The organism is Paenibacillus marchantiophytorum, assembly GCF_014640555.1.
Lineage (GTDB): Bacteria > Bacillota > Bacilli > Paenibacillales > NBRC-103111 > Paenibacillus_E > Paenibacillus_E marchantiophytorum.
In genome coordinates this window covers 230,687-288,357 of the sequence record NZ_BMHE01000001.1, presented here as the reverse complement: position 1 = coordinate 288,357, position 57,671 = coordinate 230,687, and the positions used below count along the sequence as shown (strand labels likewise).

40 protein-coding genes (2 of these 40 running past the window's edge) are annotated in these 57,671 nt (G+C 49.2%); 37 read left to right on the top strand and 3 right to left on the bottom strand.

The genetic code is table 11. The annotated features are described in order from the left end of the window. From IEY34_RS01305 to IEY34_RS01260, 10 genes are all read left to right on the top strand, one after another. Positions 1-728: the final stretch of a TCP-1/cpn60 chaperonin family protein gene (locus IEY34_RS01305; RefSeq protein ID WP_189006468.1), read on the top strand. The gene continues 817 nt to the left of window position 1, outside the view; only the last 728 of its 1,545 coding nucleotides appear in the window; the start codon falls outside the window, past its left edge; its stop codon occupies positions 726-728. Between the two features lie 60 nt (positions 729-788). Beyond that, positions 789-1,373 (top strand): nucleotide exchange factor GrpE, encoded by a 585-nt coding sequence (grpE, locus tag IEY34_RS01300; RefSeq protein WP_189006465.1) that lies wholly within the window; start codon positions 789-791, stop codon positions 1,371-1,373. 68 nt (positions 1,374-1,441) lie between these two features. Beyond that, a complete protein-coding gene (dnaK, locus tag IEY34_RS01295; protein ID WP_189006462.1) occupies positions 1,442-3,280 on the top strand; it encodes a molecular chaperone DnaK in 1,839 nt (612 codons plus the stop codon). Between the two features lie 109 nt (positions 3,281-3,389). Beyond that, positions 3,390-4,505, top strand: coding sequence for a molecular chaperone DnaJ (dnaJ, locus tag IEY34_RS01290; protein WP_189006460.1), 1,116 nt, complete (start codon positions 3,390-3,392; stop codon positions 4,503-4,505). 583 nt (positions 4,506-5,088) lie between these two features. Continuing rightward, positions 5,089-6,825, top strand: a complete 1,737-nt coding sequence (locus IEY34_RS01285) for an alkaline phosphatase (protein WP_189006458.1) — start codon at positions 5,089-5,091, stop codon at positions 6,823-6,825. Between the two features lie 84 nt (positions 6,826-6,909). After that, complete coding sequence (locus tag IEY34_RS01280) at positions 6,910-7,587, top strand: ABC transporter ATP-binding protein (protein ID WP_189006456.1); 678 nt, start codon at positions 6,910-6,912, stop codon at positions 7,585-7,587. Next, the gene (locus tag IEY34_RS01275) at positions 7,584-8,807 is read left to right on the top strand and encodes an ABC transporter permease (RefSeq protein WP_189006454.1); all 1,224 of its coding nucleotides are present in this window, start codon (positions 7,584-7,586) and stop codon (positions 8,805-8,807) included. Before IEY34_RS01280 ends, IEY34_RS01275 begins: the two co-directional genes overlap by 4 nt. Positions 8,808-8,817: 10 nt before the next feature. Continuing rightward, the gene (locus IEY34_RS01270) at positions 8,818-9,585 is read left to right on the top strand and encodes a hypothetical protein (RefSeq protein ID WP_189006452.1); all 768 of its coding nucleotides are present in this window, start codon (positions 8,818-8,820) and stop codon (positions 9,583-9,585) included. A gap of 90 nt (positions 9,586-9,675) precedes the next feature. Continuing rightward, entirely contained in the window at positions 9,676-9,828 is a 153-nt protein-coding gene (locus tag IEY34_RS01265) for a YfhD family protein (RefSeq protein ID WP_189006450.1), read from the top strand. Between the two features lies 1 nt (position 9,829). Continuing rightward, a complete protein-coding gene (locus IEY34_RS01260) occupies positions 9,830-10,105 on the top strand; it encodes a hypothetical protein (RefSeq protein WP_189006449.1) in 276 nt (91 codons plus the stop codon). A gap of 534 nt (positions 10,106-10,639) precedes the next feature. Here IEY34_RS01260 and IEY34_RS01255 read toward each other — a convergent pair. Continuing rightward, the gene (locus IEY34_RS01255) at positions 10,640-11,446 is read right to left on the bottom strand and encodes a glycerophosphodiester phosphodiesterase (protein WP_189006446.1); all 807 of its coding nucleotides are present in this window, start codon (positions 11,444-11,446) and stop codon (positions 10,640-10,642) included. A 237-nt stretch (positions 11,447-11,683) separates the two neighbouring features. On the opposite strand from IEY34_RS01255, the gene prmA reads away from it, so the two are divergent. The 5 genes from prmA (at position 11,684) to deoC (ending at position 16,366) form a co-directional block, all read left to right on the top strand. Then, positions 11,684-12,658 carry a 50S ribosomal protein L11 methyltransferase gene (gene prmA / locus IEY34_RS01250; RefSeq protein ID WP_189006443.1) on the top strand — a complete coding sequence of 325 codons (975 nt, stop codon included), beginning with the start codon at positions 11,684-11,686 and terminating at the stop codon, positions 12,656-12,658. Between the two features lie 10 nt (positions 12,659-12,668). Further along, on the top strand, positions 12,669-13,340 hold the full coding sequence (locus IEY34_RS01245) for a site-2 protease family protein (protein ID WP_189006440.1): 672 nt from the start codon (positions 12,669-12,671) through the stop codon (positions 13,338-13,340). Between the two features lie 104 nt (positions 13,341-13,444). Beyond that, positions 13,445-14,212, top strand: coding sequence for a 16S rRNA (uracil(1498)-N(3))-methyltransferase (locus tag IEY34_RS01240; protein WP_189006437.1), 768 nt, complete (start codon positions 13,445-13,447; stop codon positions 14,210-14,212). A 5-nt stretch (positions 14,213-14,217) separates the two neighbouring features. Further along, on the top strand, positions 14,218-15,558 hold the full coding sequence (mtaB, locus tag IEY34_RS01235) for a tRNA (N(6)-L-threonylcarbamoyladenosine(37)-C(2))-methylthiotransferase MtaB (RefSeq protein ID WP_189006434.1): 1,341 nt from the start codon (positions 14,218-14,220) through the stop codon (positions 15,556-15,558). Between the two features lie 124 nt (positions 15,559-15,682). Continuing rightward, positions 15,683-16,366 carry a deoxyribose-phosphate aldolase gene (gene deoC / locus IEY34_RS01230; protein ID WP_189006431.1) on the top strand — a complete coding sequence of 228 codons (684 nt, stop codon included), beginning with the start codon at positions 15,683-15,685 and terminating at the stop codon, positions 16,364-16,366. Here deoC and IEY34_RS01225 read toward each other — a convergent pair. After that, entirely contained in the window at positions 16,329-17,297 is a 969-nt protein-coding gene (locus IEY34_RS01225) for a Na/Pi cotransporter family protein (protein ID WP_189006428.1), read from the bottom strand. The two genes, deoC and IEY34_RS01225, sit on opposite strands and share 38 nt — an antisense overlap. Before the next feature lie 122 nt (positions 17,298-17,419). Between IEY34_RS01225 and IEY34_RS01220 the strand changes: the two genes are divergently transcribed. From IEY34_RS01220 to IEY34_RS01150, 15 genes are all read left to right on the top strand, one after another. Next, entirely contained in the window at positions 17,420-18,796 is a 1,377-nt protein-coding gene (locus tag IEY34_RS01220) for a class I SAM-dependent rRNA methyltransferase (RefSeq protein ID WP_189006425.1), read from the top strand. Positions 18,797-19,022: 226 nt separating this feature from the next. Next, positions 19,023-22,550, top strand: a complete 3,528-nt coding sequence (gene addB / locus IEY34_RS01215; protein WP_189006422.1) for a helicase-exonuclease AddAB subunit AddB — start codon at positions 19,023-19,025, stop codon at positions 22,548-22,550. 24 nt (positions 22,551-22,574) lie between these two features. Beyond that, positions 22,575-26,543 carry a helicase-exonuclease AddAB subunit AddA gene (gene addA / locus IEY34_RS01210; RefSeq protein WP_189006419.1) on the top strand — a complete coding sequence of 1,323 codons (3,969 nt, stop codon included), beginning with the start codon at positions 22,575-22,577 and terminating at the stop codon, positions 26,541-26,543. A gap of 15 nt (positions 26,544-26,558) precedes the next feature. Continuing rightward, positions 26,559-27,737, top strand: coding sequence for an exonuclease SbcCD subunit D (locus IEY34_RS01205; protein WP_189006416.1), 1,179 nt, complete (start codon positions 26,559-26,561; stop codon positions 27,735-27,737). Positions 27,738-27,768: 31 nt separating this feature from the next. Then, positions 27,769-31,242, top strand: a complete 3,474-nt coding sequence (locus IEY34_RS01200; protein WP_189006413.1) for an AAA family ATPase — start codon at positions 27,769-27,771, stop codon at positions 31,240-31,242. 138 nt (positions 31,243-31,380) lie between these two features. Next, positions 31,381-32,478 carry a chymotrypsin family serine protease gene (locus IEY34_RS01195; RefSeq protein ID WP_229757404.1) on the top strand — a complete coding sequence of 366 codons (1,098 nt, stop codon included), beginning with the start codon at positions 31,381-31,383 and terminating at the stop codon, positions 32,476-32,478. A gap of 149 nt (positions 32,479-32,627) precedes the next feature. Beyond that, a complete protein-coding gene (locus IEY34_RS01190) occupies positions 32,628-34,574 on the top strand; it encodes a stalk domain-containing protein (protein ID WP_189006411.1) in 1,947 nt (648 codons plus the stop codon). A 212-nt stretch (positions 34,575-34,786) separates the two neighbouring features. Next, positions 34,787-35,812, top strand: coding sequence for a LacI family DNA-binding transcriptional regulator (locus IEY34_RS01185; protein ID WP_189006408.1), 1,026 nt, complete (start codon positions 34,787-34,789; stop codon positions 35,810-35,812). A 36-nt stretch (positions 35,813-35,848) separates the two neighbouring features. Beyond that, complete coding sequence (locus tag IEY34_RS01180; protein WP_189006405.1) at positions 35,849-36,733, top strand: carbohydrate ABC transporter permease; 885 nt, start codon at positions 35,849-35,851, stop codon at positions 36,731-36,733. After that, the gene (locus IEY34_RS01175; protein WP_189006402.1) at positions 36,723-37,553 is read left to right on the top strand and encodes a carbohydrate ABC transporter permease; all 831 of its coding nucleotides are present in this window, start codon (positions 36,723-36,725) and stop codon (positions 37,551-37,553) included. Before IEY34_RS01180 ends, IEY34_RS01175 begins: the two co-directional genes overlap by 11 nt. Before the next feature lie 88 nt (positions 37,554-37,641). After that, on the top strand, positions 37,642-38,994 hold the full coding sequence (locus IEY34_RS01170) for an ABC transporter substrate-binding protein (protein WP_189006399.1): 1,353 nt from the start codon (positions 37,642-37,644) through the stop codon (positions 38,992-38,994). A 330-nt stretch (positions 38,995-39,324) separates the two neighbouring features. Further along, positions 39,325-43,041 (top strand): glycoside hydrolase family 31 protein, encoded by a 3,717-nt coding sequence (locus tag IEY34_RS01165; protein ID WP_189006396.1) that lies wholly within the window; start codon positions 39,325-39,327, stop codon positions 43,039-43,041. Further along, on the top strand, positions 43,038-43,658 hold the full coding sequence (locus IEY34_RS01160) for a thioesterase II family protein (RefSeq protein ID WP_189006393.1): 621 nt from the start codon (positions 43,038-43,040) through the stop codon (positions 43,656-43,658). Before IEY34_RS01165 ends, IEY34_RS01160 begins: the two co-directional genes overlap by 4 nt. Before the next feature lie 160 nt (positions 43,659-43,818). Continuing rightward, positions 43,819-47,094, top strand: a complete 3,276-nt coding sequence (locus tag IEY34_RS01155) for a TIM-barrel domain-containing protein (protein WP_229757403.1) — start codon at positions 43,819-43,821, stop codon at positions 47,092-47,094. A 51-nt stretch (positions 47,095-47,145) separates the two neighbouring features. After that, positions 47,146-51,003, top strand: coding sequence for a TIM-barrel domain-containing protein (locus IEY34_RS01150; RefSeq protein WP_189006390.1), 3,858 nt, complete (start codon positions 47,146-47,148; stop codon positions 51,001-51,003). Positions 51,004-51,295: 292 nt separating this feature from the next. Here IEY34_RS01150 and IEY34_RS01145 read toward each other — a convergent pair whose 3' ends face one another. Beyond that, the gene (locus IEY34_RS01145) at positions 51,296-53,242 is read right to left on the bottom strand and encodes an FAD-dependent oxidoreductase (RefSeq protein ID WP_229757402.1); all 1,947 of its coding nucleotides are present in this window, start codon (positions 53,240-53,242) and stop codon (positions 51,296-51,298) included. A 256-nt stretch (positions 53,243-53,498) separates the two neighbouring features. Here IEY34_RS01145 and rsgA point away from each other — a divergent pair, with 256 nt between their 5' ends. The 7 genes from rsgA to IEY34_RS01110 form a co-directional block, all read left to right on the top strand. After that, positions 53,499-54,473 (top strand): ribosome small subunit-dependent GTPase A, encoded by a 975-nt coding sequence (gene rsgA, locus IEY34_RS01140; RefSeq protein WP_373291136.1) that lies wholly within the window; start codon positions 53,499-53,501, stop codon positions 54,471-54,473. A gap of 278 nt (positions 54,474-54,751) precedes the next feature. Continuing rightward, on the top strand, positions 54,752-55,102 hold the full coding sequence (locus tag IEY34_RS01135; protein WP_189006387.1) for a histidine triad nucleotide-binding protein: 351 nt from the start codon (positions 54,752-54,754) through the stop codon (positions 55,100-55,102). Between the two features lie 114 nt (positions 55,103-55,216). Continuing rightward, a complete protein-coding gene (gene rpsU / locus IEY34_RS01130) occupies positions 55,217-55,390 on the top strand; it encodes a 30S ribosomal protein S21 (protein ID WP_029195880.1) in 174 nt (57 codons plus the stop codon). 8 nt (positions 55,391-55,398) lie between these two features. After that, positions 55,399-55,842 (top strand): GatB/YqeY domain-containing protein, encoded by a 444-nt coding sequence (locus tag IEY34_RS01125; RefSeq protein WP_189006384.1) that lies wholly within the window; start codon positions 55,399-55,401, stop codon positions 55,840-55,842. 130 nt (positions 55,843-55,972) lie between these two features. Further along, positions 55,973-56,638 carry an NfeD family protein gene (locus IEY34_RS01120; protein WP_189006381.1) on the top strand — a complete coding sequence of 222 codons (666 nt, stop codon included), beginning with the start codon at positions 55,973-55,975 and terminating at the stop codon, positions 56,636-56,638. A gap of 12 nt (positions 56,639-56,650) precedes the next feature. After that, positions 56,651-57,640 (top strand): flotillin-like protein FloA, encoded by a 990-nt coding sequence (gene floA, locus IEY34_RS01115; RefSeq protein ID WP_308422972.1) that lies wholly within the window; start codon positions 56,651-56,653, stop codon positions 57,638-57,640. A gap of 20 nt (positions 57,641-57,660) precedes the next feature. Continuing rightward, positions 57,661-57,671, top strand: partial view of a YqfB family membrane protein gene (locus tag IEY34_RS01110; protein WP_189006378.1) — the 5' portion only. 448 nt of this gene lie beyond the right edge of the window; only the first 11 of its 459 coding nucleotides appear in the window; its start codon is at positions 57,661-57,663; its stop codon lies beyond the right edge, outside the window.

The following is a 57,671-nucleotide window of genomic DNA, read 5'->3' as shown; positions in this document are numbered from 1 at the left end:
CCGACCGCGGGGTTGACCCGGAGGCGGAGCAGTTCTGCTCCGACCATGGCATTCTCGTGCTGCAGCGGCTGTCCCGCCGGGACTTGCAGCTGCTGAGCGAGCACACCGGCGCTAGGCCGGTGCGGCGCACGGCGCTGCGCAAGAGCGCGCCGGAGCTTGGCGCCGCGCTCGGGCACGCCGGCTACGCCGCGTACGACGAGCGCCTCGAGCGCGTGCGCGTCGCGGGAGGCCGCGGCGATCAGCACGTGACCGTGATCGTCGGCGCCGCGACACGAGAAGCGGCGCATGAGCGCTCGCGCATCGCGAAGGACGCCGCCTCGGCCGTGCAAGCCGCCGTGCGCGGCGGGTACTTGCCCGGGGGCGGCGCTGCCGAGATGGCCGTCGCCCATGATCTGGACCGTGCCCGCGAGACGATGAAGGGCATGGAAGGCTTCGGTGTTGCCGCTGTCGCGGGGGCACTGCGCAAGCCGCTGGCTCAGATTGTTGTGAACGCAGGCTACAACCCGCTGGAGAAGGTCGAAGAGCTGAAAGCAGCCCAGCTAGCGCTGGAAACGGACAGTCTCGGCATTGACTGCGATACTGGGCAAGTGACAGATTTCGTCCAAGTTGGTATTGTAGATCCTGCTGACGTTAAGATTCACGCATTGCAAGCGGCTGGCGAAGTTGCTGCTGCTGTCCTGCGTATTCATACAGTAATCAAGATGAAACAGCCTTTTGAAGAGGTCTAAAGCTGGGCAAACTGACGTTAGAGCGAATATGTTGTATTATGTTTAGGAGGTGAAGGACAATTGAGTACAGGAAATAACAAAACAGAAGAGCAAGATGTGAACACTACATACGCAGCTGAAGGCGAGCAAGCCGCAGATCAACAAGAAGCGGCAAGTCAAGATTCGCAAGGCGAGGTTTCGGAAGAAGCCAAAGAAGTTAGCGAATTGGAAACAGCGCGTATGCAAGCAGAAGAAAACTATCAGCGTCTATTGCGCGTTCAAGCGGACTTCGACAACTTCCGCCGCCGCGCAAGAGCGGAGAAGGAAGATTTCGCGAAATACGCTTCGCTTAAATTGATTGAACAGCTTTTACCGATTGTGGATAACTTCGATCGCGCGCTGTCTTCAAGCAAAGAGACGAAGGATTTCGATGCGCTGGTGAAAGGTTTGGATATGACTTACCGCGGTATCGATCAACTGCTTACAGCAGAAGGACTTAAACCGATTGAATCCGTTGGTCAACCGTTCAACCCGGAATACCATCAAGCGGTTATGCAAGTTGAATCCGACGAACACGAAGAAGGTATCGTTGTTGAGGAATTGCAAAAAGGCTATATTCTCAAAGATAAAGTCATCCGCCCAGCAATGGTTAAGGTAAGTGTGTAAGGATCTTATTAATCTAAAATTCCAATAAACCAATATGTTCCCCAGGAGCAAAAGGAGGCAGCTTTAACATGAGTAAAGTAATTGGTATTGACTTAGGTACAACAAATTCTTGCGTTGCCGTAATGGAAGGCGGCGAAGCCGTCGTAATTCCGAACCCGGAAGGTAATCGTACAACCCCTTCAGTCGTAGGTTTCAAAAAAGATGGCGAGCGCGTTGTCGGTGAAACAGCCAAACGTCAAGCGATCACAAACCCAGACAAAACAATCAGCTCCATCAAGCGTCACATTGGTACGAACCACAAAGAAAACATTGACGGCAAAGATTACACGCCGCAAGAGATTTCTGCGATTATCCTGCAAAAGCTGAAAGCTGATGCTGAAGCTTACCTTGGCCAAACAGTAACACAAGCCGTTATCACGGTTCCTGCTTACTTCAATGACAGCCAACGTCAAGCGACCAAAGATGCTGGTAAAATTGCCGGTCTGGAAGTTCTGCGTATTGTCAATGAGCCAACAGCAGCAGCGCTTGCTTACGGTTTGGAGAAAACCGAAGATCAAACCATTCTTGTTTATGACCTTGGTGGCGGTACATTTGACGTATCCATCCTTGAACTTGGCGATGGCTTCTTCGAAGTTAAAGCGACAAGCGGAGACAACAAACTAGGAGGAGACGATTTTGACCAAGTCATCATCGATTACCTCGTAACTGAATTCAAAAAAGAACAAGGCATTGACCTTAGCAAAGATAAAGCAGCTGTACAACGTTTGAAAGATGCTGCGGAAAAAGCGAAAAAAGAACTTTCCGGTGTTCTGACAACGACAGTTTCCCTGCCGTTCATCACGGTAGCTGACGGCGTTCCTCAGCATTTGGAGCTTAACTTGACTCGCGCGAAATTCGAAGAAATTTCCGCTGGACTTGTAGAAAGAACACTTGGACCAACTCGCCAAGCGTTGACGGATTCCGGCTTGTCCACAAGCCAAATCGACAAAGTTGTTCTTGTTGGTGGATCCACGCGTATTCCGGCTGTTGTTGAAGCGATCAAAAAATTGATCGGCAAAGAGCCGCACAAAGGCGTTAACCCGGATGAAGTTGTTGCCCTTGGTGCAGCAGTTCAAGCTGGTGTATTAACAGGTGAAGTGAAAGACGTTGTTCTTCTTGACGTAACACCACTTTCCCTTGGTATCGAAACAGCAGGCGGCGTATTCACGAAAATGATCGACCGCAACACAACGATCCCTACTACCAAATCACAAGTGTACTCCACTTATGCAGATAACCAAACGAGCGTTGAGATTCACGTGCTTCAAGGTGAGCGCTCCATGGCTAGCGGCAACAAAACACTGGGCCGTTTCATGCTTGGTGATATTCCTCCTGCTCCGCGTGGCGTACCGCAAATCGAAGTTAGCTTCGATATCGATGCCAACGGTATCGTTAACGTATCCGCTTTGGATAAAGGAACAGGCAAAAGCCAAAAAATCACGATTACTTCTTCCAGCGGTTTGAGCGATGCAGAAGTTGAGCAAATGGTGAAAGACGCAGAAGCGCATGCTGAGGAAGATCGCGTTCGCAAAGAGCTTGTAGAAGCTCGGAACGAAGCTGACCAACTCGTGTACTCCGTTGACAAAACGATCAAGGATCTTGGCGATAAAGTAGACCAAGGCGAGATCGACAAAGCGAATGCAGCCAAAGAGAAAGTGACAGCAGCACTGGCTGGCAACGAACTCGAAACGATCAAAAAAGCGACAGAAGAGTTGACAGAAGTGATTCAACAACTTTCCGTGAAACTGTATGAGCAAGCGTCTGCAGCGCAAGGTCCCGATGGCGATGCTGGCGGAAACGATGCTCCTAAAGGCAGAGAAAATGTTGTTGACGCTGACTACGAAGTAGTTGACGATCAAAAGAAATAAACATATCCTAACTTAATAGGAAGTGTAACAAGCTGACTAGTCAAAGCCGTCCGGAATTGTTCCGTGGCTTTGACTTTCCGTTTGTAGTCTTGAACATGGGAGTGGAACAATGAGTAAACGTGATTATTATGAGGTCCTTGGTCTAGGCAAGGATGCTTCGCCAGATGATATCAAGAAGGCTTATCGTAAAATGGCGCGTCAATATCACCCTGACGTGAACAAAGCCGCGGATGCGGAAGATAAATTCAAAGAAGCGAAAGACGCTTATGATGTACTCAGCGATGATCAGAAGAAAGCCCAATACGACCGCTTTGGTCACGTAGATCCGAATCAGGGCATGGGTGGTCAAGATTTCGGCGGTGGTTTTGGCGATATTTTTGATATGTTCTTTGGCGGTGGCGGCGGTGGAAACCGTCGTAACCCGAATGCTCCACAACGTGGGAACGACTTGCAATACACGATGACCATCGAGTTCAAGGAAGCGATTTTCGGGAAAGAAATCGATATTCATATTCCTCGCACAGAAAATTGTGATACGTGCAGCGGAAGCGGCGCTAAGCCAGGGACGAAACCGGAAACTTGCGGAACATGTCATGGCAGCGGTCAGCAGGAAGTCGTGCAGAACACAGCTTTTGGTCGTATCGTCAACCGTCGTGTTTGTTCAACATGTAACGGTCAAGGGAAAATCATCAAAGAGAAATGCGGAGCGTGCCATGGCGCCGGTAAAGTGAAGAAACAACGGACCATTCACATCAAGATTCCAGCAGGCGTCGATGATGGTGCTCAGCTTCGTGTATCTGGCGAAGGGGAAGGCGGTACGCGCGGAGGTCCTGCAGGCGATCTCTACGTTGTCATTCGCGTGAAATCGCATGAGTTCTTCGAACGTGAAGGAAACGATGTGTACTGTGAAGTGCCATTGACGTTTATGCAGGCTGCGCTAGGTGATGAGATCGAGATCCCTACGCTGACAGAGAAAGTGAAACTCAAAATTCCTGCGGGTACACAAACCGACACCTATTTCCGCTTGAAAGGGAAAGGTGTGCCTCATCTTCGCGGATTCGGTCAAGGGGATCAGCACGTCAAAGTGATCGTGATGACGCCTACGAATCTAAGCGATGAGCAGAAGGATCTGCTTCGTCAATTTGGGAAGCAGAGCGGCGAGCATACCCATGAGCAAAATCAATCGATTTTTGAACGTATGAAAAGAGCCTTCTTAGGCGATTAATTATACAAAATGATTCCTACTAAGCACTCCGCTATCAGCACGTACAGATTCTCATCTGTATGTGCCCTGGCAGGGTGTTTTTTTCTGATAAAGAACGCCCCTAGCCAAGCAGGCACCAGTCCTATGACGGAGAATGCGTCGTGTTTAGCTACCATGATAAACAAAGACTTCTTTGCTACGGCGGTTTTCGGTCTCTACAAGCAGCTAATGAACTGTATGATGCTTATAGACCAGAAAACGGCTGCTTTGGAGATTTAATGAACGGAGTTGGCGCTACCCGGCACTTTATTGGCCGAAAGGTGATCGTTTGCTTGAAATAGCGCATCTGGGATTCATTAGATTTTCAGAATGAGCGATTTTGGTCGAATAAAGGGTATTGAGTTCGTAAGGGGCTTGAGCTTGCCTCAAGGTTCATTGACTTGATGACCTAGCCGCAGGCTAGGTTTTTTTTGTTTTTTTATTTTAACATTCCGCAAATAAATGTCGAAATATTTTACATAGCGTAGACGTTCCTATGACTTTCTCTTAATCTCTGAGGCTTATGCTAGTTAAGGTGAAATACTATTTTTGGAGGGAATACATTTTGAAGAAAAGTCTAAAACAAATCGTGGGTTCCGGTTTATCAGTTTCATTACTGGCTCTAAGTGTTGCAGGCGCAGCATCAGCTGCTGAGACCACAACAACACCAGCAGCACCAACAACACCAGCAGCACAATCCAAAAATTTGATTGTTCTCATCGGCGACGGCATGGGCCCTGCTGAAGTAACGGCAGCCAGATATTATTCCAAAAAGTTTTTAAATAAAGATCGACTAGAGCTTGATGGCGGCTATTACGTCGGCAAAGCAACTACATATTCGCAAGCAGGTCCGTATACATCGGAATCAGGAGCTGTAACTGACTCAGCAGCCGCTGGAACTGCTTTCTCGACAGGCAATAAAACCTATAATAACGCAATCAGCGTATCCAATGGCGAAGTGGCAAAACCATTTGCTTCCGTCATTGAAGCGGCTATGAAGCAAGGCAAAGCTACCGGACTTGTGACAACAGACAGCATTGTTGGCGCAACACCAGCGGTATGGGCTTCACATGTTCGTCAACGCAGCAACCAGAACGCGATCGCAAGCCAATACCTGACGAGCGGTGTAAATGTCTTGTTCGGTGGCGGTAAAGCCAATTTCGTAACCAAGGATGAGAAGGGCAAACGGACAGACAAGAACATCATTCCTGACTTTGAGGCTAAAGGATTCAAAACCGCTTATGATAAAAAAGGGTTAGATGCTATCCCGGCTACAGCAGGCAATGCTCTTGGACTTTTTGCAATGAACGAAATCCCTTATGTGCTTGACCGTGAAGCAAGTACGCCAAGCTTACCGCAATTATCCCAAAAAGCGCTTGAACTTTTATCCCAAAATAAAAATGGTTTCGTCTTGCTGGTAGAGCAAGGGCGTATCGACCACGCAGGTCATGCGAACGATCTTCCTTCTAACATCCAAGAATTGTTGGAGCTTGACGCTACCTTCAAAACACTCGTTGATTTCGCTAAAAAAGACGGCAATACGTCTGTTGTCGTAACAGCGGACCATGAAACGGGCGGATTGTCCCTAGGGATTAACAATGTGTACGAGCTGAACGTGGATCTGTTCAACAAACAGAAACATTCTTACGAGTATTTGGATGGCATCCTAAAAACAGCGCAAACGGCTGATGATGTTCGTAAAATTGTCGCTGACAACATTGGTTTCACCGATTTGTCCGATGATGAAATTGCTTTGATTTTGAAAGGTGACGGTTCTTCCTATGGGCGTTCCGGCGGTTATAACGCGGTAGTTTCCAAACGTCTTGCTGTGGGTTGGACAGGACATGGCCATACCGGTGTTGACGTAGGCGTATGGGCTTACGGTCCGATTGCTTCCCTCGTCAAAGGGGATATCGACAATACGGATGTTGCCAAAAGCGGAGCTAAAGTGATTGGCGCTGACTTGGCAGCAGCAACGAAAGAGCTGCAAGACAAATACTTGTACCCTCTTTTCAAAGTTACCCGCGATAATAAAACATTGTTCACAGCGAAATCCTTGGCTGAGGCTTTGGATATCAAAGTAACATGGGATGAAGCAACGAAATCCGTTGTTTTGGCAAAAGACAGCCAAAAATTAACGGTGCTTGTGGAAACAGGCGCAATTACCGACAATGGAGCTGCTAGCGCATTGGTTGGCAATGTCGACAACGGCAAGCTTTACTTGCCGCTGGAAGCTTTCACGAAATTGACTGGCAAAAGCTTGACTTGGGATGCGGTCAACGAGCGTATCGTTAAAAACTAAAAAGCCAGAGGAACAGCATGGACAGGGGTTATAATGCCCTTGTCCTCTTTTCCTGTTTAAGACAGTTGATGTTGGAGGACCACTATGATTGCAATTAAGGGTGTTACTAAATCGTTTGCGATGCATGGCAAAAGCTTGCCGATTCTGAGCGTTTCGGATTGGCAGGTCGAACAGGGTGAGCGAATAGCGCTCACAGGACCCAGTGGAAGTGGGAAGAGCACACTTCTGCATTTGCTTAGCGGCGTAATGACGCCAGATCAGGGTGAAATTTGGGTACACGGTTTGCCAATACACCAATTATCGGAAAGCAAGCGGGATCGCTACAGAGCGGAGCATGTCGGTTATATTTTTCAAGATTTCCATCTGATTTCGTCGCTGACTGCAAGGCAGAATGTGGAACTCATTGTGCCGCACAATTGGACGAAAAAGCAGGCCAAAGTTCAAGTGGATGACTGGTTTGAACGCGTCGGCTTGCAGGATCGCCAGCATCATCGCCCTGCGGAATTGTCTCGCGGTCAACAGCAGCGCGCGGCTATCATACGCGCTATTATAGCTAAGCCACAGCTGATTTTGGCGGATGAGCCAACGGGCAGCTTGGATTGGGAAACAGCAGGAGACATCATGTCTCTGCTGCTGGAGATATGTGAAGCGGAGAAGCTCACTTTGCTGACGGTTACACATGATTTGCACTTAGCTGACATGTACCCTAAGCGGGTTCATATTCAAGAGATAAATGAACTGCCAAGGAGAGAAGCGGGATGAACTTAATTTCTTTATTGTGGCGTAATGTGCTTCATCGCAAAACGCTCTCCCTCCTTACGGTGATGTCGGTTGCTGTCACAGTCGCCTTGGTTGTTTTTCTGCTGCTCTGCAGCGACGGTATTGAGAAAGGCGCCGAGAAAGGGTATGGTCCCTTTGAAGTGACGATTGGCGCCAAAGGCAGCGCCACCCAGCTTGCACTGAATACCTATTATCATATCGGCTCCCCGACAGGCAATGTGCCCTTTACTTTGCTGGATGAGGTTCGTAAAGATGCAGCGGTTGATAAGGCTTTTGCGATGACGACAGGCGATAATTACAATGGTTTTCCGATAGTCGGCATGGAAGTCGATTATTTCTTAACTCGGTATGGGACCGATAAACATATGGCGCAAGGCAAGTTGTATGAGAAACTTGGCGATACGATCGTCGGTTCTCACGTAGCCAGTGAATTGGGACTTCATGTAGGTGATAAATTTCAAGGCGCGCATGGTTTGGTCAAAGGTGCAGTAGATGACGATGAGGATCATCATGAGGGTGAAGCTGGGGAAGCTGATCATCATCATCAGTTTACATATAACATCGTCGGTATTTTGCCGCCACTGCTTACCTCAGATGATCGGGCGATCTTTACGACACTGGATTATGCTTGGGCGGTTCATGAGAATCAGCAGTCGGCTTCGAAGGAAATTACAACCATTCTGGTTAAGCCCAAAACCTTGCTAGGGGCGCAATCGATTAAAACCAAATATGGACAAATGAACAATGTCCAAGCGATTTATACAAGCAAGGCTGTAGCCGATGTTGTCAATGTGGTAGACAAAGGCACGCAAGCGCTCAGTGTTGTGACAGTTATTTGCATATTCCTGGCAGCAGGTTCTATTCTGCTCTCCCTAATTGCCGCCGTCAATGAGCGGAAGAAGGATGTAGGATTGCTGCGGCTTATCGGCAAATCCAAAAGTTATGTGTGGTTTTCATTGATTGGCGAAGGTGTTCTTCTCACCTTCATTGGTCTTATAGGCGGGTTAGTAATAGGCCATGCAGGCGGCTATTTGAGCCGTGAAGCTGTGTTTGAGTATTCAGGCTTGCAAATCCAGAGCTGGCATTACATGCCTGGCGAGGGTTGGCTTGTCTTAGGCACATTGTTGATTGGTGTTGTGGCTTCCATCGGTCCTGCTTTGCAGGCTTATCGCGTGGACCCCTTGCAATTATTTAAATCTTGAGGTGAACCAGTTGAGAAAAAAGTTATCGATCGTAGGATTGAGCCTACTCATGGGCGTTGTCATCATAACCGGCTGTGGTCAAAAGAAAACGGAGATGGCTGGCCAGTCCTTTGGCAGCATCTCCCAAGCGGGGAACGTGTCAGCAGAGCCTTCTGTCAGCCCTATGGCTGTTTCAGAAGCATCGCCTTCACTATCCCCATCGCCGTCCCCAACACCGAAGACGGAAGTTGAAGCAGTAGCGACGCCAGCTCCAACTCCCAAAATAGCGGATAAGCCTCAAGCGGAGCCGCTTTCGTCGAAAGCCCCCAAAGAGGCAGTTAGGGAAGCTGTACAGGCAACAGAGGCGCCGAAGCAGGAATCCAAGCCTAACCAAGAGAAACCGCTAAGTGACAAACCGAAGGCGGCAATCTCATCCAATTTGATTCACTGGGACCAATTCTTCGATGATGATAAGCAGGATAAGCCGTCCAATGCCTTCTGGGATAAAAGTGGGAAAACCGTGCAGATCAAAGGGTTTATGGGGGAAGTGCTGTCATTCGATAAGCACTGGTTCCTGCTTATTCCGCAGCCAGGCGCGGAATGCCCTTTTGACAATGGGGATGAAACCTACTGGAACAAAATCATGATCGTTTTCGTTCCGGATTCGGTGAAGCTTCGCTATACCTCAGGACCGCTGCTTATCACGGGGAAATTGGATGTTGGCATTAAGCTGGATGAATCAGGCTACAAAACGATGTTCCGCCTCTACGATGCCTCCTTTGAGAAGATCAAGGAATAAAATCACAGCTTATCCAAGGTATAAAAAGCATTGTTTATCGCAAACTAAAAACTGGATTTTACTATAGAAGGTTTTTTAGGAGGGAAAGCAATGAGCAACGTTAACGAGCAGCAAGAGCAGCAAAGTCAACTGCCTGTAGTTAAAAATGAGGATGTTGAATTCGCGGCAGAGTCGGCCGACCAGGATGATTTCGAAGCGGCTGAGCGCGCCCAAGCGGCAGATCACAGACAGGAAGACAACTAAGATGGCGGAGAAAGCGATTCTCGCGTATTTTCACTCCCCGGAGCAGGCCCATGGTGCGGCAGCCAAGCTGAAAGCGTTAAGAGCGGAAGATGTGCAAGTGGATCGTTTTACCAATGATATCGGCCATGGTTTGGAATCTGCGATGGCTGATAGCATGCTGAGCGACAAAGGGGATTTGGGTGCAGTTGGACTTGATATCATCCTTGCGGCAGTGATTGATGACAGCGTGTATGAACAAGCGGTTCGTGTCATAGAGAGCGCTGGCGGCACGATATAGATGACAGCTAGTGCCTAGGAACTTACGAGATATCGCGGAAGTAGCGGGAATAAGCACATTTAGCACGTCTGGCTTGTCTATTTGGTCCCTGAGCTCATAAGTGTAGATGACCTAGCCGCAGGCTGGGTCTTTTCTTTATTGATACGTTTTGGCGTAATCGAGAAGTTACCCAAACTGCCTCGCGAGGAGATAAGGGAACGACATGCCGCAATTTTAGCAAAAAGTGTCGTGATCGCGAGCGGGAGGGAACTACAGTACGCTAATATGGAATAAACAGTCATTATCGCGAGGTTGAGGGAACTGCAGGGCGCTATTTTGCTGTTTGCGGAGAAATTGAAGCGCTTTTCGTGGAAATAAGATCCTGTAGTTCCGCTTCTACCCTAGCATGCCTGCTATTTGTCTAAATAGCGTCCTAGAGTTCTTCTAGTAAGATTTGTCGCTTAAAGAGGCTCATTTCTTAGGGCGGCGAAGCCATTTTCATCATTAGCGGCTACTGCTGCGCTCTTCACTAGGCCGATGCGACTTGAAATAGCTTCAGTTATGCTCGTTCATGATTTGAACAAGCTGATCAGGTGAGTTAGTGATGATGCTGGACACTCCGAGAGTCAACAATTGTCTCATCATGGATTTGTCATTCACCGTCCAGACGTAGACTTCTTTATTATGCAGGGAAGCCTGTTTTATGAACTCTGCATTAACCATGGGGTAGGCGGCAGACACGACATCATAGTCTTGGTTTGTCCAAAGCGAGTCCGGCTCTGATTTCTGACTCACGATGAGCCCTGTTTTAATCTGCGGGTTGAGCTTCTTGACCGTGTGGAGCAAATTAACATCAAAGGATGTGACGGTGCACTGTTTCACAAATCCATGCTTCTGTATAATGGCGACGGTTTTCTCGGCAAGCTGCTTGCCGTGACCGTTATTTTTCATTTCAATATTCAGTTTGATATGGTCTTGTGCGACCTCGATCACTTCATCCAAAGTAGGGACACGTTCGTCCTTAAATTTGGCGTTGTACCAAGATCCGGCATTTGCAGTTTTAAGTTCATCGGATGCAGCTTCCCACATATTTTTATTAAGGCCAGTGGTGCGCAGGGCGTTGTCATCATGCATGACCATAACGGCGCCGTCGGCCGTTTCTTGGACATCGAGCTCCGCATACCCAGCCTTGTCAAGGATGGCTTGTCGGAACGCGCTTAATGTATTTTCGGGCGTGTGAGCCGAACTGCCTCGATGTGCCGTGACCTGACTGTAATTGTCAGCGAGCAAGGTTGTCGTTGTGAAGGGAGCGACGAGTTCGAAGGAGAGAATGACAAGGAAGACAAGGAGCGTTCGGATCATAGTAAAACTCCATTCTGGATTGAAATAGGACTTGCTCATAGCGGGTAGGAATAACTACTTTTTTAAATTATCACGAAGTTATTAAGAAGGTGTTAGGTTTTCGAAAATAGTTTATAGCGCTTTCAAAAAGGTACCTATTTTACCCATGAAGCGAAGTGTAGTACAATAAACATTGTGAAAATAGCCCTATAGGGCTTTTTATAGGCAAAGGTATAACCGACAGGAGGAGCACGAAGAATGCTTTGGCAAGAAGTAACCGTACATACGACAGAAGAAGCAATAGAAATGATTACGAATTTTGTTCATGAATTGGGTGCCGGGGGCGTATCGATTGAGGAATCAGGTACGTTAAACAAAGAGAGAGACACCTCTTTTGGCCAATTGTACGAGACGCCGTTTAACGATATTCCGGAAGGTAGAGCCGTGATTAAAGGTTATTTCTACCATGGTATAGATATGGAACCGCTTATGGCTAATTTGAGGGCGTCCGTAGCACAACTGACCGAGTTCGATATTGATACGGGCAATCCGACTTTCGAACTGCGAGAAGTGGATGATGAAGATTGGGCGCATGCGTGGAAACAGTACTTCAAACCCATTCGGGTAACCGATCGTTTGACGATCAAACCGACATGGGAGGATTACACAGCTTCGCCTGGCGAGTTGATTCTGGAACTTGATCCAGGGATGGCGTTCGGTACGGGGACTCATGCGACAACGTCGTTATGTCTAAAAACATTAGAGAAAGTTATGAAGCCTGGGGACGATGTCATTGATGTTGGAACCGGATCAGGCATTCTGTCCATCGCGGCTGCCAAGTTAGGCGCGAAACATGTGCTGGCTGTAGATTTGGATCCTGTCGCTGTCACTAGCGCGCTGGATAACACCAAACAGAACGAACTGGAAGACAAAATTACGGTAAAATTGAGTGATTTGCTAGGCGTATTGAAAGAAAGTGAAACCGAAGATGCGGCTCAGCTTGGTGTTGCCATTCCAGTGCAACTGGTTGTGGCTAATATTTTGGCCGAAGTGATCGTGCTTTTCGTTGATGATGTGTATGAAGTGCTGGAGCAAGGCGGGTATTACATTACGTCAGGGATTATTGCCAATAAGGAAGCGGATGTAGAAAAAGCGCTGACTGCAGCTAAATTCACAATTGTAGAGAAAAACTATGATTCGAATTGGGTTGTGATCGTAGCTAGAAAGCTGTAGGTGCCACGCTATGGGCGGATTATTATTTTATGATTGGAGTACGCTGCCGTTTGTCATTCTTGTTCTCGTGATTTCCTTTACGGTTCATGAGTTTGCGCATGCGTACAGTGCTTACAAGTTAGGAGATTCCACCGCATACCAGTTCGGAAGAGTTTCCTTGAATCCGATGGTTCATTTGGATTTGTTCGGAACGATCATGCTGTTAATTGCTGGATTTGGTTGGGCGAAGCCTGTTCCGGTCAATCGCGCTAATTTCAAGAATCCTCGTTTGATGGGGATTATCGTAACGGCAGCAGGACCGATAAGCAACTTGATTTTGGCATTTATCACGATATTTGTTGCTGTCTTGCTACAAAAGTATGGCTGGTTGGAAGGCATATCCAGTGGAAGTTTGAAAGCGATTATTCTTTTTTTAAAATTGATGTTAAGTATTAATATCACTTTGTTTCTATTTAACTTGATTCCAATCCCGCCATTAGATGGCTACCGGATTATTCAAGATTTAGTCGATCTGAGATATAGTGAATCCTTGCAAAAGTTTGAGCAGTGGGCATCCGTTATTTTTCTGCTGGTTGTGTTTGTAAGACCTCTGCGACAAGTGACGCTGGATCCCTATTTAAGCTTAGGTTCGGATATTATTCGGTTATTATCAATGCCCATTAATTGGATTCTAGGTATGTAAGCTCACAATAACCCAAGGTAGATTTTCATGACCAAAAAAGGTATGATGGTGAGTGGAACTTTCCATTAATCACAGACATGAACGTAGATAGAGAGGCTTTAACTATGCAGCGATATTTTCTCCCGCCTGAGCAGTTTCATCTGACGACACAGACCGTCACCATCGAGGGCGACGACGCCCATCATTTGGCGAGAGTCATGCGCGCAGAAATCGGCGACAAAGTTATATGCAGCAATGGTGTGGACCGTGAGGTGCTTGTGCGTATTGCGGAGCTGGACAAAGGACGCGTTACTGCGGAAATTGTGGAAGAGCTGACGATGGACGCGGAAGCGGCCGTTCAGGTGTGGATTGCGCAGAGCTTGCCGAAAGGCGACAAGATGGAAGTGATTATTCAAAAAGGGACCGAGATCGGGGCAGCCCGGTTTCTTCCTTTTTTATCGGATCGAACGATTGTGCAGTATGATGCCAAGAAAGAAGCCAAGCGTTCTGAACGTTGGCAAAAAATTGCCAAGGAAGCTGCCGAACAAGCGCATCGGAATCGCGTTCCGCAAGTCGAGTCGGTGCATTCTTGGAAGCAACTGCTGCAGCGGGCGAAAGAAGCCGATGTGGCTTGGATTTGTTACGAGAAAGAAGATGGACAGCAACTAAGGCCGGCCATTCAACAGGCGCTAGCCCAAGGTAAATTGGGACCAGGACAACAAGTCGTGATCGCAGTAGGGCCGGAAGGCGGATTTACCGAACAGGAAATCGTGCAAGCTGAAGAGGCAGGATTTCAATCGGTGTCGCTGGGATCACGTATTTTACGCACGGAGACTGCTGCGATGGTAGGACTTACGTGTCTTTTCTATGAAACCGGAGAGATGGGAGGATAAGCGTTATGGCAACGGTAGCGTTTCATACATTAGGATGCAAAGTGAATTTCTATGATACAGAGGCCATTTGGCAGTTATTCAAAAATGAGGGTTATGAGCAGGTTGACTTCGAACAGACCGCGGATGTGTATGTCGTTAACACATGTACCGTTACAAATACAGGGGACAAGAAGAGCAGACAGATGATTCGTCGGGCAATTCGCCGGAATCCGGAAGCGATTGTTGCGGTAACTGGCTGTTATGCACAAACGTCACCTGCGGAAATTATGGCGATTCCGGGCGTAGATATGGTCATTGGGACACAGGATCGCGAGAAAATTCTTCCCTTGATCAAGCAATTCGAGCAGGATCGTCAGCCGATTAATGCGGTTCGCAATATCATGAAAACACGGCAGTTTGAGGAATTGGATGTCCCTGATTTCGCAGATCGGACGAGGGCGTTTCTGAAAATTCAAGAAGGCTGCAACAATTTCTGCACCTTCTGCATTATTCCATGGTCGCGGGGCCTGATGCGCAGCCGTGAGCCGCAAAGCGTCATAGCGCAAGCTAGACAGTTAGTGGCGGCAGGATATCAGGAGATCGTCCTGACGGGTATCCATACGGGCGGTTATGGCGAAGATATTGAGGATTACAGCTTGGCGAAACTGCTGTGGGATCTGGATAAAGTCGAAGGATTGAAACGAATTCGAATTTCGTCCATCGAAGCCAGCCAAATCACAGATGAAGTCATTGAAGTTTTGAAGTCGTCTGACAAAATGTGCCGTCATCTGCATATCCCGCTGCAAGCTGGGGATGACCAAGTTCTGGCTCGGATGCGCAGAAAATATACAACGGCTGAATTTGCCGGGAAAATTGAGCGTCTGCACGAAATTATGCCGGATGTTGCGATTACAACGGACGTCATTGTCGGGTTCCCCGGCGAGACAGAGGAAATGTTCCGCGAGGGCTTAGCCTTCATGGAGCGTATGAAATTCTCTGAGATGCATGTATTCCCTTATTCCAAGCGGACAGGCACGCCTGCTGCGCGCATGGAAGATCAAGTAGATGAAGAGCTGAAGAATGTGCGCGTTCATGAGTTGATTGATCTTTCAGAGAAGATGCAGTTGGCTTATGCGCAGAAATTCGTGGGTGACGTGCTGGAAGTTATCCCTGAACGTGCTTACAAAGGTGCTCCTGACAGCGGTTTATACAGCGGATACTCGGATAATTATGTTCAGTTGGTATTCGAGGGTTCTGAAGACATGATCGGCCAAGTATGCCGAGTGAAAGTGACAGAAGCCGGTGTTAATGAAAGCAAGGGGCAGTTGGTTCGTGTGATGGAAACAGCTGCAGTTGTTAATTTTTAAAATATTTTCAGCGATAAAACCTACCTCTAAGCGTGGTCGCTCATTCCCGAATGACTACGATAGAGGTTTTCTACTTGAAGGATGCCCCCTAATCAAACCAAAATACGTAAAGAGGTGCTTTTCTATGGCTACATTAAGCGCAAAGGAAATTGCGAAATATATTGATCATACGTTGTTAAAACCGAACGCAAGTTCAGCTGCCATTCATACATTGTGCGAGGAAGCAGCGCAGCATCAATTTTTTAGCGTTTGTGTAAATTCACAGTTCGTCGCGACAGCTGCCAAAGCGCTCGAAGGCACAGGAGTGAAAGTCGCTGCTGTTGTTGGATTTCCGCTTGGCGCAAGCTTAAGTGAAGTGAAAGCTTACGAAGCGGCCAAAGCTGTGGAAAATGGCGCAGCTGAGATTGACACGGTGCTGCCGATCGGATTATTGCTTGAAGGCCAGCATGACGCTGTTCGCTCTGACATTAAGCAAGTTGTGGATGCAGTAAAAGGCAAAGCCATCGTCAAAGTGATTATGGAAACGGGCTTCCTGAATGATGAGCAGAAAGCCGCAGCATGCCGTTTGTCGGAAGAAGCAGGCGCTCATTTCGTGAAAACATCGACAGGTTTTGGCCCAGGCGGAGCGACTGTGGAAGATGTTCGCTTGATGCGTCACAACGTATCCGATACGATTGGTGTCAAAGCATCCGGTGGCGTAAGAGATTTGCAAACTGCTATCGCGATGATCGAAGCCGGCGCAACAAGATTAGGAACCAGCTCCGGTGTAGCTATTGTGAACGGAACTCAAGGCGCTTCCACATATTAAGATAACAGAGCGGCAGGGCCAGCAAGGAGCAAGCGACATTGAAGATCGTTTGGGATCTGGCGATTTGCTCGGACGCATCATTGGCGAGCAGGGCTGAAAGGCTGACGAGCTGGTGGATAAACGGGTAAAAGAGCACTGCGCCTCCGACATTCAGGAGGATATGCGACCAGGCGACGTATCGTCCGGCGCGTGAGCTGCTCATCCCGGCGATCAGCGCCGTTACACAGGTGCCTACATTGGCACCGATGGTAATGGCAACGCCAAGCTCGACGGGGATGCCTTGCACCGCGGCGAGGCCCATAGCCATCGCAATGACCGCAGCGCTGCTGTGGACTAGCGCGGTGACGACTGCGCCTGCGATGATGCCCCACAGCAGACTGGTTTGCGCTTCCTGCACGAACCAGGCGAAGAGCCCGCGGGACTGCAGCGCAGGCCCGATGGTTTGCATGATCTCGATGCCGAGCAGCACGAGAGCAAAGCCAGAGACCGCCAGCGATCCGTAGCGGATGCTGCGCAGGGGCCCTTGCGTCGCAGAAGGACGCAAGGGTCCGGCAAGCCAGCTGGCGAGCCAGACGCCAGCACTTGCGAGCAGGATCGGCACGCCGATGCCTCCGAGGCTGAGTCCGATCAGCTCGGTGGTGAGGCACGTGCCGATGTTCGTGCCGAGAATGACGCCGAGCGTTCTCGGGAAGGTCAGGACGCCAGCGCCGACGAGGCCGATGGCTATTACGGTAATGGCGGTGCTGCTCTGCAGCGCCGCCGTGAGCACGGTGCCCGTGGCGAGGCCGCGCAGCGGCGTGCGGGTAAATCGCTCCAGCCACAGCTGGAGGCGTGGGCCTGCCCAGGATTGAAGCGCGCTTTCCATCAGCTTCATTCCAAAAAGAAACAAAGCTAAGCCTGTTAACACAGGCACGATAATTGTATTTAACATCGTAGAGGTCTCCTTCGTGAGCGAACTACTTTTTTCAACCAATATATGTGACCGTACAGACAAGCATGACAAGCAAGCTAGCGAGAGTGAACGGGTTCACGCAAAGGACGGCTAAGATCACCATGGCAGTAGTATTTCTATTTAAAAAACGCAAACCTCGTTTGGAGCAAGGTCATCCCTGGGTGTACAAAAGTGAAATCGAACGTGTAGACGGAGAGATTGAGCCAGGGCAACTTGTCCCAGTTCAAACGTATCAAGGGCAATATTTGGCAACAGGTTATTTTAACGAGGCATCGCAAATTACAGTTCGAATCGTCTCCTATAAACCGCTTGAAGCGATGACAACTGAGTTTTTCGTGGAGAGATTCACACGCTGCTACCAGCATCGCTCCCGCTTCGTAAAAGGCGCGCAATCGTATCGATTGGTGTATGGGGAAGCGGACTTTTTACCAGGACTTATCGTTGATAAATTCGAGGACACACTAGTCGTTCAGATTCTGACGATGGGGATGGATCGCTGCAGAGAGCAGATCGTTAATGCTTTAGTTCAAGTCATGAATCCTAAAGGCATCTATGAGCGCAGCGACGTGCCGATCCGTGAGCTTGAAGGGCTGAAACAGACCAAGGGTTTACTTTATGGCGAGTGCTCCAAGCATGTGGATATTTGGGAGAACGGCCTGCGTATTCGTGTCGATATCGAAGAAGGTCAGAAAACCGGCTATTTCTTTGATCAAAGAGAGAATCGAGCAGCAATAGCTCCTTTGATGACAGGATGGGGCCATCGCAGTGGGATCGCTCTGCAAGAAATCGAGGAAAATGGCACTAAACAGACGCTTCCGGTTAACGCCAATGGCAAAGTGGTTACATTCCAGCATTGGGATGGCGCTTCCGTCTTGGAATGCTTCTCCCATACGGGAAGCTTCACGCTCAATGCCTGCAAATTCGGCGCGAAAAAAGTGACGTGCTTGGATATCTCTGAGCATGCCATCGAAAGCGCGAGAACGAATGTGGCTCTGAACGGCTTTGAAGACCGCGTGGAGTTCGTCGTCGCAGATGCTTTTGAATATTTGCGCACACAGGTCAAAGGTCTAGATGAGCGCAAAGTTCGTGCTAACGCCGGCAGCGGGAGTGGGGCAGCCAAAGTGGACACATCAAAACCAGTTGCCGCTGGTGGCCGCACTTGGGATGTCGTCATCCTGGATCCGCCGGCTTTCGCCAAAACGAAAAGCGCCGTCGAAGGCGCGTGCCGCGGCTACAAAGATATTAACTTGCACGGTATGAAGCTAGTGAATGAAGGCGGCTATCTGGTCACCGCTAGCTGCTCGTATCACATGCATCCTGAATTGTTTCTGGAGACGATTCATGCGGCTGCAACAGATGCAGGCAAACTCTTGCGCCTCATCGAATTCCGCGAAGCCGGTATGGATCATCCCCGTATCCTCGGTGTGGATGAGGGACATTATTTGAAATTCGCGATCTTTGAGGTGCGGAGCAAATAATCGCCAGCTCCGGCTGAAAGAGGAACCACGATACGCTATATCTCTGCCGCTGAGCTTATTTACCCCTTTCATAAATCGCATTCGCATTTAGATAGCTGCTGCCAACTCAATTCAATGAGAAGGCTGCAGCTTTTTGGTCTGCAAGCCCATCATCTGCCACGCCTCTTTTCTACCAAAAGTATGATAGAATAGGAAAGATAGAGAAGTAACAATGAGGAGGCCCTGTATGTCTATTCGATTCGTAATCGGCAGAGCCGGTAGTGGCAAAAGTGAACGTTGCTTAATAGAAATGAAGCAGCAGTTGGCAGCGGAGCCTGAGGGCGATCCGCTCGTTTTATTGGTGCCTGAGCAGGCAACTTTTCAAGCGGAGCATGCGTTAGTCTCAGATCCTGGGATTCGCGGGATGATTCGCGCCCAAGTGTTAAGTTTTCACCGACTCGCGTGGCGGGTCATGCAGGAAGAGGGCGGTACAGCCAGGCTGCCGATTGATGATACGGGTAAGAAACTGCTGTTAACGAGCATTTTACATAAATACAAAGAAAAGCTTCGACTGTTTGGACATTCGGCTGAACAGATGGGTTTTGTGGACAGACTCAATCAACTTTTTACGGAAATGAAGCGCTATTGCGTCACAGCTGAGCAGCTAACGAATCATGAAAATAAACGCGCAGCAGCACTTGGAGAAAGTGGGTTGCTGCGGGATAAAATGCATGATATTCAACTGGTTTATCGCCAGTTTGAAGCGGAATTAGCACGTCAATATCTGGATGGCGAGGATTATCTGACACTGCTTGCTGAGCAGATTCCGAACTCGGCCTATTTGAAGTCAGCTTCGATCTGGATTGACGGCTTTCATGGTTTCACACCCCAGGAGTTTGCTGTTCTTGGTGCGTTATTTGCCAATTGCAAGCAGGTGACCGTGACGCTTTGTGTGGACCGTGAATTGCAGGCTGGTGATACACCGGATGAGCTGGATCTCTTTCATCCGACGGCAACAACGATGGTCCGCATGCAGAATCTCATTTGGCAATTAGGCCTAGAAGCGGCTGAGGTACATCATCTGGCCCCAGAGAATTCCCCGCGATATGAGGATAGCCCGGCACTTGGTTATTTGGAGCGTCATTTCGACCGCCGAATTGGCGGGGCCGCCCATCGTTACCAACCAGCAGCACTGGAGAAGTTAAGCGATCAACTTGTCATCAAAGAAGCGGTGCATCGCCGTGCAGAAGTAGAAGGCGCAATCCGCGACATGCTGCAGCTCGTCCGCGAGCAAGGTGTTCGCTGGCGGGAGATTGCCGTCATGGTGCGCAATATGGAAGGCTATCAGGACTTGTTAAGAGCGATTCTGACGGACCATGAGATTCCTCACTTTTTTGACCAGAAGAGGTCAGTCCTGCATCACCCGTTGGTTGAATTTATTCGTTCAGCGCTGGAAGTTGTGCTCCATAATTGGCACTACGATGCGGTATTTCGCTGTGTCAAAACCGACCTTTTAATTCCGGGAGAGGCAGCCTACCAGCGAACAGAACTGGATAAACTCGAGAATTATGTGCTGGCGTTCGGTATTCAAGGATATCGCTGGACAGATGGCAAGCCTTGGACATTTAAGTTTCGAGCCAACTTGGAGCAAGCGGAAGATCAACTGCAGGAGCCAACTGAAGAGCTGGATGCGCTGAATACGAGCAAATCATGGATTGTAAGACCTCTGCTTGCTTTTGCCAAACGTTTGCAGCAGGCCAAATCGGTTAGAGATCAAGTCACTGCGTTGTATGATTTGCTGGTAATGGTGCAAGCACCGGAGAAGCTGGAGGCATGGAGTCAGCAAGCTATCCATGCAGGCAAACCGGAAAAAGCCCGCGAGCATGGCCAAATGTGGGACAGCGTGATGGACATGCTGGATCAACTGGTGGAGACGATGGGTGAGGATGACCTGTCTTTGGAACTGTTTAACGGTCTTATTGAGACTGGGATGGAAAGTATGAAGCTTGGACTGGTTCCGCCTTCGATGGATCAATTGTTAATCGGAAGCATGGACCGAACGCGCTCCAGCGGTATCCGATACGCCTACATACTTGGTGTGAATGATGGGGTAATTCCGGCTCAAATGGCAGAAAAAGGTGTTCTGACGGAAGCGGAAAGAACCGTTCTGACAGACTCTGGATTACCGATGGCAGACGGCAGCCGCCGCAAGCTGCTTGATGAGCAGTTTATTGTCTACACCTCTTTAATGGTGCCAGGCAAAAGGTTGTGGATGAGCTATCCGCTAGCCGATGAAGAGGGGAAATCGCTGCTGCCTTCGGAGCTTATCAAGCAGATTCGCCAGCTTTTCCCAGGGACAGAAGCACCGCTCTTGCTTGCGGAGCCATCCAATGAAACGCCAGCGCAGGAGCAAGCTGCTTACATTGCCCATCCGAATCAAACGATTTCCTATCTGGCAGTCCGCATGAAGCACTGGATGCTGGGAGGGCGAATCGATGACCTCTGGTGGGAGACGTATAATTGGTACGCGAATAAGCCGATCTGGCACATGAAACTGCAATCCGTCGTTCAGGCTTTGCAATATACGAATAAAGAAAAGGGTCTTAGTCCCCGAACTAGCAAATTACTGTATGGTCAAAATTTACGGGCGAGTGTTTCCAGGATGGAGAAGTATGTGGCCTGTCCATTCTCGCATTTTGTATCCCATGGGTTAAGGCTCCAAGAAAGAAGAGTGTATCGGCTTGATGCTCCAGACATTGGACAGCTGTTCCACGCGGCATTGAATCAATTTGTGCAAAAGCTTCAGCAGGATCAACTCGATTGGGGTTCGTTGACGGCTGAACAGTGCATGGAGCGTTCCGCTCAGGTGGTGGATGAGCTTGCGCCAAGGCTGCAAGGCGAAATCTTGCTCAGTTCCAGCCGATATGCCTATATTGCTAGGAAATTGAAACAGGTTGTAGGCAGAGCGGCTGTCGTGCTTGGCGAACATGCGAAGCATGGGCAGTTTGAACCGTTAGGTCTAGAAATTGATTTTGGACCAGGCAAAGAATTGCCGCCACTTACCTTCGAACTGGAAAATGGCTGTACGATGGAAATTATCGGACGAATTGACCGAGTTGATCGCGCAGAAGGCGAGCAGGGTGTTCTTTTGCGGGTGATTGATTATAAATCGAGTTCAACTTCTTTGCAGTTATCTGAAGTGTATTATGGACTGTCGCTACAGATGCTGACGTATCTGGACGTTATTATTACGCATGCGGAGCAGTGGCTGGGGATTGCGGCCAAGCCGGCAGGCGTCCTGTATTTCCATGTACATAATCCGATGCTGCAGCAAAAAAATGCGCTCGATCTGGATCAAATTGAAAAAGAACTGCGCAAACGGTATAAAATGAAAGGCTTAATTACCGCGGACGCGGAAGTTGCCGGTTTGATGGATGATGAATTGCTGAAAAGCGCGGGCCACTCGCAGTTGATTCCGGTTGCCTTGAAGAAAGACGGCAGCTTCTATTCGACTTCGTCAGTCGCTACAGATGAACAGTGGGACACACTCCGCAAATATGTGCGCAAACAAGTAAAGCAGATCGGCACGGATATCACAGATGGTCACGTGGACATCAATCCTTACCGTTTGGGCAAAAAGACCGCTTGTCTGCACTGCTCTTATAAATCGATTTGTCAGTTCGACCCCTTGTTTGAGGGCAATGAAGTTCACGTATTGAAACCGCGGGCCAAAGACCAGCTCTGGTCCGAGCTGGCACATAATGTCAAGGCCTAATCAAGCCGGAAAGGAGATCTCTTCATGAATAAACAACAGCCTAAGCCTCCCGGAAGTACATGGACAGACGATCAATGGGACGCCATTACACTAAAGGGTCAAAATATGTTGGTCGCCGCAGCTGCGGGTTCCGGTAAAACAGCCGTCCTCGTGGAGCGGATTATCCGCCGAATTTCGGATGAATGGGAGCCTGTGGACGTGGATCGGCTGCTTGTCGCAACCTTCACCAAAGCGGCCGCTTCGGAGATGAAGCATCGGATTCGCGAGGCGCTGGAGAAAGAATTGATGAAGCAGCCGCATTCGCAGCACCTGCGCAAGCAGCTCGCCTTAATGGGGCGCGCTTCGATTACGACACTGCACTCCTTCTGTTTGGAAGTCGTGCAGCGCTACTTCAGTCTCATTCGTTTGGATCCCGGCTTCCGGATCGCGAATGAAACGGAAGCTGAGCTGTTGCGCCAAGACTTGCTTGGCGACATGCTCGAGGAATATTACGCCGCAAGCGGAGAGAACAGCGCCTTCTGGCGGCTGGTCGATTCGTTCAGCGGCGAGCGCAACGACGACGCCATCATGCAGCTTATTCAGAAGCTGTATGATGTGTCGCGCAGTCATCCGTGGCCGGAGCATTGGCTAAGGGCTACGGCTTCGATGTTTGGTCCTCCTGCGCCGAAGATGCAGGAGGGAATGGATGAAAATGCCTCCATCTTCGAAGAGGCACTGCCTTACGTTGCGGCTGCCGCTGCGCCGGTCGATTATTCACGCTGGGAGCAGAGTCTGATTCGCGACCTGACGCTCGATTTGGAAGGCGCTGCGGACTTGCTGCGTCAAGCGGTCGTCATTGCGGAATCGCCTGGCGGGCCGGCCCCGTATTTGGACAACTTGCATGAGGATTTATTGCTCGTGAATAATTTACTCGAAACAACCACCTATCCATGGGATGTTCTGTATCGAGGTTTTCAAACCGTTGAGTTCGGGAAGCTCAAAGCTTGCCGAGGCGATGATTACGACAAAGGCATGCAAGAGGAAGTCAAGGAACTTCGCAACAAAGCCAAGGACCAAATCAATACGATCCAGGAAGAACTGTTCGGCCGAACTCCGGAACAATTTCATCAGGAGATTGCTGAGATGGCGCCGCTGCTGCATACGCTGGTAGACTTGGTGGTTGATTTCGGAGAACGATACCAAGTAGGCAAGCGAGCTAAAGGCTTAATTGATTTTGCCGATTTGGAGCATTATTGTCTGCAAATTCTAAGTGCTCCGGGTTCAATACCGGGAGAACTTGTTCCTTCTGAAGCGGCTAACTCGTATCGGCAGCAATTTGTGGAAGTACTTTTGGATGAGTATCAAGATACGAATCGCGTGCAGGAAGCGATTGTTGAATTAATTTCGCAGGTGAAGCCAGGCAACCGATTTATGGTGGGCGATGTGAAACAAAGTATTTATCGGTTCCGCCTTGCTGAGCCAGGACTTTTTCTGGAGAAATACAAGGCTTACCGTTCCAATAAAGCTGAACCTACGTTAAACACATCCCTGGGTGGGCGCATCGATTTGGCACGGAACTTTCGGAGCCGTCTGCAAGTGGTTGATGCGGTGAATTTTCTGTTCAAACAAATTATGAATGAATCTGTCGGTGAAATCGCCTATGACGAGCGGGCAGAACTTGTATACGGAGCGGGATACCCGCCATCTGCCTCGGATTGCTCGGTCGAAATGCTGCTTATTGACCGCGCAGCGGATGCACCCGATAAGACGGAATCGTACCCTTCGGCAGATGAGGATGATGAGCTGAATGCGGACTTGGGAGCTCAGGGGGAAGCGATGCTTCCAGACCCTGTTCTGGAAGCGCAAGAGCTTGAAACAGCCCAACTGGAAGCCCGAACCATCGCGCGGCAAATTAGAGGTTTGTTGGGTGCGGGAGGACAGGAAGTTTTTCAGGTTTTTGATAAAAGAACCGGAGGAGATCGGCCTGCTACGTACCGGGACATCGTGATTCTGCTGCGGGCAACACAGATGTGGTCACCGATTCTCATCGAGGAGCTCAAAAAGCAGGGGATACCCGCGTATGCGGAGCTAAGCACGGGCTATTTTTCAGCAACGGAAGTGGAAGTGATGCTTTCGTTATTGAAGGTCATCGACAACCCTTATCAGGATGTCCCATTAGCAGCGGTACTTCGATCGCCAGTTGTTCAATTAACGGCTGAAGATCTGGCGCGAATTCGTGTCTCAGACAAAACGTTGCCATTTTATGAGTCTGTTCTACAACTGGTTAGCGGTGAAAGGCTGCCTGGTAATGAAGCCTTATTCGAGAAGCTAAGTTATTTCTTGACCTTACTGGAGAAATGGCGCAATGAGGCAAGACAAGGCTCGTTGGCCGATTTAATCTGGCTGATTTATCGAGAAACGGGCTACTACGATTTTGCTGGCGGTTTGCCGGGAGGCATGCAAAGGCAAGCGAACTTGAGGGCGCTGTATGACCGGGCTCGGCAATATGAAAGCACCTCCTTGCGCGGATTATTTCGATTCCTGCGGTTTATTGAACGTATGAAAGAAAGCGGCGGCGATCTGGGAACAGCGCGAGCGCTTGGCGAGCAAGAGGATGTTGTGCGGATTATGTCTATTCACAAAAGTAAAGGGCTGGAATTCCCTGTTGTATTCGTCGCTGGCATGGCCAAAATGTTTAATCAGCGAGATTTAAATGAGGCGTTTCTGCTGCACAAAGAGCTTGGTTTTGGGCCGCGCTTTGTCGATACCACACTGCGGGTCAGTTATCCGACATTGCCTTCGCTGGCGATCAAGAGACGCATGAAGTTGGAACTTTTGGCCGAAGAAATGCGAGTTCTGTATGTCGCCCTAACCAGAGCGAGAGAGAAGCTTTATTTGCTGGGAACGGTGAAATCGCTCGATAAACTGCTGCGTGGCTGGGGACGTCATCTTGCCAGAACAGAATGGTATTTGCCTGACTTTGAACTGGCCAAAGCCAAAAGCTATCTGGACTGGGTAGGTCCAGCACTGCTCCGTCACCCGGACAGCACGCTATGGAGAGAGCGGCTAGGGATTAGCGAGGCCTCCTCCGGTGTGCGGCTTCTAGCTGATTCTTCCAGGTGGAAACTTACGGTTATTGTTCCTGAGGACTTGCAGGACGTTGAATCGCTGGTAGAAGAGAGCTACATTCCCGACGCGAGTTGGATAGAGAGTATCCGTCAGCTGCAGCCTGTGGCTGCATCAGGAGTTTGGAAAAGTTGGTTGGACGACAAGCTTTCCTGGGATTATGCCTACCCGGATGCTCCCAAACTCTTTGCCAAAACAACGGTTTCCGAAATCAAAAGGTTGTCGGAGATGAATCGGATTGCCGATGAAATGGAGCTTCCTTTTGGCGGCGATGTGGCATCATTGGAAGGGGAGGCCGCTGTGGTAGGAACCAGGAAAACGGCTTCTACCTTGTGGCGCAGACCTAGGTTTATGGAAGAAAAGAAGCTGACCGCAGCCGAGAAAGGAACGATTGTTCATGCGGTCATGCAGAACCTGTCTTTGCAGGAAGCGCCAACAGAGGCTAGTATTCGAGCTACTTTAGCGGAGATGCTCGACAAGATGACGTTAACTTGGGAGCAGAGTGAAGTTGTAGATATTCCTGTTATGCTGCAATTTTTCCAGACGGAGATTGGAAAACGGATGGTCCAGGCTGCGAATGTGCAGCGTGAGGTGCCGTTCAGCTATGGGTTGCCTGCTGAGGAAGTGTATACCGGCATTGATCGTTCCACGACAGGTGAGACCGTATTAATCCAAGGGGTTATCGATTGTTTATTTGAAGATGAACTCGGGCTTGTGCTTGTTGATTATAAAACGGATGCCGTGAAGGGCAGCAGTGATGCGGAGCTTCAAATGCGTTATGAGAAGCAAATATCGCTGTATTCGCGGGCTGTTGAACATATCTGGAAGCGGCCGTTAAGCGGCAAGTTCCTGTATTTCTTTGACGGGGCCAAATTGCTGGAGATGTAGAGCGGGGGTTGAGGTATGCGGATTTTACACACGGGGGATTGGCATTTGGGGCGATCCCTTGAAGGGCGAAGCCGTTTGGAGGAACAGACGGCCTTTGTGGACGAGCTTGTGCGTATTGTTCAGGATGAGGCGATTGATCTGGTTTTAATTGCAGGGGATATCTACGATAGTGTGAATCCTCCTGCGGCTGCTGAGCAGCTCTTTTATGAAGGCATCGCCCGCTTGGCGGAAGGCGGGAAGAGGCATGTAGCGATTATATCGGGAAATCATGATCACCCGGATCGGCTTGCCGCCGCAGGTCCACTTGCCGCCAAACAAGGGATAACGATTATTGGACTGCCCGTACCTGAAATTCAGTCGATTGGCATAGCCAAGACAGGCGAAATGGCGCGCTTAATCGCGCTGCCTTATCCTTCGGAATCTCGACTAAAGGAGCTGTTGTCCGATATCGCCGATGAGGAAGTGCTGCGCAGCAAGTATTCGGAGCGGGTTGGAGCGCTGATTCGCAAGCAGGCCCAATTTTTCGAAGCGGATACGGTGAATTTGATTATGAGCCATTTGTATGTACTTGGCGGTCATGAGACGGAATCTGAGCGGCCGATTCAAGTAGGCGGAGCTTACACGGTGGATACGAATGCGCTGACGGCAGGCGCTCAGTACGTGGCCCTGGGGCATTTGCATAGACCGCAGAATGTCAAAGCGGCTTCCCCCATCCGCTATTGCGGATCACCGCTGGCCTACAGCTTCTCGGAAGCTGGACAAGCGAAGTCCGTTACGATCCTGGATCTGGCTCCCGGACAAGCTGCTGAGCCGAAGGAAATTTATCTGACTTCCGGCCGGCCGCTGGTGAGCTGGAAAGCCAAAGATGGCATCGGTCAGGTGCATCAATGGCTGGAAGAAGGACGAGATGCTTCAGCTTGGATCGATCTGGAAATTACGATGACTTCAGCGATGTCTATTGAGCAGATTCAAGCGCTGCGCAAAGCCTATGAGGGCTTTATTCATATTCGTCCGATATATCCAGAGATGGAAGCGGCTCGGGCAGCTGTAGCCAAAGCCGATTTATCGATGGAGGAGCATTTTACCCGGTTCTACGCGCGTCAAACCGGTGGTGCGCAGCCTGAACCAGAATTAGTGCGGTTGTTTTTGGAATTAGTACAGGAGAAAGATCTGACTGATTCATTCGGGGATTAGGAAACTAAAAGGATGAAAGGAGATCTTCGATTTGCGTCCAATTCAGTTGCAGATGTCAGGGCTTCAAAGTTATCGCGAAATGCAGACGATTCAGTTTGGGCAGTTAGTGGACGCAGGCGTTTTTGGCATATTCGGGCCGACGGGCAGCGGGAAATCATCGATTTTGGATGCGATCACACTAGCCTTATACGGTAAGGTTGAGAGAGCCAGCGGTGGCACGCAAGCCATCATGAACCATGCGGAACAAACGTTATTCGTTTCCTTTACATTTGAACTTACGAATGCGATCTGCACAGAACGATACCATGTAGAGCGGCAATTCAAGCGTGGGACGGAAATGTCCATTAACGGCACGATAACACGCCTTTTACATATCAAAGAGCAGGAAACGATTGTGCTCGCCGACAAAGCGGGAGAAGTGAATCAGCAGGTACAGATGATATTGGGGCTGTCGATGCAGGATTTTACGAGAGCGGTCGTGCTTCCGCAGGGGAAATTCGCTGAATTCCTTACGTTGACGGGGAAAGATCGGCGGCAAATGCTGCAGCGATTATTCCATTTGGAACCATATGGCGATCATTTAAGCGCCAAAGTCAGCTCCAGAGTGAAGGAAACGGATAGTTCCGTGAAACAGCTCGCTGCTGAGCAAATGGGCCTTGGGGATGCTTCGGAGCAAGCTTTGCAGGAAGCTAGTGAAAGACTTGCGCAAGCGGAGGAAGAAGCCGTTCGCAGTCGATTGCATCTTGCCCAGCAGGAAGCGAACTACGAGCAGCACAAACAGCTGTTTGGGTGGCAGCAGGAGAAAGAGAAGCTGGAGCAAGACGCCCAAAAACAGCAAGAGCAGGAATTAGCGATTCGGGAGAAAGAGCAGCTGCTCCAAAAAGCTGAGCAAGCCGATCGCGTTAAGCCTTATTTGGACCAACACAGTCTCGCTCTCGATGACGTTCGAATAAGCGGGATTCAGTTGGAGCAAATGACAACCCATCAGCAGGCAGCAGAAATCACGCATCAAACTGCGGCAGAGAAATCCGAGCATGCCCAGCAGGAATTAGCGCGAGAAGAAGGTCCGCTCATGCTGCGGCTTGACCAATTGGAGCAAGCGCTTGTTATCGAGCAGGAGTTGAATCAGGTGCAAACGCAGATTCAATCGGCTCGGCAGCAAGAAGGTGAGGCCCAATCGAATATAGCAAGGCTGCAGGCTGAAATTATGAAACAGGAAGAAACGAAGCAAAAAGCGATTTTGAAACAAACGGATCTCAAAGAAAAACTGAAAACGGTAGAGACGAGTGCGACAACAAGGCAACTTCTGCAGGGTGCGGTTCATGAGAAGAAGACGTTTGAACAGCTTCAACTGCAAGGGGCGGAAGCTCATAAAAGTAAAGCGGATAAAGCTGATGCAGTGGCGGTTTTGGAACGAAGCAAGCAGCAAGTGCTAGCCCTTCAAGAGAAATTGCAAAGCGAGTTAGCCGTATGGCTGAAGCAATCCGCGCAGACTGGGGCAGAAATTCAGAACCAACACAAACAATTCTCGGAGTTCATTCCGAATCTGCAAGATGTGCTGGACGTGCAGAAAAGACGTATGAAATTGGAAGAACGTCATGCCTTGGCTGCCATTTTGGCGAATGATTTGCAAGAAGGTGAACTTTGTCCTGTTTGTGGTTCCACTGAACATCCTCTTAGCCACGCAAAGGGAGGGCAAGCAGCCGCATCTGAGGCGAGCAAGCCGGATTCAGCAGAAGACCAAATTCATCAAGGAGAACGCCTGTTCCAGCTAGCGAAGGAGCATGTATTTACACATAATCAACTGCTGCGCAAATGGGGCGCTGTTCATCAGCAAGCCTTGGATATGTCATCTTCTTCTCATTCAACAACGAAAGAGCAAGCATCTCTTTCTTGGGAGCAAGTTGCTGCGGCAGCGACAGTACCATCAGTTGGAAGCTGGGCTGACGCGCAAGCGGGTATAACCTTAGAGGTACTTTTGCTGCAATGGAAGGAAATGGCGTCCTTTGCGCAACAGCAGCAGTCGGCTTTTGATGAATTGGAAAGCGTCTATGCCCGTCTGCATAAAGATCAGGTTCGCTATGACCAGCAGTTGGTGCAAGTGAACGCTCAATTGGAAGCGGCAGGAAATCTATGGCAGGAAGCGGACGGGAAACTAAAACTTCTTCAAATTGCCTTGGATGATCAGCGGAAGAGATGGCAAGAGACCTATGCTGAGCTGGTTTGGGAACAGGTTGAGCAGCAGCTTGACTTGCTGCTGGCGGGTGAGCGTCTTGCTGATGAACTTCGCAGCCGGATCGAGAAGAGCGTCCCTTTTCTTGAACAGTTGACGAGCACAATCGAAGGGCTCCAGCGCGAGCTGCTGGAGCAGGATCGAACGGCGCTGCAGCTGCATGAACGGCTGCTGGGCTTGGCGCAGCTCGCCGCCGACAAGTCGCGGCAGCTCGCTTTGCGCGCGCCCGGCGCGGCTGTGCCGCAGCTCATCGCGGAGGCGACCTCCGCGCTTGCGCGGCTGCGGCAGCTCGCGCAGCAGACCAAGCTCGCGCATGCGCAGGCGCAGCGCGAGCAGCTCCAGGCGGCGCAGCGCTACAGCGCCGCCGCCGAAGCCGCTGCCGCCGCGGCGCGGCAGCTCGCCCAGACCGAGCGCGCGCTGCATAGCGCGCTCGCAGAGAACGGCTTCGCGTCGCGCGAAGCCGCAGCGGCTGCGGCGCTGGCGCCTGAGCAGCGCCGCCAATGGGCGCAGCTCGCGGCATCGCAACGCGAGCGCGAGCAGGCGCTGCGCGCCCAGCTGGCGCAGCTGGCAGCGAAGCTGCAGGGCCGCGTGCTGAGCGCGGCCGAGTGGGCGCTCACACAGGCGCAGCTAAGCGCCGCCAAGGCCGCTGCGGAGGCTGCGCTGGAGGCGCGGGCCACAGCGGCGCAGGGCGCCAGCGAGCTCGCTGCGCGGCACACGCGCTGGCGTGAGCTTGAATCGCGCCGGCTCGAGCAGGCGGGGCAGCTGGAACGGCTTGGCAAGCTGCAAGCTGTGCTCAAAGCCAATGCCTTCGTCGAATACCTGGCCGAAGAGCAGCTCATGCAAGTCAGCCGCGCGGCATCGGAGCGGCTCGGTGAACTGACGCGTCGACGCTATGCGATCGAAGTCGACTCGGGCGGCGGCTTTGTCATCCGCGATGATGCCAACGGCGGGGTGAAACGGCCAGTCAGCACATTGTCCGGAGGGGAAACATTCCTCACCTCCCTGGCGCTGGCGCTCGCACTCTCCGCGCAAATCCAGCTGAAAGGGGAATACCCGCTGGAGTTCTTCTTCCTCGATGAAGGCTTCGGAACGCTGGATCAAGATCTGCTCGATATGGTGATTGGCGCGCTGGAGAAGCTGCATACGGACAGCTTGGCCGTAGGCGTTATCTCCCATGTGCCCGAGCTGCGAGCTCGACTGACGCGCAAATTAATTGTCCATCCTGCCGAACCATCCGGTCGCGGCAGTCGTATCGTTTTAGAAGAATTATAGATTTCTATGCCAAGGTTAGCGTCGCATCAGCGTCGTTAGCCTTTTTTGCTCTCTATAACTCTCTTTAGGTGAACGCAACACGCCAATTCGTACAAGTTGGCATACATTGCAACATCTTTAAAGAAGAGGAGAATGTGAATGGCTACTTTTCACGAGGCTCTAAAACATAAGAATAGAATTTCGCCTGTCCTATTAAAAAGAGCTGAGGTTACGGCCGTAGGCGTAGGTTATGCCGATCCTAATAAACCGGCTCTGGGGGCAGGCGTTATCGTGTATACGCATCAGAAGATCGTCCCATCCCGTATCAACAGCCTCAAAGGGACATTAGCCCAAGCAGGAAGCGCAGTTCCCGTACGTTTCGTGCATGCCGGCAAATTTAGTTCCCATGCGCAGAGTTCTAAACCTAAGGGAGCGAAAGCCGCTTCGTTCACAAGTCGAGTGCGTCCTGTCCCCGGTGGTGTAAGTATTGGCAGAGTGAATCCAGCTGCAACAGGAACAGCGGGTCTCATCGTGATCAAAAATAATCAGCTGTATGTGCTCAGCAATAACCATGTGTTAATCAGAGACAATTCCAGTTCTTTCTCAGCGACGCTGCAGCCTGGTCCAGCTGATGGCGGCACTGCCAGCAATGATACAATAGGCAGAGCGTTCCAGTTCGTCCGACTCCTTCCGGGAGGCGTCAATTTTCAGGATTCTGCGATTGCGATTCCGACTGCCAACAGCGTATTGAATCCTCGTTACCAAATTAGCTCTTCCGGACAATTAATTACGGTTCCGGGACATCTGCTCAGCTACCCCGTTGGGTTGCAAGTGATGAAGTCAGGGCGAACAACCGGTTTCGTCAGAGGAACGGTTGAAGCTAATAATGTGGATATTCGGGTCTCTTACGGAGGCACTTTGGGTGATTTGCTATTCCGCAATCAATCTATCATTCGAGGTAATAACGGGCCAGTGTCGCTTCCCGGAGATTCCGGCTCCGTATGGCTGCGGGCAAGTGATCGCTATGCAGCTGCGCTTAATTTTGCAGGTACGAAAGATGGTGTCCGTTCGATCAGCAATCCGATTGGCTTGGTTATGTCCACTTATGGGTTGCGTGTGGCGATCCCGGCATCCGGTCAATCGGTCAAGGCAGGTTTGATTCGCGGGGCGGCTCCTATCGGAAATCATGCTTATGTACAGCCGTTAACACAGCAGCAACGAAAACGGATACGAGCTATCCTGGTGAAATCCAGATAAATATCAATAGGAGGGCTGCTTGCTAGGTTGTTAACCTGTGAGACAGCCTCTCACTTTGTATTTTTATGAAAAGTGCTACTTTCCAGCATTCTTGACGTATTCACTTAATGACAACTCACAGACAACACAGAGGAAGGGAGTCAACTGATTTGAAGAAAGCAACTAGCAAAGTAAGCATTCTAACATTGGCTGTTGGTTTATTGGCTGCTAGTATTGCAGTTTCACCGGCACCTGTACACGCCGACATCGTGTGGGATCATTGGCAGAAAGCGGAGTCGCTTCGCGCAGAAGGCAATCAAGCCGAGGCCGTTCCGCACTGGCAGTTCCTCGCTAATCATTATGCAAGATCAGGGGAATGGGAAAATGCCGCACTCTTTTGCGGGAAATTGGATGCTTACTATGATGCAATTGGGAACTATGACCAAGCGATTTATTACTATGAGTTAGAGAATCAATATTGGGTGAAAGCAGGAAGAGACTGGGGAGCCGTCAAACTGCAGCGCGCGGATCAAATTCGAACGACGATTGAATTATATAGAACGGAACGTGATTCCTCTGAGCTTAAACGGCAAGCTTTGCCGCAAAGTGGCCGTCTCGCCAAATTTGAGCCCGCCTATGGGACATACCTAGGTATGTATTCGGAGCAGGATCCTAAAGTAGGAAACCTTTTTACGAAAACAGAATCCGTTTATGGTAAAAATCATGCCATTTACTTGGCTTACGCTCATTGGGGGCAAGGCTTCCCTGCTACTTATGCCAAACGGGCGAAAGAGGCTGGCGGAGCCTTGCAGATCGCTTGGGAACCAGATGATGGTCTGGATCCTGTGGCGGACGGAACGTATTTGCGCAAATGGGCACAGGATGCCAAGGCTGCGGGTATCCCCATTTTCCTGCGTTTTGCAGGTGAAATGAATGGCGCTTGGGTCAAATGGCACGGCAACCCTGCCCAGTACATCGCCAAATTCCGCATGCTGCATGATGTATTTGCCACAGAAGCACCTAACGTTGCCATGGTTTGGAGTCCAGGCGATGTGCCGGCGAATGATATCGACCCTTATTATCCTGGAGATGATTATGTAGATTGGGTCGGGGTAAGTTTGTACATAGAACCTTACGAAAACGGGGATCCATCTCTGCCGACAATGATTTCTACGAGCAACGTCGAAAGGCTCACGAGACTGTATAACACCTATTCAGACCGAAAGCCCTTGATGCTCAGCGAAACGGGAGTCCCGCATTATTCACATGCTGCTGACGAGGATTTTACGGAATGGGCCAAGCTTAACCTGCAGCGTCTGTATGAAATTATGCCGTACAAGTATCCGAGATTAAAAGCGATTACTTATTTTAATGTCGATCAAAAAATGACGAATGCGAAGAATGACTACTCGTTGTCGGACTCTTCGGAAATTCAGACGTACTATAGCAAGCTTATTGCGAACCCTTACTTGCTGTCCAAAGTTGCCGATGGCGCGCAGCCGTCAGATAAGCTGGGGTATGTACCAGTAAATGCCAATCACCAAGCGTTCACCAAACAGGCCGAATTCATTCCATTCGTCAAAATTCCTGACGTTTATATAGGCAAAGTGGACTATGTCTTGAATGGACGGGTTATTGCTTCGCAGACAGACTTGCCCTATGGACTCACGCTCAAGGCAGGTGAAGTGCCCGAAGGCTCTGTCATGCAGATCAAAGTTTACAACAAAGCGGGAGCTCAGGTTGCTTTGCGCACGTATGGCATCTCGTCGCAAGTATCCGTCGAATTAGACGGCAAGGAACTGACTTTTGAGCAAGCGCCTGTTATCAGGAATGGCTCAACGCTGACACCGCTTCGAGCTATATTTGAAGCGATGGGGGCAACCGTTGAATATGAGGCGGCAACGAGATCGGTTACGGCCAAAAAAGGCGGCACGACAGTGAAGTTGACCCTTGATCAGAAGACGGTTTATGTGAATGGCCAAGCCCGGCAGTTAGACGAAGCCGCCCAGTTAGTTAACGGCTATACGTTAGCTCCAGCTAGGTTTGTAGGTGAAACCTTCGGTGGAACGGTGGGTTGGGATGGTTCAAGCAGAACCGTAACGATTTCTAAGAAATAAGAATAAGTGAAACCGCTCCGTGAGCTGACTTTATGTCAGGGATTGGGGCGGTTTTCGCTTTTTCTAGGTTATCGAAATAGACATTAAACTTTATTTAGTTAAACGCATAACTTATAAATGAATTTAATAGGCGAAAGATAGCGTTATCATATTGTAATTTTGGGTAATCCGTCTTATAATCTAGTTAAACGTGTAACTAAAGAGGGGAACTCATGAAAAAACCAACAATCAAAGATGTGGCCAAAGTCGCAGGCGTTTCAGCAGCCGCAGTTTCCTATGCATTAAATGGCAGGACGGATAAGGTCTCCAATGAAACGATCGAGCGCATTAAGAAGATTATTGACACAATGAACTACATACCTGATTTCTCGGCGAGAAGCTTGGTCAAGAACCAATCCAAGCTGATTGGCATTGTGATACCACAGACGGAATCGCACAAGCAGCTTATTCTTGAAAACCCTTTCTATAGTGAAATGATCAGCGGGATCGAAGGCAAGCTGCGCGAGTACGGTTATCATCTTTTGTTATCAGGGGTGAATCAAGGTGAGAGCTATCTGGATTTATCCGTTCAGCGGAATCTGGATGGCGCCATCATGATGGGGATATATCCGGAACAATTTTATGATGGCTTTAAGAAAATTAACATTCCGATTGTGTTGATCGACAGCTACATTAACGATAGTTACTTTAAGCGGATTGGCATTGATGATGAGTATGGCGGCTATTTGGCGACAAAGTATTTGATCGATAAGGGCCACTCGAACATTGGACTGGTGACAGGAGCGATTCGCAAGGATGGCGTCGTCGAGAAAAGGTTCCTCGGCTACAAGCGAGCGATTCGCGAGGCCAATTTCTTTTATAATCCGGACTATGTGTTTGAAGAATCTATGAGTTATGAGCATGGTGTGGCGGCGGGTCAGTTGATAGCCAAGAAATTCCCGGAAATTACCGCAGTGTTCGCAACTGGCGATATGGTTGCATTCGGAGCCATCCGGAGTTTGGTGGATCAAGGTAAAAAGGTGCCCGAAGATATTTCGGTTATTGGCTTTGATGACATTACCATGTCCAAAATGTTTATTCCGCCACTCACCACGGTCCGCCAAAATATTACGGAAAAAGGCGCAATTGCTGCTGAGCATCTCATTCATATGATTCAAGGCGGCGTGGAACAAGAAGCCAATGAAATAATGCTGCCGCTCACGATTGTGGAGAGAGCCACAGTGAGAGTCAAGGACTAACCATCATGTGGGGAACCGGAAAAGGAGATTGTTGTCATGGTAGGACAAAATAAACTATCCAAAGTCGTTGTTATTATCGGATTTTTACTTCCAAGCTTAGCTGGGCTGCTGCTCTTCCAACTCGTGCCGATGCTCTCGTCGGCCGTTATCAGCTTTACGAACTGGGATTTGCTAACTCCGGCAAAGTTTGTTGGGATCGATAATTACAGCGAAGCTTTGCAAGATGAGAAAACGCTTACATCATTGCTTAACATTTTGCAGTACATCGTTGGCTATATACCTTCTGTCTTGATCTTCGGCTTGCTGTTTGCTGTTTTATTGAATAGAAAGCTAACGGGGATAAAGCTGTATCGCATTTTTATCTTTGTGCCGGTGATCACTTCATGGGTGGCTGTTTCCATCGTCTGGCGCTGGTTATTGAACGGACAAAGCGGACTGATTAACTACTTATTGTCACTGATCGGTGTTCAAGGTCCCGTTTGGCTGCAAGATTTTGTGTGGGCGATGCCTTCGATTATTGCCGTGAGCGTGTGGAAAGATATCGGTTATGTAACGGTCATTCTTCTCGCTGGGCTGCAGGACATTTCGGAAGACTATTACGAAGCGGCGACGATCGACGGCGCTGGCGGTTTTCAACAATTTTTCCGTGTTACGCTGCCGCTGCTGACACCTAGTATATTTTTCGTGCTCGTTATTTCGCTGATCAATGGCTTCCAGTTGTTCGATCAAGTGCTGGTCATGACAGGCGGCGGACCGGCAGGGCAAACGAGCACACTTGTGCAGCAAATTTATGGGAATGCTTTTCAAAGCTATAAGATGGGCTTTGCTTCCGCGCAGTCCTGGATCTTGTTTGTAATCATTTTCCTCGTGACGATCATTCAGCAGCAGCTTCAGAAAAGGTGGGTTACTTATGACAGATAAATACATGCCGTATCGCAACCTGCTTTCACATCTCATCTTGATCGTGGCGGCTGTTGTCCTCATGTTTCCTTTTGTTTGGATGCTTTCAGGCTCCTTCAAAGATAACCTGGAAGTCGTCAGGATGCCGCCGAATTTGATTCCCGACACGTTTAAGTTCAGCAACTACGTGGAAATTACCAAATACTTTCCAATCTATCGATTTTTGGGCAATAGTGTAGCCGTTTCATTCGTAACGACAATTGCACAAATCGTTGTATGTGCGATGGCGGCGTTTGTTTTCGCGAAAATTCCTTTTCGAGGGAGGGAGACGTTATTCGTTCTTTATCTCATTACGATGATGATACCGATGCAGGTCACGATGACACCGCTCTTTATCGTGTTTCAGAAGCTGCATTTAACCAATACGTATTTGGGACTCATTTTACCTGGTATCTTCAGCGCTTACGGTACTTTCCTGCTTAGACAGCATATCATGACGATTCCCGATCCGCTGATTGAGGCGGCTAGAATGGATGGAGCTTCTTATGTGAGAGTGTTCGCAAGTGTCATACTTCCGTTAAGCAAGCCTGCGCTCGCGACTTTGGCAATCTTTGCTTTCATGGCTTCGTGGAACAATTTTTTGTGGCCGCTAATTATTACAAGTGATAAGGAGTTGATGACGCTACCTATTGGGCTCAGTAAATTACAGGGCAGATGGGCGACAGAATGGAACATTCTGATGGCGGGCAATGTGATTAGTTTTATTCCGATATTCATCGTGTTTTTGTTTGCATCCAGATACTTCATTAAGGGAATGACCATGAGCGGTGTCAAAGGTTAACGAGAGGGGTGATGTGCGGCAGAAGATTCGAATTGCCATCGTGTAAGGAATTGTCGAAGAAAATTTGAGATGAAAAGAGGGTTTATACATGGTAGTGAAAAAAGCGGGATGGGTCGTAGCTTTAAGTGTTGTCGTTTCTCTTGCGGCAACGGGGTGTGGATCGGATAAAAAGCCTGGGGAAGCATCAGCAGCGCCTAAGCAAGAGCCAACGGCCGCAGCAACAGCAGCGGCAACGCCGGAGACAAAGAAAGATCCGGTTACACTCAAGTTCATGCAGTATACCGCAAGCGGCTCACAAGAGCAGACATTAAGCGATATGGTGAAAGCGTTCGAGACGGCCAATCCTGACGTGAAGGTCAAAGTGGATATCGTCGACTACAATAATTACTACACGAAACTCAATACGCAGCTTGCATCGGGGGATGCGCCTGACGTATTTGAGGTCGGATATGAAAACTTTGTCTCTTATGCTGCGAAAAATACATTGAAAGACTTGACGCCGATCATTGCGAAGGACACGACGTTCAAGCCGGAAATCTACAAAGGTCTCGCCTATGACTCTTTCAAATATCAAAACAAGCAATATGGCGTCGTAGAGTCTTTTTCGGACGTAGTTCTTTTCTATAATAAGGACTTGTTTGACAAAAAGCAAGTTGAGTACCCGAAGGCCGATTGGACGTGGAAGCAGGAGCTTGAAGCAGCTCAGAAGCTGACGGATGCCAAAAGTGGTGTCTGGGGAACGTACTCGCCGATTCAATTCTATGAGTTTTATAAGACGATTGCTCAGAACGGCGGCGGGATTTGGAGTGCTGATGGGAAACCGACCGTAAACAGTAAAGAAAATATCGAGGCATTGAATTGGATGCTGGATAAAGCAAAGAAATATAAAGTCTCTCCTGCGCTTAACGATGATACGTTTAATCAACCGGACGCTGATTTGAATGCTTTCAAGGCAGGCAAAATCGCGATGCTTCGTGGCGGGATCTGGAACTTCAGCCGCTTTGCCGATGCTCCTTTCAAATGGGATATTGCCCTGGAACCAGGCAACACGAAGAAAGCTCACCATTTCTTTGCCGATGGATTAGTCGTATCCGACAAAACGAAAAATGCCGACGCGGCATGGAAATTCATCAAATTCATGTCCTCAGATCCTGCGGTTGTCAGCAAGCGGATTGAGAAAGGTTGGAGCGTGCCAGCTGTCTCCGATGAAAAAGTGATGCAAGCTTATTTCAAACAAACGCCACCTGAATCGAAGAAAGTCGTTCTTGAAGCTTTGAATACTCTTGTATTGACCCCTGTTGGGCCCATTCCGGACAAATGGAATGATCTGACGAAAGCAATCGGTGATGAATTGGATAAAGCGAAGCTGAAATCCGATTACACAGCAGAAAAAGCGCTGAATGAAGCGCAGGCCAAAATTGAGAAACTAGTAGCTAAATAGAAGAAAAGCAGGCGTAGAGTCAGCAAAAAAAAGGGGCATTGTTGCGGCAAGAGCCCCTTTATTTAACTACGATGCGCTATTCAAGCTAAAAGTGTCATTTTCGGTAGGGTGAGGGAACGACAGGTCGCTATTTTTCCGTTTCATGGGAATTTTCAACGTATTTGTGGAAATAAGACCCTGTAGTTTCGCTATTACCCATGCCCCCTACTTTTTTCCTAATTAGCGTCCTCTATTTCCCTTACAAGGTTTTGCCGCTAAGGAGAGACTGATCTATCAGGGCGGTGAAGCCGTTTTTCTTTTTTAACTTTTAAGAGAAGCAGGAGGCTTATTGTGCAAACACAACATACACAATCTAATCTGGATTTCGTTCTGGATGAACATACAGGTCAAGTAACAATCACTGGGCACAGGGCTGCTAATCGCGATCTGGTGTTTTTGAGCTATGCGCTCATTCAGCGAGGCGAGGCTGATCGTGCCTTGCCGCTGCTTCGATTGTTGCAAAGCAGATCAGGTCATAAGGAAGATCGAGATCAAGTTCTACTGACAGATGCTGCGCTCGTTCTATGGGTGGTCGGAGAATATGTGAAGGCGACGGATGATCTGGCGTTTAAAACGGAGCTGGGTAGTTATACAGCGGCAACGACGCTTTATCTGGAGGCGAACTGGCAGAAGCCGCAGCCTCATTGGCTAACGGATGGAAGCGAGGGTATTTATTTAAGCCACCTGGCCATTTATTTCGCTGCGCTGCAAGTCAATGTTCAGAACGGCATTGGCGAACGTGGCGTGCGTCTGCTCAAAGCGATTCGTGAACTCCTGTTTGCCAGCATGATTAAAGACGGACGAGTAATCAGTCAATTGGGGGATACCGCCATACATGGCGATATTGTCACTGCAGCTATTCCATTCGGTTTACTGGGTATTGAAGATCGAATATTAATTGAAGCGTTGTACGAATTGGAAGAGACGCTAGTTGAACAAGGCGTGAGATTTAAAGTAGGCGACACGTCATACGGCGGTTGTGAGCGACCGGATCTGACCTGCTTGCTCGCTTGGTACTACGCCAAAAAAGGCGATACCGTAAGGGCCAAAGAACTGCTTGCGCACGTAGAGAACTTACTCGAGAAGCAGGGGCGGCTGCCGGAAGTGGATATCGCCACAGCCAAGGAGCCTCTGCTGCTGACGCATTCACTAGAACGCTATGGTGAGCCTGATGTAAGCGTCTTGAGCTCTATCTTGGTGACACTTACGCAGGCCTCGCTGCTTTCTGGCAAGTCCAACAAGGATGAATTGGACAGTGTTCGCTTGATTCATCAACCAACGGGTTACGATGATCCGTATGTCATCCTGTCTTATGAGCGTTTTCCCCGGGAACCTCAAGCGGGGGATACGGTGATCGTGCGATTGCTGACTCAGCCTTTTCAGGCGAGTCAGATCGTCTCTGTGCAGGCTGCCGTGAATGGTATTCCGGCAGCTGAGGCCGTCCCCGCCGTCATGAAAGTGATGGATGGCGGAGAGAAGGTCTGGGAAGCGCAGCTGGGCCCATACCTCGCAGGTGACGAGGTGAGCTATGCTTTCGCGCTTCAACAGGGAGGCAAGTCGCAGCGTTCGGCGACTTACAGCTTTCACGTGCGGGCTTGGGTGCCGCTGGCGCACGTCCGTGCTTTGGAGACGACGGAGGACGGCTTCGTCGCCTTGTTGGCCTACGGCGCGGAGGCTTCGCGCACCGCTGCCTTAACGTTCCGCGCCGACGCGAGCGGCGCTGTGCAGGTGACGTTCGCCGCAGATGGCGAACCGGCGAATGGCCAGCCGGCGCAGCAGGCGGCTGTTGCGGTTGGGCGCGCACGGCTGGAAGCCGACGTGCGCGAGGGCAAGCTCGCGCTGGTGCTGCGCAGCGCGGAGGGCGAGCTGATGGAGGGCTTCGCCGCCGAAGGGAAGCCTCTTGTCGAGGCGCTAATCGACGGCGCGGGCTTGCTCCATAAGGTGCGGCTGAACTTCCGGACGAAGCCGGAGCATCGCTGGTTTGGGATGGGCGAGCGCTTCTGCCATTATGAGTACTCGGGTCAAGAAGTGGACCAATATGTGTACAATCAGTACCGGGATCAAGGCTTGAAGACGTACATGCCGGTTCCGTTTGCGATTTCCTCCGGCGGGTATGCTCTCTTCGTGGATACGCCGCTTTACTCGACATTCCGTTTTCACACACGGTTATCTGACCTAGTTGAAGTGGAAGTCGATGTATCAAGCGCCAAGCAGCAAGTCGCAGCTTATCTATTTGCCGATGAACCGCTGGCTATGGTTGGGCAATTTACACAGCTATCCGGCAGACCTATGCTGCCGCCAAAATGGTCATTTGGCCCTTGGATGTCCAGCAATAACTGGGACTCTCAAGCTGAGGTTCTGAAGCAGGCGGAGCTGACCGCCCGATATCAAATTCCGTCTACGGTGCTTGTCATTGAGCAATGGAGCGACGAGGCGACCTTTTATATTTTCAACGATGCGCAGTACGAGGTCAGAGATGGCAGCGAGCCTTTCCGCTATGACGATTTCCAGTTTCCGGAGTGGGGGCGTTGGCCGAGCCCCAAAACAATGGTTGATGAGCTGCATAACCAGGGCTTGAAAGTGCTGCTATGGCAAATTCCGATCCACAAACATATGTATGGCGTTGCGCATGGTCAGCGCGATCAGGATGAAATAACTCTCCTGAAACAAGGGTATGAGGTAAAGACAGCGACAGGCGAAGCATACACATTACCGTACAACTGGTTTAAGGATAGTCATATTATCGACTTTACGAACCCGGAAGCGTCGAAGTGGTGGTTCGATAAACGCCAGTATCTAGCTGATGAAATCGGTGTGGATGGCTTCAAAACCGATGGCGGTGAATTTGTTTTCGGTCATGATTTGCAGTTCTTTGACGGGTCAACGGGTCGTGAAATGCGCAATTTATATCCCAATTTGTATGTGGGCAGCTATTACGATTTCATTGGGAAATATGCCCAGGATGGCGGCATTACGTTCAGTCGAGCGGGTTATACAGGCGCACAGCGGTACCCTTTGCATTGGGCTGGAGATGAGCGTTCAACCTTCGAGGCCTTCCGATCCTCTATGATCGCAGGACTATCCAGCAGTATGTCGGGGATTCCGTTCTGGGGTTGGGATTTGGGCGGCTTTCATGGTGACATTCCGACGGCTGAGCTGTTCGTGAGATCCACGCAAATGGCTGCGTTCTGCCCAGTGATGCAATATCATGCCGAGACCAAGGGGGAGTTCAACCAAGACAGGACGCCTTGGAACATCGCAGAACGTACGGGGCAGCCGATCGTGATCGATTTGTATAAGAAATACGCTGATATTCGGATGAATCTCTTGCCTTATATTTATGATCAGGCGATTCGTACCAGCCGAACCGGACTGCCGATGATGCGGGCGATGTCGCTGCAATATCCTGCAGATCCGCATTGCACAGAGATGATCAGCCAATACATGTTTGGCGAAAGTTTGCTGGTGGCTCCTGTCATGGCAGAAGGACATTACTCCAAGGAGGTTTATTTCCCTGAGGGAACGTGGCTTTCCCTGCAAGAACAGGAAGAGATTCAGGGAGGATGTTTGTTGAAAGTAGTTGCACCTCTAGCAAGCATCCCTGTTTATCAGAAGCAAAATAGTGTGATTGCCCTTCATTTGGGGGAGGATTATTCGCTGGGCGATCATGTTGGCAATCGGGTTGATCGCTATGAGCATTTGTGTTTGCGAGTTTATGTGACTTCAGAACTGGAAACGGAGTTCGAGGATGACTTGGGTAATCATTTGGTTATTACGGCGAAGCGCGATCAGGCTGAGGTTCAGCTGCAATGGTCCGGCCAAATGAATCAAGCGGTTACGTTCATGTTGTACCAACCGGATGGGGCAGCACATGTGACGTCATCTGGAATTCAGTTATCCACAGTTGATGATGTCGAACAATTAAAGCCGGGACAGTATGTCATTTTCCGTAAAGATGTGGTCATTGCCACGGAGGAATCGGCAGGAAGTCTGGTGATAGAAGGGTGATTCTGTTCGGTTTTCCTCACTGTGGTGATTTCTCGGAATCCTATCATGCTTGGAGCGGCGAATTGCCAGCAAGCATAAGATTCCATGGTGTGGAGCTGCTGCAAACCGGATTGTCCATGCGTGAGGTGTATTCTGCTCGTTGGGAACAAGCGCTGGAAGAAGCTGTCCTATCCATTAGCAAGCAGTTGGTGCCTAATGAAGAATATGTCTTCGTAGGCCATTGCTGGGGTAGTTTACTTGCCTTTGAGGTTAGCCATCGCTTAATGGGTGCTGGTCTGAGGGAACCGAGCCACTTGTTTCTGTCTGGATGCAGCGCCCCGCATCTGCTGCGAACTCGCAGTGAAGCAGGTGGGCTTCAGAAGGAGGATTTTGGCTGCCAGCCTGTGGGGGAATATCGTCCGCCGGTCGATCGTGAGCAGCTTCGTTCGAGGATTAGCGTGTTCACTGGGAATAAAGATGAACATGCGATGATTGATCAACTATCGGAATGGAGTCGTTATACGTCCAAAATCTGCGACGTGCATGTCTGTGAAGGGAATCATGCCTTCTGGCAAGCGGATATCATCCGCTGGCTGCAGGTAGCCCAAACGATTGTGGAAAGAGAATACATGACATAAAGAATCGGCGGTTCCAAGAGATGGAGACTCGGAACCGCTATATACGTGAGAGGGGTGATGCCTGGAGCTGCGCATAGATGACGAGTAGGCAAGTTGGTTGGTGACTCATCGTGGTGCCCGTTCAGAGGAACAAAATTTGAGTGTGGAAGGGGAAAAAATTATGCATGTAAGAAAGCTGTCTGCACTGATGCGATTTGGATTTTCGTTTATGCTTTGTTTCTTCTTGGTCGTCCCGTCGATCTACGCTATTGATGGTGTGTATCATGCTCCGTATGGTATTGATGATTTATATGAGATTCAGGCTACGGAACGAAGTCCAAGGGATCCTGTCGCAGGTGATACGGTTTATATCAAAATAACGACTTGGCCTATTGAATCCGGACAGAGCGTGTGGGTAACCTGGACCAAAAATAGTGTCAGTCAAACGGCGGTCGGAGCGGCATATAAATACAACAGCGGCAACAATACGTATTGGGAGGCCAATCTCGGCAGTTTTGCCAAAGGGGATGTGATTAGTTATACCGTTCATGGCAACAAGGACGGTGCGAATGAAAAGACCAATGGCCCCTATACATTCACTGTGACTGGCTGGGAGTCGGTCAGCAGTGTAGGCTCGATCACGAACAATACGAATCGTGTTGTGCTGAATGCAGTCGCAAATACAGGCACAATGACGCCTAAGATCAATCTTTCCTTTGCAGCGGATGATGTGCTGCGAGTGCAGGTTTCACCGACGGGTACCGGCACTCTAAACACTGGCCTTAGCAATTATACGGTTTCGGATACGGCATCAACGACTTGGCTTACAACGTCCAAATTGAAGGTGAAGGTGGATAAGAATCCATTCAAGCTTAGTGTGTATAAACCGGATGGGACTACGCTGATTGCCCGTCAATATGACAGCACCACGAATCGCAATATTGCTTGGCTGACCAATGGCAGCACCGTCATCAACAAGCTGGAAGATCATTTTTATTCCCCGGCAGCCGAGGAGTTTTTCGGCTTTGGCGAGCACTACAACAACTTTCGCAAACGGGGCACGGATGTAGACACCTATGTGTACAATCAATACAAAAATCAGAATGACCGAACGTACATGGCGATTCCTTTTATGCTTAACAGCAGTGGTTATGGCATCTTCGTTAATTCAACGTATTACTCCAAATTCCGCTTGGCTACAGAACGAACCGATATGTTCAGCTTTACAGCTGATACAGGGGGCAGCGCCGCCTCTACACTGGATTATTATTTCATTTACGGAAATGATTTGAATAATGTGGTAGGCAACTATGCCAATATTACAGGCAAGCCGACGGCATTGCCGAAATGGGCTTTCGGTTTATGGATGTCAGCCAATGAATGGGATCGTCAGTCCAAGGTCTCGACAGCCATTACCAATGCGAATACCAACAATATTCCTGCAACGGCTGTGGTTCTTGAACAATGGAGTGATGAGAACACATTTTACATTTTTAATGATGCAACGTATACACCTAAGACGGGCAGCGCTGCCCATGCCTATACGGATTTCACGTTCAATGGCAAATGGACGGATCCTAAAGCCATGGCCGACAACGTGCATAATAATGGGATGAAGCTTGTGTTGTGGCAGGTTCCGATTCAGAAATGGACGGCATCTGCTTACACCCAGAAAGATAATGACGAAGCCTACATGGTAGCGCAAAATTATGCCGTAGGCAACGGCAGCGGAGGCCAATATCGGATACCGGCTGGACAGTGGTTCGAGAATAGCTTGCTGCTTGATTTCACGAATACAACGGCCAAGAACTGGTGGATGTCCAAACGTGCCTATCTGTTTGATGGCGTTGGCATTGATGGCTTCAAAACGGATGGCGGTGAAATGGTGTGGGGCCGTTCGAATACGTTTTCCAATGGTAAAAAAGGCGATGAAATGCGCAATCAATACCCGAATGAGTATGTAAAAGCGTATAACGAATATGCTCGTTCGAAGAAAAGCAATGCCGTCTCGTTCAGTCGTTCCGGTACGCAAGGTGCCCAAGCGAATCAGATTTTCTGGTCCGGTGACCAAGAGTCGACGTTTGGCGCTTTCCAACAGGCTGTCAATGCGGGACTTACCGCCAGTATGTCAGGCGTTCCTTACTGGAGCTGGGATATGGCCGGCTTCACGGGCTCCTATCCATCGGCTGAATTGTACAAACGGGCAACTGAAATGGCTGCATTTGCTCCTATCATGCAGTTCCATTCGGAATCGAATGGCAGTTCAGGCATTAACGAAGAACGCTCCCCATGGAACGCCCAAGCGCGTACGGGCGACAACACGATCATTAACCATTTTGCCAAATACACGAATACCCGGATGAATCTGCTGCCTTACATTTATAGTGAGGCGAAGAAAGCAAGCGATACCGGTGTGCCCGTGATGCGTGCGATGGTGCTTGACAATCCGACGGATACGAACACTTACGGATTGAATCAGCAGTATATGTTTGGCAGTAATTTACTCGTTGCGCCTGTGCTGAATCAAGGTGAAACGAACAAGAGCATTTATCTTCCCCAAGGCGACTGGGTTGATTTCTGGTTCGGTGCGCAGCGTCCAGGCGGACGGACGATCAGCTACTATGCAGGAGTCGATGATCTTCCTGTCTTTGTGAAGTCAGGCAGCATACTCCCGCTCAATTTGAATGCGCAATATCAGCTTGGCGGGACGATTGGGAACAGTTTGACGAGTTATACGAATCTGGCCTTCCGCATTTATCCGCTAGGGACAACAACATATGACTGGAACGATGACATTGGCGGTTCCGTGAAAACAATCACCTCTACCGAACAATATGGATTGAATAAAGAAACGGTGTCAGTCCCGGCTATTAATTCCACCAAAACCTTGCAAGTGTTCACAACCAAACCGTCTTCTGTTACTGTTGGCGGATCTGCGATGACGGAATACAGCACTTTATCCGCCTTAATTGGCGCTTCGACAGGCTGGTACTATGACACCGTTCAGAAATTCACGTATGCAAAGCTTGGGGCAAGTGCTTCTGCTCAATCTGTTGTGCTGAATGGCGTGAATAAAGTCGAGTATGAAGCTGAGTTTGCCGCTCTGACCAGCGTAACTACGAACACGAATCATACGGGTTACACGGGCACTGGATTTGTGGATGGCTTCGATACGGTGGGAGACAATGTTTCCTTCGATGTTTCTGTTAAAGCCGCAGGCACCTATACGTTGAAGGTGCGCTATTCCTCGGGGGCCGGCAATGGGTCTCGCGCCATCTATGTCAATAACACCAAAGTAACGGACCTTGCTTTACCGCTGACAACGAACTGGGATACCTGGGGAACGGCAACGGTTAACGTAACGTTAACTGCAGGTCTCAACACAGTGAAAGTTAGTTATGATAGCACAAACACACTTGGCATTAATCTCGATCACATAGCTATCGTAGAGCACTAAAAGCTGGGAGGGCTTGGCCCTCCCTTATTTCCTTAGCGAAAGGGAGTATCTATGATGAAATTGTTAAATAATAATGTTTCGCGAGTTTTGGTTTTATTCACCGCCTGTACGCTTGTAGTCTCAACTCCCCTTGTACTTCCAGGTTCTCCTGCTCATGCCTATGTCAGCAGCCTTGGCAATCTTGTGAGTTCGAGTGTGACTGGAGATACCCTGACGCTCACTGTTGATAATGGCGCTGAGCCTAACGATGATCTTCTGGTTATACAGGCTGTGCAAAGCGGTATTTTGAAGGTTGATTATCGGCCTAATGGTGTAGCGTCAAGCACTAAAACGCCGATGCTGGATCCGAATAAAACGTGGTCTTCCGTAGGCGCTACGATTAACACGGCGACAAATCCAATGACAATTACGACCTCAACCATGAAGATCGAGATCACGAAAAGTCCTGTGCGGATGACGGTGAAAAAGGCCGATGGCACAACCTTATTCTGGGAACCGTCAGGAGGCGGGGTATTCTCCGACGGTGTGCGCTTCGTCCATAATACGGCAGACAATATGTACGGTATTCGCAGCTTCAATGCGTTCGACAACGGCGGGGATTTGCTGCGGAACACCTCCTCGGAACCTGCGCATGCCGGTGAGCAAGGCGATTCCGGCGGGCCGCTCATTTGGAGCACAGCTGGCTATGGCGTATTGGTTGACAGTGATGGCGGCTATCCGTACACGGACAGCGCAACGGGGAAAATGGAATTTTATTATGGCGGTACCCCTGTAGAAGGGCGCCGATATTCGAAGCAAAATGTCGAGTATTACATTATGCTTGGCTCTCCTAAGGAAGTCATGAGCAGCGTAGCAGAGATAACGGGCAAACCGCCGATGCTGCCCAAGTGGTCGCTTGGCTTCATGAACTTCGAATGGGATACGAATCAAACGGAAGTTACGAACAATGTGGACACGTACCGCGCCAAAAATATACCGATCGATGCTTACGCCTTCGATTATGACTGGAAAAAATATGGAGAAACAAATTATGGTGAGTTTGCTTGGAATACCACCAATTTCCCTTCTGCCTCCACAACAGCATGGAAGTCGACGATGGATGCCAAAGGCGTCAAAATGATCGGCATCACGAAGCCGCGGATCGTCACGAAAGATGCTTCTGCGGCTGCGACCACTCAAGGAACAGATGCGACAAATGGCGGGTACTTCTATCCGGGACACAGCGAGTATCAGGACTATTTCATCCCTGTCACCGTGCGCAGCATCGACCCTTATAATGCCAGTGAGCGCAGCTGGTTTTGGAATCATTCCAAAGATGCCCTTGATAAGGGGATAGTAGGGTGGTGGAATGATGAGACAGACAAAGTATCCTCCGGCGGCGCATCGTATTGGTTTGGCAACTTTACCACAGGTCATATGTCTCAGACGATGTACGAAGGGCAGCGGGCGTACACAAGCGGAGCACAGCGGGTTTGGCAAACCGCAAGAACCTTCTATCCCGGAGCGCAGCGTTATGCGACAACCCTTTGGTCTGGTGATATTGGCATCCAGTACAACAAAGGGGAGCGAATCAGCTGGGCTGCAGGGATGAAGGAGCAGCGAGCGGTCATGCTGTCTTCGATTAACAATGGGCAAGTGAAATGGGGGATGGATACCGGCGGCTTCAATCAGCAGGATGGGACGACCAATAATCCGAACCCGGATTTGTATGCGCGTTGGATGCAGTTTAGTGCGCTAACGCCAGTTTTCCGTGTACATGGGAACAATCATCAGCAGCGTCAGCCGTGGTATTTCGGATCGACGGCAGAGGAAGCCTCCAAAGAGGCGATCCAGCTTCGCTATTCTTTGATCCCCTATATGTATGCCTACGAAAGAAGTGCTTACGAGAATGGAAATGGGCTTGTTCAGCCATTGATGCAAGCCTATCCGACCGACACGACTGCGAAGAATTATACAGATGCCTGGATGTTCGGTGATTGGCTGCTGGCGGCTCCTGTTGTGGATAAACAGCAGACGAGCAAGGATATTTATTTGCCGGCAGGGACTTGGATCGACTATGCAAGAGGCATTACGTATACAGGCGGTCAGACGATTCAATATCCCGTGAACCCAGAAACATTAACAGACATGCCGCTGTTTATTAAAAAAGGTGCAATCATCCCTACCCAAAAAGTGCAGGATTACGTGGGCCAAAGCGCTGTCACATCCGTGGATGTGGATGTTTTCGCGAACTCAACACCATCGAGTTTCACCTACTATGATGACGATGGAGCCAGCTACAACTACGAGAGCGGCACTTATTTCAAGCAAAATATGACAGCCCAAGATAATGGTTCAGGCTCGCAAAGCTTCACGCTAGGAGCGAAAAGCGGAAGTTTCACACCAGCGCTGCAGTCCTACATCGTTAAGCTTCATGGTTCAGCGGCTACTTCTGTAACGAACAACAGCAGCGCAATGACGTCCTATGCGAGTTTGCAGGCGTTGAAAGCGGCGGCTGGTGAAGGGTGGGCGACAGGCAAGGATGTTTATGGCGATGTGACCTATGTGAAGGTGGCAGCAGGCTCCGCTTCTGCCAAAGCGATTGCCATCGCGGGTACGGCGGCAGTTGGCGCATCTTCCGTCCAATATGAAGCAGAGGATGCCTCGCTTTCCGGCAGCACCGTTGCTGCCAAGGCAACCGTGAATACGAATCATACCGGATATACAGGTACAGGATTTGTAGATGGATTGGGCAATGCAGGCGCAGGCATCACCTTCTATCCTAAAGTGAAAACGGGTGGCGACTACAATGTCTCGCTGCGTTATGCCAATGCTTCAGGAACGGCGAAGTCTGTCAGTGTTTTCGTGAATGGAAAAAGAGTGAAGTCCACTTCGCTGAACAGTTTGGCGAATTGGGATACGTGGGCAACGCAGTCGGAGACACTGCCATTGACCGCGGGCGCGAATATTGTCACTTACAAATACTATAGTGACGCAGGCGACACGGGGAATGTCAACTTAGATAATATCACGGTTCCTTTCACCCCGGTGGTCGGCAAATATGAGGCGGAGAGCGCAGAGATTTCTGGCGGCGCAGCGCTGAATGCGAATCATTGGAACTACAGTGGTACCTCATTTGTTGACAGTATTAGCGCAGTTGGCGGACAGGTGAAATATAACGTCAATGTTCCGAGCGCCGGAAGCTATCAGGTTGCTCTGCGTTATGCGAATGGCAATAGCGTGACCAAAACAGTAAGTACTTACGTGAATGGAACTAAATTGGGTCAGACCAGCTTTACAAGTCCCGGAGGCAATTGGAACGTCTGGCAGGACAATGTGCAAACGGTAACTTTGAATGCGGGAGTCAATACGATTGCCTTCAAATATGATTCAGGCGACAGTGGAAATATCAATCTGGATCGTTTGCTCCTTTCAACGGCTGCGGCGGGGACGCCTGTATCTGAGTTGAATCTGCTGGATAATCCTGATTTTGAACGCGACACAAGCCTGAGTCACAATTGGGTAGAGTGGCATCCAAGCACCCAGGCTGTTGCTTATGGCATTGACAGCGGTTCGACGACGAACCCGCCGGAATCACCTTGGTCAGGCGATAAACGAGCTTACTTCTTCGCGGCTGGCGCCTATCAACAGAGTCTGCATCAAACCATAGCAGTCCCCGTCAACAACGTGAAGTACAAAGTTGAAGCTTGGGTCCGCATGAAAAATACGACACCAACGACAGCGCGCATGGAAGTGCAAAATTATGGCGGATCGGCGATGTATGCGAATATCAGCAACAGCGGTGTGTGGAAATATATCAGCGTCAGCGATGTAATGGTGACCAATGGGCAGATCGATGTTGGCTTTTATGTAGATTCACCTGGCGGCACTACGCTGCATCTGGACGATGTGCGCGTAACGAAGCAATAACCAAAAAACCAGCACGCCCTTTCTTGCGGGTCGTGCTGGTTTTTGTTAGGGTGATCGCGTAGTTAACACTGCTGCCTCGCGCGGAGGGAACTACGATCCTCTATTTTGCCGAAAATCGACCAAATATCTATTCAAACGGAACTACAATCGCTTATTACCAAAATTTGGCCTCTGAAGCCTGCCTCTTGTGGCAAATAGCGCCCTGTAGTTCCGTTTCACTTTAAATCCAACACTTTCTTCCTCGAATAGCGTATCGAAGTTCCCTTTCAGCTGTCTGGCGGTTCCTGCTGCTTTAAACGCTCAGCAGCGATTGCTGAACCTCTTGCACAATCGCGAGCGCCGCGCTGCGTGCGCTGGAGAAGGCGCGTTCAGCAAGCTCGCCTTTGCCCGTACAGCCGTCGCCGCAGAAATAGAAAGGCACATTTTCCACGCGGATCGGCAAAAGGTTGTTCGTGGCAATGTTTTTCACACTGGAAACCATCGCTTTCTTCGAAACCCGCTTAACCGCCGTCACATCGCGCCAGCCTGGGTAATGCTTATCGAACAAGGCTTCCATTTGCGTATTCTTTTCTTCCAAATAAGCTTTGCGCTGCTCATCGCTGTCGAATTTATCGCTTAAGTAGGCAATCCCTTGCAGCAATTGACCGCCTTCCGGCACCAAAGTGTGGTCCGTAGCCGATACATCGCTGATGAATAATTTATTGTCCATATCACTGATGTAGCTGAATGGTCTGGCGACAACGCGGCTTAAGCCGACGTCATAAACCATAACTTCGGTTGCAGTATTGGCTTCATAAGGAGCAAGGAAGGGCTCCCACGCCGTGCCTTTTAATAATTTGACCACTTGCTGCACCGGCATGGCGAAAATGACTTTGTCAAAGGCCGTTTCCTGATTTTTGGTCTGCAAAATAAATTTGCGATCAGCATAGCGCAGACTCTCAACGCCTTCTTGAAGGGCAATGTTCCATTTTCCTGTGGAAGTGATTTTTTGCTTTAATTGATTGGTGATGACAGCCCAACTGCCAAGCACATAATTTACCGGTTTGGAGGAGAGGAACAGGTTATGGTAATACTCGCTGATGACAGCTCCGGAGACATTTCTGGCATCCTCAGGCGTAATGAAGAAGTTGGAGCAGACGAGATGTTCCCACAGTTCTTTCACGTCTTCATCGGCATTGGATTCGGCCAAGTAATCCGCTAAAGTCGCATAATTTTTTAAATTATGAATATTTGCGATGATCGCCGCGATTTCACCCACGAACCTTACTTTTTGCGCTGTGCTGAGCAGATCGGTTTTCAGTAAATTGATCGCATCAAGCGGAGCAGGTGTCAACTGATTATGTTTGGCGTAAAATACTTTGCGTTTATCCACTTGCTTGGAAGAAAAGGAGAGACCTAGTTCACGTTCCATATTGGTTAAGGTATGTCGGTCTATGCCATAGATGGCATGCGCGCCGTAATTCAGCGTGAAGCCCGCTTTCTCATACGTAAATGCACGGCCTCCAAGCTGCGGGCTGCGTTCGAATAAAATACCTTCAATGTTAGAGTTCTCCGATAAATAAGCTGCTGCGGTCAGTCCGGCTAGACCTCCGCCGATAATCGCTATTTTCATTTTGTGCTCCTCCTTGGGGGCTGGTTCTACTTGAAGTGGGGCATTGGGCGCTTCGGATCTAAGGCCCACCCATATCCAAGCTAAGTTATTGGTCATCATGGCGAGCAGGTCGGCATGCTCTTGGTTGCTCCAAGTTCGAAGCGTGCCAATGTACATGCATACGAGCAGATCGATTTTAAGTGGATCAGGCAGCCAGTGCAGCAAACTGTCCGAGAGAACGTTTAATTGGTGTTGTTCAGCCATTTTTACGGTTTCATTTTGTAAAGAAATAGCTTGCAGGCTGCGAATCAGCCTTGGTGATGATTGAATGTTAGACGCTAAGTCTAAAAACAAACGATTGATATGTCCTTCAAGCGACTGCACCTTTGAGGGCGGCTGTTTCACCCAATCCTGAATTAACTCGATTTGCTTGCTGTAGATGGCGGAAATGATGGCATCTTTACTTTTGAAATAATGGTAAAAAGTTCCCTTCGACGTCCGGGTAGCGGCAATTATGTCGTCTACGGATACATTTTCATATCCTTTGTCCATGAACATCGTTAAAGCGACTTCCATCATGACATCTCGCTTTTTGCGGGTAGTGGCTCTCATGAATTGACTCAGACGGCTCACTCCGTTCCCAATCATCGATTTATTCCTATTATATGCAAAAATAGACCGATAGTCTACATTTGAATTGACCGATGTCTGAAACAATCAGGAAAGATTAATCTAAACCATTGTTTCCCGTGTAGTGCCTTAGATTGCGGACTATACTTAGACCTAGAAAGCAATGAGAGGATGACACGTAAACTTGATAAAAACCGATTTAGGCTGGAACACTTTTTTCGAAAAATCATTTGAACCCTATCTTAGTGAAGGATATCAGGCAGGACGGGTGTCCTTGGAACATAAACATATGTATCGCGTGTTAACAGAATCGGGTGAGGTGTTAGCGGAAGTTTCCGGTAAAATGCGGCACCTTGCGATTCATCGTGAAGACTACCCAGCCGTAGGTGATTGGGTTGTGGTTTCAATCAGAGCCGAAGAACAGCGAGCAACGGTTCATGCTGTACTGCCGCGCCAAAGTAAGTTTTCCCGGAAAGTGGCTGGACAAGTCAATGAAGAGCAAATCGTCGCTACGAACGTAAATACCGTGTTTCTGGTTACTGCGCTGAATCAGGACTTTAATGTGCGCAGAATTGAACGTTACTTGGTGCTTGCTTGGGAAAGCGGGGCCAATCCGGTGATTGTGCTCAGTAAGGCGGATTTGTGCGAGGATCCGGAAGCCTTAGCTGCGGAAGTCGCGGCTATTGCTGTAGGTGTTCCCATTCATGTCATCAGCTCCGCTGCAAATCGTGGGCTTGACCAATTGGCTCCTTATATCTCGCGAGGTCAGACTGTGGCATTACTTGGCTCCTCTGGGGTTGGGAAGTCGACCTTGGTAAATCATATCTATGGGGAAGATATTTTGGAGACTGGCGATATCCGATTCGGAGACGACAAAGGGAAACATACCACGACCCATCGAGAGTTGATCACGCTGCCCGGCGGCGGCATTTTGATAGATACTCCAGGGATGAGGGAACTTCAGCTCTGGGACGCTTCCGAGGGGCTGAGCACCTCATTTCAAGATGTGGAGGACATCGCTGAGAAGTGCTTTTTTCAAGATTGCAAGCATGCTAATGAACCCAAATGTGCGGTGAGAAACGCGCTGGACGAAGGGACGCTTGGGCATGAGCGCTTTCAAAGTTATTTGAAATTGCAGAAGGAACTTGCCTACTTGGCGCGCAAAGAAGATAAAGGTCTGCAAGCAGCGGAAAAGGCCAAGTGGAAGAAGCTGCACCAGGCAATGAAAAGTCAAAATAATCGCTTGTAAGCTGCCAAACAACAGCAGAAATAACGAGCTCTGAGTAGCCTTTTGCCTGTAGCTGGATATGCTGTAGCTGTTCCTGCGGGCCGAGTATCCAGACTACGGTTTTGGAAGAATTATTGGTAGAAAAAGCGGTTTATTCGTTGAAACCTCACACTGTCGGGGTGATGTTTCTTTTTTTTGCAGCGGTGCCATTAAAAAGTCGCAATTGGATTGGATTTTTTCATATGTTTCCGATAAAATTAACGTAGAAGGACTAGGAAAGTGGAGGGACAAGCTTACTTGTGAGTGATTGTATTTTTTGTAAAATTGTTGCAGGGGATCTTCCTTCCAAGAAGGTTTACGAGGATGATCAGATTCTAGCTTTCCATGATATTCAGCCCGCATCACCGATCCATGTCCTGATTATCCCCAAAAAGCATATCGCATCACTAGCAGAAGCGGGTTCTGAAGACTGGGCATTGATTGGGCAGATGCAAAACGCTGCCGCGCAAATTGCTAGAGAACTAGGCGTTACAGAATCCGGTTATCGTGTCATTACCAATAATGGAGCGAACGCTGGACAGATTGTTCATCATCTTCACTATCATTTGATGGCTGGGGCAAGGTTGTCTCCTTTAGGCGTTCATAATTAACGCTATCTTTAATTAATCGCAAGTATTCGATTGACACCCTAATTACTATCACCTATAATGAGATTTGATGAACCGTTTGATCTTAGATGGTCTGTTCGGAGGGAGGGAAAACTGTTGTCAGAAACTCGAGTTCGTAAGAACGAAACTATAGATGCTGCACTTCGTCGCTTTAAGCGTTCCATCGCTAAGGATGGCATTCTAGCAGAAGTTAAGAAACGTAAACACTATGACAAGCCAAGCGTTAAGCGTAAGCTTAAATCAGAGGCTGCTCGTAAGAGAAAGTTCTAGGAGGCAACATGAGCTTAAGCGATCGATTGAACGAAGATATGAAGCAAGCGATGAAGAGTCAGGACAAGTTCAAACTCTCGGTTATTCGAATGGTGAGATCCACTATTAAGAATCAAGAGATTGATCTGAAAAGAGCCTTAGATGACAATGAAGTGCTTGACGTTCTAACTCGTGAAATCAAACAGCGTAAGGATTCCCTCCAAGAATTTACGAAGGCCGGCAGAGATGATTTGGCCGAGAGCCTGAAGGCAGAACTTGTTATTCTAGCTGAGTACATGCCGCAACAGCTTTCTGAGGAAGAAGTGAAAGCCATTGTACAGCAGACCATCGAACAAATTGGTGCTTCTTCCAAAGCGGATATGGGCAAAGTGATGACGGCATTGATGCCTCAGGTTAAGGGACGTGCTGATGGTAAACTTATCAATCAGTTAGTCCAACAATTATTGGGATAATACAAATGTGTTTTACAAGACCGAGAGGATTCCGTCCACTCGGTCTTTTTATTTTATTCACAAAATGAAACAGTTTGTCGTTTCGAGCGTACATATTAATGAGAAGGAAGAATCAGGGAAGGAGTGAAAGATGATGTTTGTTGAAAACTTGTCCGCCTTTCTGACTCATCCAGTTACTGCAACCGTTTTATTAGTGGTTGGTATAATTGGGATTGCTTTAGAACTTTTATTCTTTAGCAGTGGATTGCTCGCTTTAGCTGGGGTAGCAGGTTTTGGTCTCTATTTTCTTGGGTTTTATTTGGCAGGTTTTGCTGGTTTTGGCGATTTGGCCGTGTTTGGCATCGGATTAATTCTACTTATTTTGGAATTAGTTGTTCCCAGCTTTGGAATTCTAAGCGTACTGGGGGCCATATGCCTCTTTGGCGGCGTGCTGATGGCTTCGTCCAATCCCAAAGAAGCGGCGTTAATGCTGGGAATCGCCTTGTTGATTGCTATAGTTGTAATTGTGTATGCAATCAAAACCTTCAAGCACCGCGGCGTTTGGAATCGTTTTATTCTGAAAGAGCAGCTAACGACAGACAAGGGATTTACTTCGAGCCCGGATCTCATGTACTTAACTGGTTTGACGGGTGAAGCTGTAACTCCCCTTCGACCGGCAGGTACGGCTATCATTCAGGGGGAACGGATCGATGTCGTGACCAATGGCAGTTTTATTTCGGCTGGCAGGCAAGTTGTTGTTGTAGAAGTTGAGGGAGCTCGTGTCGTTGTCAAGGAGAAGGATTCAAAACTTAGTTAGGGGGATTTCAGAATGAATATTGAACCAGGCTTATATTTGGTGTTAATGGCAGCAATTATTATTATCGTATTATCAATTTTGTTAAGTGTTGTACCTGTTATGCTATGGATTTCAGCGCTCGCATCCGGGGTTCGCATCAGTATTATTACCTTAATTGCGATGAGACTTCGCCGGGTTACACCGAGCCGTATTGTGAACCCGATGATCAAAGCAACGAAAGCCGGTATTGATTTAAGTGTGAACCAACTAGAGAGTCATTTTCTGGCGGGTGGTAATGTAGACCGTGTTGTCAATGCCTTGATTGCGGCGCATCGTGCCAAGATTCATCTGGAATTTGAACGCGCGGCAGCCATCGATCTTGCAGGGCGTGACGTCTTGCTGGCGGTTCAAATGAGTGTAAATCCACGTGTCATCGAAACGCCTAATGTTTCGGCTGTTGCGAAGAACGGTATTGAGGTCAAAGTTATTGCCAGGGTTACCGTGCGTGCCAATATCGATCGGTTGGTCGGGGGCGCAGGTGAGGAAACGATTATTGCCCGTGTTGGCGAGGGGATCGTCACAACCGTCGGTTCGAGCGACTCGCATAAGGATGTGCTCGAAAATCCTGATTTAATCTCTCGTACAGTGTTAGGCAAAGGCTTGGATGCCGGTACTGCCTTCGAGATTTTATCGATTGATATCGCTGACGTAGATGTGGGCAAGAATATTGGCGCGCATTTGCAAACGGAACAAGCGGAAGCCGATAAGCGGATTGCGCAAGCCAAAGCGGAGGAAAGACGGGCAATGGCAGTTGCCGCTGAGCAAGAAATGAAAGCGAAGGTTGTCGAGATGCGTGCGAAGGTTGTTGAGTCCGAGTCGCAAGTACCGCTTGCCATGGCGGAAGCGCTTCGCAGCGGCAACTTAGGCGTGATGGATTATATGAATCTCAAAAACATTGATGCAGATACCCAAATGCGTTCTTCGCTAGGCAAAGTCAATGATGGCAAAGGCGATAAAGAATAAAAGGTTTATGAGGTGATCTCGTGGAACAACT

What these genes read in the sequence shown, in the direction of transcription:
- IEY34_RS01170 (WP_189006399.1), top strand. Translation starts at nt 37,642, where the DNA reads ATGGTAGTGAAAAAAGCGGGATGGGTCGTAGCTTTAAGTGTTGTCGTT.
- IEY34_RS01240 (WP_189006437.1), top strand. Translation starts at nt 13,445, where the DNA reads ATGCAGCGATATTTTCTCCCGCCTGAGCAGTTTCATCTGACGACACAG.
- IEY34_RS01145 (WP_229757402.1), bottom strand. Translation starts at nt 53,242, where the DNA reads ATGATTGGGAACGGAGTGAGCCGTCTGAGTCAATTCATGAGAGCCACT.
- addB (WP_189006422.1), top strand. Translation starts at nt 19,023, where the DNA reads ATGTCTATTCGATTCGTAATCGGCAGAGCCGGTAGTGGCAAAAGTGAA.
- deoC (WP_189006431.1), top strand. Translation starts at nt 15,683, where the DNA reads ATGGCTACATTAAGCGCAAAGGAAATTGCGAAATATATTGATCATACG.
- IEY34_RS01275 (WP_189006454.1), top strand. Translation starts at nt 7,584, where the DNA reads ATGAACTTAATTTCTTTATTGTGGCGTAATGTGCTTCATCGCAAAACG.
- IEY34_RS01205 (WP_189006416.1), top strand. Translation starts at nt 26,559, where the DNA reads ATGCGGATTTTACACACGGGGGATTGGCATTTGGGGCGATCCCTTGAA.
- IEY34_RS01255 (WP_189006446.1), bottom strand. Translation starts at nt 11,446, where the DNA reads ATGATCCGAACGCTCCTTGTCTTCCTTGTCATTCTCTCCTTCGAACTC.
- IEY34_RS01280 (WP_189006456.1), top strand. Translation starts at nt 6,910, where the DNA reads ATGATTGCAATTAAGGGTGTTACTAAATCGTTTGCGATGCATGGCAAA.
- floA (WP_308422972.1), top strand. Translation starts at nt 56,651, where the DNA reads ATGAATATTGAACCAGGCTTATATTTGGTGTTAATGGCAGCAATTATT.
- dnaK (WP_189006462.1), top strand. Translation starts at nt 1,442, where the DNA reads ATGAGTAAAGTAATTGGTATTGACTTAGGTACAACAAATTCTTGCGTT.
- IEY34_RS01185 (WP_189006408.1), top strand. Translation starts at nt 34,787, where the DNA reads ATGAAAAAACCAACAATCAAAGATGTGGCCAAAGTCGCAGGCGTTTCA.
- IEY34_RS01125 (WP_189006384.1), top strand. Translation starts at nt 55,399, where the DNA reads ATGAGCTTAAGCGATCGATTGAACGAAGATATGAAGCAAGCGATGAAG.
- prmA (WP_189006443.1), top strand. Translation starts at nt 11,684, where the DNA reads ATGCTTTGGCAAGAAGTAACCGTACATACGACAGAAGAAGCAATAGAA.
- IEY34_RS01120 (WP_189006381.1), top strand. Translation starts at nt 55,973, where the DNA reads ATGATGTTTGTTGAAAACTTGTCCGCCTTTCTGACTCATCCAGTTACT.
- IEY34_RS01150 (WP_189006390.1), top strand. Translation starts at nt 47,146, where the DNA reads ATGATGAAATTGTTAAATAATAATGTTTCGCGAGTTTTGGTTTTATTC.
- IEY34_RS01260 (WP_189006449.1), top strand. Translation starts at nt 9,830, where the DNA reads ATGGCGGAGAAAGCGATTCTCGCGTATTTTCACTCCCCGGAGCAGGCC.
- IEY34_RS01180 (WP_189006405.1), top strand. Translation starts at nt 35,849, where the DNA reads ATGGTAGGACAAAATAAACTATCCAAAGTCGTTGTTATTATCGGATTT.
- IEY34_RS01265 (WP_189006450.1), top strand. Translation starts at nt 9,676, where the DNA reads ATGAGCAACGTTAACGAGCAGCAAGAGCAGCAAAGTCAACTGCCTGTA.
- IEY34_RS01220 (WP_189006425.1), top strand. Translation starts at nt 17,420, where the DNA reads ATGGCAGTAGTATTTCTATTTAAAAAACGCAAACCTCGTTTGGAGCAA.
- IEY34_RS01195 (WP_229757404.1), top strand. Translation starts at nt 31,381, where the DNA reads ATGGCTACTTTTCACGAGGCTCTAAAACATAAGAATAGAATTTCGCCT.
- IEY34_RS01175 (WP_189006402.1), top strand. Translation starts at nt 36,723, where the DNA reads ATGACAGATAAATACATGCCGTATCGCAACCTGCTTTCACATCTCATC.
- dnaJ (WP_189006460.1), top strand. Translation starts at nt 3,390, where the DNA reads ATGAGTAAACGTGATTATTATGAGGTCCTTGGTCTAGGCAAGGATGCT.
- IEY34_RS01225 (WP_189006428.1), bottom strand. Translation starts at nt 17,297, where the DNA reads ATGTTAAATACAATTATCGTGCCTGTGTTAACAGGCTTAGCTTTGTTT.
- addA (WP_189006419.1), top strand. Translation starts at nt 22,575, where the DNA reads ATGAATAAACAACAGCCTAAGCCTCCCGGAAGTACATGGACAGACGAT.
- IEY34_RS01245 (WP_189006440.1), top strand. Translation starts at nt 12,669, where the DNA reads ATGGGCGGATTATTATTTTATGATTGGAGTACGCTGCCGTTTGTCATT.
- IEY34_RS01155 (WP_229757403.1), top strand. Translation starts at nt 43,819, where the DNA reads ATGCATGTAAGAAAGCTGTCTGCACTGATGCGATTTGGATTTTCGTTT.
- mtaB (WP_189006434.1), top strand. Translation starts at nt 14,218, where the DNA reads ATGGCAACGGTAGCGTTTCATACATTAGGATGCAAAGTGAATTTCTAT.